Source organism: Bacilliculturomica massiliensis (assembly GCF_900605495.1).
Taxonomy (GTDB): domain Bacteria; phylum Bacillota; class Clostridia; order Peptostreptococcales; family Anaerovoracaceae; genus Bacilliculturomica; species Bacilliculturomica massiliensis.
Genome location: NZ_LR027602.1, coordinates 692,060 through 749,730, shown reverse-complemented (window position 1 = coordinate 749,730; position 57,671 = coordinate 692,060). Strand labels below are relative to the sequence as shown.

Here is a 57,671-nt window from a genome sequence, read left to right as displayed (position 1 = left end):
CTTCAAGGTCCGGGGGGCTTATTACAAGGTCAGCCAGCTCACCGACGAAGAGAAGAGCAGGGGCATCATCGCCTGCAGCGCCGGAAATCACGCCCAGGGCGTGGCGCTGGCCGGAAAAAAGAACAACATCCCCAGCCTCATCTGCATGCCTGACGGAGCCCCCATCAGCAAGGTGGAAGCCACAAAGAGCTACGGAGCGGAAGTGGCTCTGGCTCAGGGGACCTATGACGACGCTCACGATCTTGCCGTTCGTCTGCAGGAAGAGAAGGGTTATACCTTCATCCACCCCTTCGACGATCCGGACGTCATCGCAGGACAGGGTACCATCGGGCTGGAGATCCTCGATCAGCTTCCCGACGTGGACGCCGTGGTGGTCCCCATCGGCGGCGGCGGGCTGATCAGCGGCGTGGCCTTCGCCATCAAGCATCTGCGCCCCAGCTGCAAGGTCTACGGCGTTCAGGCCGCTCAGGCTGCAAGTATGTACGACTCGCTGCGCAAACAGGAGATCGTCACTCTTGACACTGTAGATACCTTTGCCGACGGAATCGCGGTCAAACGCCCCGGCGATCTGACCTATGAACTGATCAACAAATATGTGGACGAAGTGGTCACCGTCTCCGAGGACGAGGTGGCCACCGCCATCCTCACACTGATCGAAAAGCAGAAGCTCATCGCGGAGGGCGCCGGCGCCGTGGCCGTAGCGGCGGCCATGTTCGGCAAGATCCCCACGAAGAACAAAAAAGTCGTATGCCTCCTCAGCGGCGGAAATATCGACGTGAACATCCTCTCAAGGGTCATCACCAGAGGTCTGATCATGACCGGCAGAAACAGCAATCTTACCATCGCTCTCACCGACAAACCGGGACAGCTGGAGGGCGTCAGCCGCATCGTGGCCGGCTGCGGCGGAAACGTGGTCAGCGTTCACCACGACCGGGGCGATCAGAACATGGCCATCAACAGCTGCTTCCTGAAGATCGGCATGGAGACCAGAGATCAGGCCCAGATCGAGCAGATCAAGGCAAAACTTACGGAAGAAGGCTTCCAATTAGTCAGCGAACGTGTGTAAAACTCCCGGAACCGGGTATATACTAGTAAGAAATCATCTGTTTATATACCGATCCCAATTAAAGGAGTGATATCATGACGGACTATGAGAATATTTCTCTGATCGAAAAGCTGGACGACGGCACGATGAATGTCCTCATGAAAGACGGCATCCGCGCCTACATCGAGATCCGCAGACTGGAAGCCGCTTTCAAGGCCAGTATTTATCGTCTCAGGGAAGGAGAAAGCCCCGGAGGCGGCAAACTCATCAAGGAATTGACCCGCAGCAGCGATCTGCAGGAATGCGCCCGCTCAGCCATTGGATGGCTCAACGAGAATCCGGTGGCCGTAAGCGGTCCAAAAGAGATCAAAAAAGACGTCAGAATGAAATAGATCCCGGATCCAACGGCTCCGGGCAAACACCCAGGCCGCGCAGTTTATGCGCGGCCTGTTTAAATTATTCCCTCAGTTCTTCTATGCGCCCGGCCTGGATCGCCCCGATATTTTCTCCGATCCTCTCCGCGGGCCAGTCCCACCATTTCAGTTCAAGCAGAGCCGCGATCACATCCTCATCAAAGCGCTTTCTGATGGGCCTTGCCGGAACTCCCCCCACGATGGTATAGGGGGGCACGTCCCTGGTCACCACGGACCGCGCGCCGATGACCGCCCCGTCTCCTATGGAAACGCCGGCCAAGATCACAGCCTCATAGCCGATCCATACATCGTTTCCCACGACGATATCTCCTTTATTCTCCCATGCGTCGGTCACATCCTCACGCCGCAGATCCCATTCCTCGAAGAACAGCGGAAAGGGATAAGTGGACAGGGACGTCAGATCGTGGTTGGCGCTGTTGAACAGAAACTTCGCGCCGCAGGCGATGGAACAGAACTTTCCTATTATGAGCTTGTCGTGATTGATGGGATAGTGGTACAGCACATTGTTTTTTTCAAAGAGCTCCGGATCGTTCACAAAATCATGGTACATCGTAAAATCCCCCACCGAAACGGCGGGATCGGAGATCACATTTTTTAAGTAGACCGTCGCCCTGTCCCCTGTGCGGGGATATCTCCTGTCTGCCTGAGCAGTCATGGCGTTCACCTCAATTCTCTTTTTCTTTTATCCTATCCCCTTCCTCTTCCCACTTCAATATACGAAACGCTTCGGTATCGTTTTGTACACAAAACAAGGGAGAGCCGCGGCATTTTCCTCCGCGGCTCTCCCCTCCATCCTATTTTCGATATATGATCTTCCGGATCGCGTAAACGGACAGGCCGTGCCTGTCCGCCAGCAGATCGACGGTATATCCGGCGCGGTATTCCTCTGTGATCTGGCGGTTTCTCCGCTCCAGCTCCTTCCGGTAACCGGATAATTCGCCCCATCGTCTCTGCTTCCCCATGCCGGCAGGCACGTAGATATATCCGCCCTGGATATACTCCTGCAGCTCCCGGACCAGTTTCTCGGGGAGAAGCGTCCTCGCGTTTACATATTTCATGCAGGCTCCCTCCTTGATCGTTATGGTCAGGCGGCAAAGCCAGCAGTCTGATCCTGCGACAATGTTACTCCATGCAGCCGTCGCAGATTACTGGCTCTGCATGGAGCCGAACTTCGTTTCTCTTATCCATCCTTTCACTTCCTCCGTGCGCCCCCTCAGGCGGGCTCTATTCCCCGTACGCCTCCCGCAGCATTTTGATCTCCCGGGCGTAGCCGTCCAGTTCGTTGGGCGTTTCCAGATAAAACGGAAGCTCCCTCAGCTGAGGATGATTGATGATCCGCTGAAATGCATCAAAGCCCAGAGATCCGTCTCCGATCTTTTCGTGGCGGTCTTTGTGGCTGGCGAAAGGATTCTTGCTGTCGTTTATATGGACCGCCTTCAGACGGCCGATACCCACGATCTTATCAAATCGTTCCAATACCCCGTCCAGGTCCTCCACGATGTCGTAACCAGCGTCGTAGACGTGGCAGGTATCCAGACATACCCCCAGACGGTCTGAGAGCTCTACTCTGTCAATGATCGCCCGCAGCTCCTCGAAGCGGCTTCCCACCTCGCTGCCCTTGCCCGCCATGGTCTCCAGCAGCACCGTGGTAGTCTGTTCCGGCGCCAGCACGTCGTTGAGCATGGCGGAGATCAGCTCGATCCCTCTTTCCGGTCCCTGCCCCACGTGACTTCCGGGATGAAAATTGTACAGGTTTCCCGGCGTGTATTCCATGCGCGCCAGATCGTCCGCGATGGTCATCCAGGCAAACTCCCGCGTCTTCTCATCCTTCGAGCAGGCGTTCAGCGTATACGGCGCGTGGGCCAGGATCTTTCCGAATCCCTGTTCGGCCATGAGCCGATTGAGCGCCTCTGCATCGGCCGGATCGATATCCTTTGCCTTGCTTCCCCGCGGATTTCTCGTAAAAAATTGAAATGTATTTGCTCCGATCTCCAGAGCGGTCTTTCCCATAGCCTCGAATCCCTTTGACGAGGACAGGTGGCATCCAATAGTAAGCATTCGCACTTCTCCCGACTTTTCTGTCGCCTTTCTTTCTGTCTCTTTGCTGCCGGCCGAAACCTCTGAGTCATTTCTCTAGCTCAAGCAGCTTTTCTTTAACGGACAGGCCGCCGCCGTACCCCACCAGCTTTCCATTCGCCCCCACCACGCGATGGCAGGGAATAAAAACGGAGATGGGATTGCGGTTGTTTGCCATTCCCACCGCCCGGCAGGCCTTCGCATTGCCGCAGCGTTCCGCAATATCTTTATATGTCCTGGTCTCGCCGTAGGGGATCTCCAGCAGAGCCTTCCACACCTTTTTCTGAAACTCCGTTCCACGGGGCGCCAGAGGGATGTCGAAGTCCTTCCTCGTACCGGCCAGATACTCCTGCAGCTCGGTCCACGCTTTTTTGATCAGATCGGTCTCCCGCTCTTCCGTCATATCCTCGATCATCATTTCCGCTGTCCGCCGGTCTGCCGTTTCCCTGCGGAATTCATCCGTGGGAGCCAGAAAATGCATGTGCGTGATGGCGCCGTTTTCCTCCATCAGACAGATCTTTCCGATCTCCGAATCATAGCTGAAGTGGTATCTCACACGCATCCCTCCTTTACCGGCCTGGCCGCCCGGACTGCGGCAGGCGGGGCCGTCTGTATCTGCTGCGGCCACGTTGTTATATTACCCGGAATCGCCTTCGATTAAAAGGCTGTCCACGGTTTTTCCAGCTCTGTCTCTCAGCCGGGCGCCGGCGATCTCACTATTTGATCTCGATCAGCTCGTATTCTTTCTTTCCCAGACCTAATTTGACCGCATGGTCCACGCAGACCCGCCAGTCGGTCTCCGGCGACGACGCCGTAAAATAATCTTTCTCCGTCCCCTCTTCACGACCGCAGCAGCAGCTGTGACCGTGCTCTGCAGCTTCCGATCCGCCGGAGAACGCGCCCTTCGAGCCAAGGGCTTCCGCCAGGCGGCTGCCCGGCATGACCGGCTGGCGGTTCACCGCGTCCGCGCAGGCCATATCCAGCGCCACCGGATCAAAGGATGCGAACATGCCTACGTTGGGAACCAGGGGCACGTCGTTTTCCGAGTGGCAGTCGCAGAAAGGCGATACATCCACCACCAGACTGACGTGGAAGTTCGGACGGCCGTGGAGCACCGCCCAGGAGTATTCTGCGATCTTCTTGTTCAGAATATCCACTGACTCGTCGCTGGGAGAGCAGACCGCGTCCATGGGACATACGCCGATACAGCGGCCGCAGCCCACACACTTGTCCAGATCAATAGAAGCCTTTCCCTCTGAGATCACCGGCGCATCGTGGGCGCAGATCGCGGCGCAGTTGCCGCAGCCCACGCATTTCTTCTGTTTGACGAAGGGCTTGCCCGCGCTGTGCATTTCCATCTTTCCCGCTCTGGAACCGCAGCCCATGCCGAGATTTTTCAGCGCCCCGCCAAAACCGGTCTGCTCGTGGCCTTTAAAATGATTCAGGGTAACGATAATATCCGCGTCCATGACGGCCCGCCCGATCTTCGCTTCCCTGACATGTTCTCCGTTCTCCACAGGCACCAGCACCTCGTCCGTGCCCTTCAGTCCATCTGCGATGATCACGTGACAGCCGGTTGAAAAAGGCGAAAATCCATTCTTATAGGCGGCGTCCAGATGATCCAGCGCGTTTTTCCTCCCTCCCACGTACAGGGTATTGCAATCCGTGAGAAAGGGGCGTCCCCCCATCTCTTTGATCAGTTCCACCAGCACAGCCGCGTAGTTCGGGCGCAGATACGCCAGATTTCCCGGCTCGCCGAAATGGATCTTCAGCGCCGTGTACTTACCGCTGAAATCAATATCGCCGATCCCGGCCTTCCGCACCAGCCGCTCCAGCTTCTGCAGCAGATTATTGTTGAAATCGGTGCGCATATCAGTAAAAAACACTTTCGATTTTTCCATTTTTCGACCCTCTCCCGATTCATTCGGGACATCCTTTCTTCTTGAATTTACATCCATTTTACACTTCCCCCGACAAGCCGTCAACTAATCTCTTCCCCCGCTGCGCCCTCCGGGACTCCGGGTATTTCTTGCGCAAAGGGATTGATTTTGTCAGACGATTGTTGTTACTATGATAGAAAGACGCTTTTTATCTTACTTACAGAGAGGAGATCATCTTATGAACCATACACATCGGACGCTGTCTGTCGATTCAAACGCCTGCATCGGCTGCGGGATCTGCACGTCTGTCTGTCCTTTTGGCGTGCTGATCATGGAGGAAGGCCGGCCCCGTCTCGACCCCGACAAGCACTGCCTGAAATGCCTTCACTGCGCCGCTGCCTGCCCCCGGGAGGCGATCCTGTTCGGAGGGGAAAGAGCCTCTGTGGCCGCGGCGGAACTTGCCGAAACAGCCGGGTCCTCCGAAGCCGCCGGACGGACGGGTCGGGCGGGGCTGACCGGACTGTCTCCCGAATTTGTCTCCCAGCTGGCCGTCCACCTGTCCGGAAGACGTTCCTACCGGCATTTTACCGGGGATCCGGTGGACCGCAGGCTGCTGGAGGAGGCGGCGGCTCTGGCGGACTTCGCCCCCAGCGCCAAGAATCAGCACCCCGCCGGCTGGATCATCGTCAACAGCCGCGAAAAGGCGCGTGAGATCATGGAACTTGTGCTCAGCTACGTGAGAGAGACCGGCGTTTCCCCGGAGATCCTCTCCGAATACGAAAGCGGAAACAACGTGGTGATGGGCACGGCTTCCACTCTGATCCTGGGCTACTGCAGAGACACCGCGGTCAACCCGCCGGTGGATACGGCCCTGGCGCTGAGTGTGATGGAGCTCTATCTTCAGGCCAGAGGCGTAGGGACCTGCTGGGCCGGATATCTGACCAGACTGGCAAACGCTTCTCCCGACCTGCGCCGGCTTCTGAACCTGCCGGAAGGCAGCCTGTTTTACGGCGCTCTCATGGCCGGTTATCCCAGTGAGGAGTCCTACCTGCGCGTACCGGTTCGGACGAAGCCCGCTCCCGTCACCTGGCTGTAGACACCACTCCGCAAAAACTGAGAATGACTGCGGGACCTTTTGGGGGTCTTCGCAGTCATTTTTAACGGCGGCATTTCATTTTTGTGCGTCATGGGGTCGTTCTCATTCGCTGAGGTCCTGATAAAGCTGATGAAAAATACGGATATGGCATTCTTCGTCCAGGATGACCCGATTCAGAATATCCACTATGTTCGGGTCTTTGATCCAGGCGGCCTGCTGCCGGTATTTTTCAATGGCCTCGTTTTCGCCCCGGATGGCGTTGTCCAGCAGCCGCACGATCTGACCGGGATATTTGTTGCACCCGGGACTCCAATAGGACATGGTTTTCCGGCCGTAGCTCCATAGCCTGGGATCGGCCCCCAGCAGCCATGCCAGCTGGCCGAACAGATCCAGGTGATACATTTCCACCATGCCGATCTTCTGGAAACAATCCGCTGCCTCCTTAAAGGTCTTTCGGGTGATGATACTGTTATAAAAATACAGACTGACCGCAGACATCTCCGAATTGCAGCTTCCAATATTGGAAAGCATCGCTTTGGCGTAGCGGGCGTCCGGCCCCCACACCTGTACCGGCGGATAAGGGGCCGGATCGGAAAACTGCAGAATAGGGCTCTGTTCCATACTGTCTACCTCCCATTTTCAGGAATCTGAGAAACGCAACTCTCTGCTGAATAAGCATATGAGCCCCAGGCGGAAAAAAGACGTGCTTTTTCCTTCTCAGTCCCTGCTGAAATAAGAGGTCCCGCAGGCCAGCGCACAGACAGCCGCCACCAGCGTTCCCGCCGTGATCAAAATGTTCTGTACCTCAAACACATCCGCCAGCGGCCCAAAAAGCATCATCCCCAGGGGCAGCGAACAGGATGAGGCGATCTGCATAAAGCTGAACACTCTGCCGTGCATCTCCGGCGCAGCCTTTTCCTGTATGATCACCGTCACTGAACCGTTGTAACACGGGGATGTGATCCCGATCAATCCGTTGCACAGTAAATAAAGCGAAAAGACGGGCATGGTTCCCAGCCCGATCATAAGCAGTCCATACAGGCCCCCCGCCAGGTTCACCGTGCGGATCTTCTCCCTGAAACCGCCCCAGACCGCGATCAGAATGCCTCCCAGGATCATTCCCAGACTGTATGTCATCTCACTGGCTGTCAGCCGCCATACCTCTGTTCCAAAGCTGCGGCTCACCATCAGCGGAGTCAGAAACGCGGAGGGGCTGATCAGAAATAAGACCACCAGCTGAAAGACCAGCAGTCTCCGGATCAGTCCGTTTTCCTTCAGATAGGCCAGCCCGTCTCTGAGCTCGCCGATATAAGAAGTCACGTTTACACCGGCCCTCACGTGCGGCCTGATGGGGATAGCCGCGGTAATACCCACGCCGACGGCCGCAGTTATCACATCGATCAGCAGCGCGGCCTCCAGCGGCGCGACAGACAATACGGCTCCGCTGACAGCGGGCGACAGAAACATCATCAACGACGAAAGCGCGCTCTGGATCCCATTGATCTTCATCAGCTGTTCCTGCGGAACCATCTGAGGTATGACGGCGTTGACCGCCGGAGTCTGGATCCCCGTGCCGGCGGAACGAACGGCCAATACACAAAATAACAGCCAGATGCTCTTGTGTCCAGTCATGAATGAGACTGCAAGAAGCAGGGTGACAGCCGCGATCACAGTGTCCGAGATCATGATCAGTTTCTTCCTGTCGTAACGGTCGATCCAGACCCCTGCAAAGAGCGAGATCAATATCTGCGGCAAAAATCCGCACGCTGTGGACAGCGTCAGCATTTTGCCCGAGGAAGTGGTAAGCGTAATGTACCAGACGATGGCATACTGAACGATGGACGACCCGAACAGGGAGATGGTCTGCGCCGTCAGAAAGCGGATCACGGAATTTTTCCAGTTTTGTTCTTTCACAGACAACTACCTCCTATCAAAAATAAGAGCGCCGCGCCTTCCGGCGCGCGCTCTCCGATGATCTGTACAGACCCTATCTTGTTTTATTCAGCTCTTCCACCATATCCAGCATGTTCGTCATGGCAGTACGGACCTGCTGAACGAGCATGGGATAATCGTCTCTGCTCTCTCTTCGCCGCAGCGGCTCCACGATCTCTGATACGGCCTCGTACAGAGGCTTCAGCCCCAGATTGCCGGAGACGCCTTTCAGCGTGTGGGCCGCCTCGAAGGCCCGGTCCAGATCTCCTGCGGAAACAGCTTCGCCAAGCCTGCTCATATTGTCATCGGCGGGCAGCTTGTTCAGGAATTTGAGATACATTTCTATGTTTCCCATGAAGCGCCTCATGGTATCCTCGTAGTCTATACCGTAGGTCTCCATTATTACTTTCCTGTCAGACATCTTAAGACTCCTTTCCAAAAATAAAATCATAGAGTGTCTGGTAAAGCCTGTCCGGATCGATGGGCTTGGCCAGATGGGCGTCCATCCCCGCGGCCTTGCTCTTTTCGATGTCGTCGTCAAAGGCATTTGCCGTCATGGCGATGATAGGGATGCTTCCGGCGTCGATATTGCTCAGGTGCCGGATGTTGGCGGCCGCAGTCAGGCCGTCCATCAGCGGCATTCGAATATCCAGCAGGATCGCATCGTAATACCCTTCCTCTGTCTTGCTGTAGAGCTCCAGCGCCCGCAGGCCGTTCTCCGCCGTATCCACCTGGAATCCCTTGCATTCCAGCAGCATCACGGCCACTTCGGTATTCAGAGCGTTGTCCTCCGCCAGCAGGATCCGCTTCCCCGAAAAGTCGTAATCCTCCGCGCACGGCCGCTGAGCCTGTTCTTCCTTCTCACCCAGCGCTTTTGTAAACGCCGAGACCAGCGAAGACTTAAACATGGGCTTGCTCATCAGCAGATTGACCCCGGCCAGCTTGGCCTCATGCTCGATGGAGATCCAGTCGTAGGCCGTCATTATGATGATCGTGACCTCCGGCCCCACGATGGCCCGGATGCGCCGCGCGGTCTCCAGGCCGTCCATCTCCGGCATTTTCCAGTCGATCAGGATCATGTCGAAATATCGGTCTGCGCTCCACAGCTCTTTTACCCGGTCCACCGCCTTCCGGCCGCTGTCCGTCCATTCTGCGGTTATCCCCATCTCTCTCAGCGTGACGATGGCGCTCTCGCAGACGGCTACGTCGTCGTCTACTACCAGTGTTTTCAGATGGGAGAAATTATAAACCTGCTTTTTCTGGTGGTGCCGCAGTTTTTCCTCTTCCGTGATGCCCAGCTTGACGTCCACCGTAAACTCCGTGCCGATCCCTTTGATCGAGCGGACGGTGATCTTTCCGTCCATCATATCCACGATGTTTTTAGAGATGGCCAGGCCCAGTCCGGTACCGCCGTACAGCGCCGTGGTCCCCGTGGATTCCTGCGAAAACGGTTCAAAGATATGGGGCAGAAAATCTTCGCTCATTCCTACGCCGGTGTCGTTGACGATAAAGCGCAGCAGCGCGTCATTTTTTGTCCGCCTGCGCTGCTGGACGGAAAACGTCACCTTACCGCCCTCCGACGTAAACTTGATGGCATTGGAAAGAATATTGATCAGGACCTGCTGAAGCTTCATGGCGTCGCCGATATAGTAATCGTCCAGTACGGGGTCCACGATGCACTCGTACTCCACCCCTTTGGCCGCCCCCTGGGCGTAGCAGATGGAAGTGATGCCGTTCAGGAATTCCTCCACCGGGATCTTTTCATTTTTGAGAAGCATTTTTCCGCTCTCGATACGGCTCATGTCCAGAATGTCGTTGATCAGAGACAGCAGGAACCGGGAGGAAATACCGATCTTGGAGATGCAGTCCGCCACCTGCTCGTCGTCCCCTACGGACTGGGCCGCGATGGTGCTCATTCCGATGATGGCGTTCATCGGCGTGCGGATCTCGTGGCTCATGCGGGAGAGGAAATCGGATTTCGCCGCGTTGGCCTGCTCTGCCGCCACCAGAGCGGCGGCCAGCTCCTCCTTCTGCTTCTGTTCCTGCCGCACCACATCCGTCACGTCGGCCTGAGTCATGCACACCCGTTCCAGCTCCTCGCTGATGTAAAACACCTGGAAGCGCTTGACCCGCGGCCCGCGGTTTTCATCCGCAAACTCCGCGATGAAAGTATACGAATCCTGTTTCGCCAGCTGCGCCTTCATGTATTCAGGGACCAGCTTGGCCAGGAATTCTTCCTTCGCCGCCTCTCCGATGCATTTTTCCACCACCTTGAGGATCTCGCTGCTGAAATCCCCCTGAAAGGGCACGGTGGGCTCCCAGTCGTCGGAGTGACCTGCAATCTGATACTCTCCCGTGGCCAGATTGATCTCCGTAATGATATCGTAATCCACTCTGGTGATCTTTCCAAGCAGCTGTTCCTGCAGTACCTGTTCCGTGATATCCAGAGTGTAGAAAAACATGATCACGTCGCCTGTTTCTGGATTTACGCAGGTGCGGAAATTGGTGCCGCTCCAGAAAGCGCTGCCGCTGTTTCGGCGGCGCAGAAATTTAAAGTGATAGTCCACCTTGCCGGCGGCGTAGTCTGCAAGAACCTTACTGCGGTCCAGCCGGCTTCTGATCACCTCTCCATACGCCGGGTCTACGGCTGAAGACGCCAGATTGTCCACTGTCTCGTCATATGTATCGCCCACCCGGGCCACCGCCGCCTCCGCAGTGGACAGATAATTCTCCATCTGATTTTTCGTCACATTGATACGCCCCTGGAACGTGCCGTCCTTGGATGAGACCTCGGCAAAATAGGCCATCTCCTGCTCGTACAGCTCGTTGATCCGCTCCTGAAGCCGCTTTTCCTCTGTGATGTCCAACAATACACAGTAAAAATGCCGTTCCCCATTCTGTTCCTCGATCAGCTGGGCTTTGATGCCCACCCATCTGACGCTGCCGTCTTTGCACAGCAGTCGGTTCTGATTCTGGATCGTGTTCCCCTGCAGGAGCTGTCGGTTCAGCACATCCTCCATAGCCGCCATGTCGTCTGGATGCAGCACGGCGGACATCTTATTGCCCATGGCCGCAAACTCTTCGCGGGAATACCCGATAAAATCAAACAGGCTGTCGTTGGCGTCGATGACGGACAGGTCCCTGTCAAAACGGCAGCGGAATACTCCGCCGGGAATATTGTTGTAAAGACGCAGGACTTCCTCCTGCGCCGCCTTCTGCGCAGTGATATCGATGCAGACGGAAGATATGGCCGCGCGGCCGTCCTCCGCCGTCATCTGCCGTCCCAGATCGTGGACCCAGATGTAGGACCCGTCCTTCTTTTTCATGCGGTAATCCACCGCATATTCTCTATTTCTCCTAAGCTGCTCTTCCACCGTCCGGTCCACGTTCTCTCTGTCGTCCGGATGCATGCAGTTGGAGATCATACCGCCGATGTCGGCAACAAATTCGTCCTCGCTCTCATAGCCCAGGTAATCCAGCATCTGACGGTTGATGAAGTAAAAAGGAAAGCCCTCCTGAATATAGCCGCCCATCATGCCTCCGGGGACGGAATCGTTCAGCAGCTCCTGCCTCTCTCTGGCGATGTGCTCCATCAACAGCGTCTTTGGATAGTGTTCGTCCCCGGTCTGATTACGGCTGGGCTCAGATATGTGGATGCTGCAGATCTTCCACTGGCCCGACTCCTCCACCAGAACATAAAAACCGCGGAGATGCCAGGTGTACTGGGTATTCCGAAGGGTGATGGCGGCAGCCAGAGCGCAGACGCGTTCCGACGGCTGCTGCTGGAAGGTCACGGCAATATCGCAGTCAAAAGGCTCCTCGATCTCGGCAATATCCTGCCGGATATATTCAGTCATGGCCGCCTTGCCCCGCGCGGACTCGCCGGCGCCCGTACCGATAAAGCTCACGTCGTCCTCCAGGAAAGCGGCCGCTTCCTCCAGGTTTTGCTCTTCAAACCACATTCTTGTAAACGCAAGCATGGTCTCCGCCGCAGTCAGCCGCTTATTCACGCTGGATTCTTCTACGGAGACTGATCCCTGCTCTTTCAGCAGGCTGGCAAATTCCTCGCAGGGCATAGGCTTTGCAAAGTAATAGCCCTGAACATAATCGCAGCCGATAGCCCTGAGGCGTTCCAGCTGCTCCCGGGTCTCCACCCCCTCGGCCACCACGCTCAGGTTCATCCAGCGGGCCAGACCCATGATAAAACCCAAAATTCCCTGATCTGACGGCTTGGCAGTCTCGCTCTGGATAAACTTCATATCCAGTTTCAAGATGTCCAGGGGAAGCTGATTGAGCATATTCAGCGAGGAGTATCCGCTTCCAAAGTCATCCATTTCCACAATAAAGCCCATTTCGCGCAGACGGCGAACGGTCTGAATGATCTGATCCGGGTCTTCCGTATAAGCGCTCTCCGTGATCTCCAGATGAAGACGGTCCGGAGAAATATCATACCTGCGGATGATATCCAGCAGTACCTCAGCCAGATCTACCTGATAAATGTCCGCACGGGAGACGTTGACGGAAACGGGAACAGGCGGGTATCCCTTCCTGTCCCAGTCGTGCAGCACCGCGCAGGTCTTTTCCCAGACGTACTGATCCAATTTGGTAATAAATCCGTTCTTTTCAAAGAGGGGGATGAATACGGCGGGAGGCTGAAGCCCCCACTTCGGATGCACCCAGCGCACCAGCGCTTCGGCGCCGGCCAGCCGGTCCGTGCGCAGATTGTACTTCGGCTGAAGATAGATCACGAACTGCTCCTCTGTCAGCGCCTGCTCCATCACATCTGTGATGGCCTGTTCGTGAAGCATCTGACTGCGCAGATCGTCATCGTATGTAGAAAAATGTTTGCCGTACTGTCCCTTGATCTTGCGGGCAGCCAGAAGCGCGCGGTCGCACATCTGCTCCGCGCTCAGAGTCCGGTCCTCGATGGGATAGACGCCCCATTTGACCACGATATTTTTAGCGCCGGCAAACTGGTCGATCTGAGAATCAGCCTGAATAAAGAACTGGTCCTGATAGTCGCGGCGCTCCATCAGACAGGCGAACTGATCTGCGTGAAGGCGGCCGCAGACGCCTTCTTCTCCCACCAGCCCCTTGTACATATTCGCCACGCCCCGGAGCAGACTGTCCCCCGCAGGAACTCCAAATACATCGTTGATGAGTTTAAAATTCTCAATATCCGAACATACGATATCGTATTCCTTTTCCGGATGCTGTCCCAGGACCTCTTTCACCTGCTGATAGAAAAATTCCTTGCTGAAAAGACCCGTCAGCCTGTCAAACTGAAACTGATTGATCATGGCGGCCGTTTCCCGCAGGCGGATGATGCCGGCCACCCGATGCAGGATTACCTGGGGCTTGTAGGGCTTGGCGACGAAATCGGTGGCGCCGTGAGACAGCGCCGCCACCTCGTCCGCTTCCGCATCGCTCTGAGTGGTGACGATAACAGGGATGGAGGCATACGAAGGGTCCTCTTTTATCCGGGAGAGGAACGTGTATCCGTCCATAACAGGCATGATAATGTCCAGCAGGATCAGCGATATCTCCTCTTTATGCTTCTGAAGAACATCCAGCGCCTCCTGACCGTTTCCCGCCTCCAGCACCAGATATTCCGAATACAGGATCTCGCACAGCATTGCGCGGTTGATCTCATTATCCTCGACGACCAATATTGTTTTCTTTGATGCCATTCTATTTCCTCTTAATTCATAAACTGGCTGTCCGGCCGCTGTTCTTCATCGCCCAGCGCTTTGCGGATCTTCTCGTAGAACTGCGTCACTTCAATTGGTTTCGGTATAAAACCCGTCATTCCCGCCGCCATCGCCGCCGCCTCATCTTCCTTGAAGGTATTGGCCGTCATAGCCAAAATGGGAATCGTCAGGGCGTCCTCCCGGACCAGCGCCCGGATGGACCGGGCCGCCTCCAGGCCTGTCATTTCCGGCATCATGATATCCATCAGGATGAGCTGAAATGTTCCCGGCCTGCTGCGTTCAAAGGTCTCCAGAGCGGCTCTGCCGTTTTCCGCCCGGGTGACCTGGGCGCCCTGCAGTTCCAGGAACTCGCTGGCGATCTCCGCGTTCAGATCGTTATCCTCCGCCAGCAGAATATGGGCGCCGCTGAAATCCGCCGTATCCTGCCGGGGCTCTTCCCCACCCTGGGGTTCATCGCCGAGAGTCCCCTTCGGCAGAGTGATCGTGAAATAAAACTCGCTCCCCCTCCCCGGCTCGCTCCTGAGCTTCAGCTCCCCGCCCATCAGCTGAACGATGCTGCTGCTGATGGAGAGACCCAGTCCCGTGCCCTGACTCTTTGCGATATTGGATCCCACCTGCTCAAAACTGAGGAAAATGCGCTCCTGATCTTCCTTGGCGATGCCCACGCCGTTATCGGCGATCCGTATGGTATAGGTAGCGTCGCGCTCCGTTGCAGCGTCCTCGTGAATACTGGGGCACACCGCTCCGCCCGGGGGCGTGAACTTAAATGCGTTGGAAAGGAGATTGAGCATCACCTGACGCAGTCTGACGGAATCTCCGATCACCACATCGGTGCGGTACTCTTTCTTCGGCCTGAAGCTCACGCCGCGGTTTTCCGCCTCGACAGTCATCATGCTGTCTACCTCGCTGATCAGCGCAGTCAGTGAGAAGGGTTCCCGGGCCAGCTCCATCTTTCCGCTCTCGATGCGGCTCATATCCAGAATATCGTTGATCAGACTCATCATATATCGGGACGAAGCCTTGATCCTGGCCAGATTGTCCTTCGACCTCTCCGTCAGTCCCTCCTGCATCTCCGTCAGATCCGTGAGTCCTAAAATAGCGTTCATGGGCGTGCGGATCTCATGACTCATGCGGGAAAGAAATTCGCTTTTCGCTCTGCTGTTGGCCTCCGCCTTTTCCAGCTCTCCCTGCATAACAGTCGCGCGCAGGCGGGAGCGCGTCACCAGGACCATGCAGCTCAGGATCACCAGCAAAAACAGCGTCACCACAAGAAACGCCGCCGCAGGATTTGCGGATATGACAGCGGACAGGCTCATGGGAGAAGCGCCGATGGAGACCACATTTCGGCTGGCGTAATTGCTTTTCTGCTCATCTGAAAGATTGTTGATGGCTTTGTTCAGAATGGTGAGCAGTCTGGCCTCCGCCGGCGCTTTCAAAGCGAAGCCCATATCCGTACTGTCATTGATCAGATTTACCTGAACGATATTCGAATAATTTTGATGTTGGATAATGTTTTCCAGATGAGCGGAGACACCGTAAAAGAAATCCACCCTGCCCCGGTCCACATCGCCCAGCGCGTCTATGGTGCTGGCATAGACCTTCACTTCGTCAGCGACGATGTATTCGGGCAGCGTTCGTCCCTCCAGAATAGAACCTGTCAGCCCCTCCGCCGGATAACCTGATTTCTTGTTTCGTACCAGAATGCAGTCCAGCGATAGATAAGGCGCGGTCAAAACGATACCGTTTTCAGCGGCGGATTCCTTCGTGCCGATATAGAAGCCCAGCAGCTCCGCTTCGCCCGACTTCATCTTCTCCAGGGCCTCCGCGTAGCTGCTGCAGTAAACATAGGTGAATGTAAGCCCGGTAAACGACTCGATCTCCTTTACTACGTCCATGACCACGCCGTCGTGTCCGTCCCCGTTATTCGCACACACCATGGGGTGCCAGTCCGCAGGAACAGCCACTGTCACCGTTTTTTTCTCACTGATATACTCCCGATCGCGTTCTGTGAGGGCCACGGACCCCTTCTCCGCATCTGAGAAATATTTGGCGTAGAGCTTTTCCGCAAAGCGGGGATCGCTCTCGTAAATGTCTTCCAGCGCCGTGTTCAGCTGGTCCAGAAGCTCCTGATTCCCCGGGACAGTGACGATATATTGCGCCTGGGATTCAAATGCGGCGGCGATGTAGATGCCCTCCGCCGTCTGCGCGCTGTTTCCCAGCAGCAGGTCCACCTCGCCGCTCAGCAAAAAACGGGTCAGATCTCCTGTCACCTTCAGATCGTCATAGGTATAGTATTTCAGCGTACAATCCAGATCGTATACTTTCATGTACTCCTGCAGACGTCGGATATTTTCCCTGTTTGCCTCGTAAGCGCCGATGGTCTTTCCATTCAAACTGTCCAGATCGTAGCTTTTGATCGTGGTATCCTCTGTCCTTGCCAGCAAAGTCAGCCGGGTATATCCGCAGTTGTATGCCGGGTAGCCGAAATACTTCTCAAAACCGGCAGCGTAATAAGTCCCGCCCATCAGGTCGAAATCGCCTGCCAAAAACTGCTGGATCATCGTTTCGCTGTCCGTCTCCACATAATCGTATGTCCAGCCGGTATACTTGGCGATCTCATCGAGAAAGTCCACCACCAGACCGCTTCTCTTCCCGTTCTCATCGGTCATAGTATAGCCTTCGGCTTCGGGAAAGGCCACGCGCAGCGCCCTCGAACTTTCCGCCGTCACAGTCCGGGGAGTCCACAAAGTCACGATTAAAACTGCCGCGGTCAGCGCTGCGATCCAGCATCGGGAGCGGCCGCGCAGAAGGAAATTCATATCTATACCTCCAATATGGATCGGATCGCCGGCGGCCGTTTCAATTCTCCCCCAGCGCCGGTGAGCCTATCTCATATCACTTCAGTTGTGCTATATTGTGTCCACAATTATTTCAACTTATTGTATCATGTAGACTTTTCATTATCAAGAAAAGCACTGTAAGATTTTACGTTATTTGTCGAAAGACGCGGTATGAACGGCAGCTTTTTTGTGTATTTTCTGAGCGGATTCGTAAAGAACCGGCTGCAGACGGGCAGACAAAAAGAGAGAGGGCCGGCATATTCCGGCTCCTCTCCGTCGTGTTTTACTTTTGGTTTATTGGCATTCTTTTCTTCCCTTACCGAAAGTCCGCACGGACTCTCCCGTTACGGTACAATATCAGTAATGTAAAAAGGAGGGAGCAGCCATGAAAAAAGAAGACGCGAAACGAACCATCACCCCGGAGCTGATAAGCGGCTACGCTGTCTACCTGTGGGAGCAGGAAAAAGCCCCGGCTACCATTGAGAAGTACACCCACGACCTGAAGGCCCTGTGCGGCTGGCTGGACGGGGCCGGGATCACGAAGGCCGCGCTGGTCAGCTGGAAAGAACACTTGAAGGAACAGTACGCCGCAGCCAGCGTCAACACCATACTGGCGGCTGCGAATGGTTTTTTGACCTTTTGCGGCTGGACGGACTGCAAGGTGAAGCCCCTTAAGATCCAGCGTAATTTATTCTGTCGGGCTGACAAGGAGCTGACCCGCGGCGAGTATGTCCGGCTGGTACGGGCCGCTGAACGCGCGGGCGACAGCCGTCTGTCCCTCATCCTGCAAACGATTTGCGCCACCGGAATACGGGTTTCCGAGCTCCAATTCATCACTTTGGAGGCCGCCCGGACGGGCCGGGCGGAGGTCTGCAACAAGGGTAAGCGCCGCGCCGTGTTTCTGCCTGATAAGCTGTGCCGCGCTCTGCTACGATTTGCGGGCAAAAAAAGAACCGCCGGGGCGGTTTTCATCACGCGGGGCGGGAAGCCTCTTGATCGTTCCAACGTGTGGAGAAGTATGAAAAGTCTCTGTGAACGTGCGGGGGTAGCACCGGCCAAAGTCTACCCTCATAACCTGCGCCACCTGTTTGCAAGGGTATTCTATGCGCTGCAGAAGGATCTGTCCAGGCTGGCCGATCTGCTGGGTCACGCCAGCGTCAACACGACCCGGATCTACACCGCGGAAAGCGGCGCGGAACACGCCCGGCTGATCGGCCGCATGGGACTGGTTATCACATAATTTCCATTCTGTTGTTCCATTTTGCGTACCCCTTCGTCATATATTGACATTATACATGGGCTTGATGGAGATTAGCAAGAGTTTTGCACTGATTTATCGCAATATTCATTCTTTCGGGCATGAAAAGCAGACCGGACGTCTCCGAATTTCGCCCGGTCTGATTCCCTGCGTGCCCATTTGGATGTGGACCCTCCTTTTTGACTTGTCAAACCGGTTCCCCGTTTCTCCCGCTGTTTTCGTCCCACAACAGAATGGAAATTGTGTTGTAGACGTCGAAATCAGTTGTTGGATTTGAAAAAACGATGCGGAGACAAGCAAGACAAATGCAGCCGGTTGCTGCTGCACGCCGCCCAAATGCCAGGCATGTACCCGTCACATGGACTCCGCGTCCAGCCGGATCATTCATCAGAAAGGAGCTGTATTGTATATGGATATTTTTGAAAAAGACATCGAAGTCCGCAAAAAAATGGACCGATGAAATAAATAAGACTGTTTCCGGGCAACCGGCTAAACATACCCGCAGGAGAAGATAGCCAGTGACATGAAACTCTGCAGCGGACGGCAACGCAGGAATGGTGTGTATCTCAAAGGAGGAATAATTTATGTTTTGTACACGATGCGGTAAAGAATTCAAAGGAAACTTTTGCCCTGATTGTGGTACGCCCGCAGAAAGTACTGCAGGCGCAACAGAAGCCAGCCCTATATCAGACCCACAAGCTGCGCGGCCTTCGTCCACTCGGGTGCAGCCTAATAAAAAAATCGGATGTGGTTGTCTTGTTCTTATCGTTGTTATCTTAGCTGCGCTCATAGGCGTTATAACTTCCGACGCTCCCGCCGCCGCGAAAACATCCGAAGAAATACTCGCATTTGATGATCGTTCTTGGGATGATTTCGCAATATTATACCAATCACATAATAATTTTTTAGCGGCTGTTCAGTCTTACTCAGACAATAAAATAGCATCTACGAGCTTCTATCAAAAATGTCAAGAAGCAGAGGAATTCTTCAGAGACGCTTCAACTAGATTTGATTATGGAACGACTAAAGATGAAAAAGATTATCTATCTGTATTTAGATCAGCGGCTCTTTCTGACCAACTAGCCGCAAAGGCTCTTATGAAGTATTTAGATTCGGGAAAAACAAGTGATTTAGCTGACTCCAAAAGCAATATCCAAGCGGCGAAAGACGCCATAACAATGATAGCCTCTAACCGAGGAATACTTCTGGCCAAATCTGATTTAAGCGAGGAAGAGATTAAGCAGCGCATAGAAGAAAGCATGTCAAAACTTGAATAAAGCATCTGCGCCAATAAAACAGAAGGTATATGAGTATCAGAAACCTCAGGGGCACTCACAAGAAAAACGCCATAACACTTCTTTTTCCCTCAACAGAAAACAAAAGTGGGAAGAAGGTGGGAAACTTCAAAAAATAAAAAGAAAATAGCCGCTCTCAGTTATTTTGAGAATGGCTATTTTTCAATGTTTCATGGAGCTCCCGGCCGGATTTGAACCGGCGACCCACGCATTACGAATGCGTTGCTCTACCAGCTGAGCCACGGAAGCGCACAAGGGGCGGATATAGCCCCTTTTTTTCAGAACCGAGATTTATTGTAACACAGCTTTTACTTCTTTGCAAGCTCAATTCTTAAATTATTGAAACCGGATCAAATATTTTGCGTTTTGGAACGTGCCACACCACGACGCGCGTCTCAACGCCAACCACGACACGCGCCTTAACGCCGGCCACAACGCCAACCGCAACGCCGGCCACATCCTGAATAGCCGGCGGATCCAGAAGCTCGTAAAAACGGTTTTTCCGCGTCGACTCATCCCTTTATCTGTAGCTGCACCCCTCGAATTCCACATCGAAGAAGCAGATGCCCTTAAACTGACAGAATCGGCAGGCGTTCTGGTACTTGGTCTTTTTGGGGTGGGCGGCAGTCTCTCCTGCCACCAGATCGGCGCACAGCCGGCCCACAGCGCCTCCCACTTCTTCCCGGAAGCTCTCAAAATCCTCCGGTGTGAGCAGTTTGCCCTCGGAGGTCCCGGAGACGCCTTTGCTCCCCATTCTGAGTGGAGCCACCTCAGAAAAACCGGAAAAATCCCCGGCTATGCCCCGGATCACCGCAGGGTCGTCTACCATCAGGCCGTCCATCTTAAAGCTCTTTCTGATCTGTTCCGCCACTTTTGCACCCAGCTCCTCAGCCGGCAGCCCGCTGGCGTCCACCATGGGCTCCGCGATCTCGAAATAAAAGACCCCCGCCGGCCGGCTCTCCTTTACGCCGCCCATGGCCCCCTCCAGATAAAGCATGAGCTGCAGACGGATGCCCTCCCGCGCTTCCTCCATGTCAAAGCGCTCGCTTCCGGATTTGTAGTCCACGATCTTTACGAAACCGCCGGGGCCTTCCGCTTCCTGTCCTTCCTGAGTTTGGGCGCCGCCCAGAATATCCACGCGGTCGATCTTTCCCTCAATACGCACGCGCTGGCCGCCTGCCTCGATCACTACCGGCGGAAAAGGCTTGTCCTCGCCCTCGCCGAAACCCGCCTCAAAATATATTTCTTTCACAAGTCCCTGCCGCACGTGAGAGATCATCGCCCAGGCCGCGCTGTAAGCGATCTTTTTCATGCGTTCGCCGCGGTACTGCTCCGCGCCGCCCAGCTTCAGCACGCCCTCCCTGTACTCGCCTGAAATGCGGTCCATAAGGGCTTCCACACGAGCCGCGCAATCCTCCTGCGTAATATTCATCCACAGAGATTCCGGCGCTGTCACAGCCTGGCCGGGCCGCGTCAATTCCTGAGAAAGCTCCATGAGACACTGGTGGTAGACGTCGCCTACTTCGCGGCCGGCCACCTCAAACAGCCGCCGCTCCTCCGGTCTCAGGCCGTACTGCACAAAATGGGAAAATGGACACTTCCCAAATCGTTCCAGCCGGGAAGGACTCAGCACAAAATCCTCCATCCCCTCGCGCTTATAGAGACGCCGCACCAGATCTTCCTCCAGACGCTTTACCTTGTTTGTAAAAAACAGGCCTCGCCGCAGAGACGTGAGACGGGATCCATCGCTTTTTTCCATCAAAATATCATAGGTCAATTTCCATACGTCGGAGAGCTCCTCCAGTTCCCCCGCAGCTTTTCTGCGGAAAACCTCGCTCATGTGGGGCAGCGCCGCGTTCACCCTCTGCACCCGGCACAGATCCGACTCCGCGTTGATCACGTCCTTCTCCACCGGCACGAAAGGAAAGATCTGCGTCAGCTTATCGAAAATCAGCGAAGGCTTCTTTTCCCTACCGTCCAGATCCGCCACAGAATAGCTGACCCAGAGATATTCCTCCGGCTTGGACAGATTCTTGTAGATCGCCAGCCGTTCCTCCCCCGCCCGGTAGTCATCGTTCTTGCAGATCACGATGTCCTTCTCCGACAGGTAAAACTTTTCCGCCTCAGAAAGCAGATCCTCTTTTCCCGCGTCCGCAGGGATCAGTCCGTCGTTGGCGCCGATCACCAGCAGCGCGCGCACGCGGCCCCGCCGGGTCCTCTGCATGGTACCCACGATAATGCGGTCCGGCGATGGGGGCAGAAGTCCCATCTCCACTGCGGAAAAGCCCGCCTGCAGCATGGACAGATAATCCTCTCCGGAGATCGCCCCGTCTCCCAGTAGTTCTACGATCTGATCCAGCAGCCTGACGATCACCGTCCAGATCTGGCTGATCTCCTCTGCCGCCAGGAACTCCTCTCTGTCGTTCAGATCCGTCAGCAGTTCTTCCAGCCGTTCAGGCAATTCCAGCCTTTCTGCCAGCATACGGTACAGCGCCGCGCTTTTTTCTCTCGCGGTCTCAGCCCGGGAAAATTCCTTTTCAAAGACGGCAAGGGGCGCTGCCAGCCGTACTCTCAGCCTGTTCAGCGCTTCCAGCCCCGTTTCCCCATAATCCGTTTGGCCGTAGTGAAAATCCTTTTTCCAGCGCCTGCCCTGGATCTTATATTTGATCGCGTAGTTTTCCAGCTCCTCGTACTCCGCCGTCTTCAGTGAAAACAGTCCTGTCTTTACCAGGCGAAACACGTCTTCCCGCCGCCAGCCCTTCGTGACCACGTCCAGCAGCGACAGCGTCAGCTCCACCGCCGGGTTGTGCAGCACCGTGCGCTTCTCGTCGAGGAAGACCGGTATCTCATAACGGCCGAACACGCGCTTGATGACCGATCCGTAACTGGGAAGGTCATTGCAGATCACCGAAATATCCTGATATCGCAGACCTCTGTCTCTGGTCAGCGTCACGATCTGCACCGCCGCTGTTTCCACCTCTGCGTACAGATTCGCCGCCCGGCAAAATCCCAGGGCCCGCTGCGCTCCAGAACCAGATCCGGTTCCTGTCCCAGTTCCGGAGCCGTTTCCGGGGCTGGGGCCGGTTCCGGAGCCGGGTGGAATGTAAGGCCGGCAGGGCCACGCGTAAAGCTCGCGCTCCAAATGCAGCAGCTCCGGCGCTTTGCACAGCCTGCCCGCCCTTCTCTCCCGCTGCAGTTCCGCCGGCTTCTTATTCCCCGGCAGCGTCTTCAGCAAAGCGCCGTCGTCCGACGCGGGATATCCAACGCCTGCTGTAACACGATAGGTATCGGGGATGGCCCGTTCTTCCCACAGCACCCCGTCCTGCGCCGCCATACGAGTCAGACGGAAGATGAGATCCGCCGTGAGAGAGAACAGTTCTCCGTCTCTGCCCTGCTCTGTCTCTCTGTCCTGCCCCGTTTCTCTGCCCTGCTCTGTTTCTCCGCCCGTCGTCCCTGTCATGATCACATTCACATCCAAAGCACAGCGCATCAGCACCCGGATCATCTGCATGGATTTCATGGTGAATGAGTCAAAGCCATAGATCCAGATCTGACTTTTCCGCACCAGTCGGGATCCGGGGATCCGGGAGGTAAAAAGAGCCATATAATCCTCCGTATCGATGTATTTCCCCTTCATCTCCTCCTCATAGCGCTCGTAGATCTTTCGTATATCCGCCAGCTTCCGCCAGAGAAGGGATCCCTCCTCCACCTGTTCCATGATATCCGCGATCTGATCCGGGTCCACGCTGTTCTGTTTCAGCTCAGTGATAAAATCGTTGGCCATCTCGATAAAGCTCTGTGATTTTTTCATTCCCCGGTACGCGCTGAGTTCCGTCTCCAGCTCCTTTACGATCCGGGAGATGAGCATGTGCCTGCCGTATTGATCGATGTGAAGCCGTGTGCTTCCGCCCGCCTCGCCCAGTACCCGGTAGCCCAGACGGCTCTGCGAAAGTACTTCCAGGTCGATGAGTCCGGGCACGCCAAGATAGGCGAAAGCATTCTGCTCCGCCTGCAGCGTAAACTGATCCGGCACGATCAGCAGGATCTTCTCCGGCAGCTGCCCGCCGGCCGGGCGGCCGCCGCCACCAGCAGTCTTCTCCGCCGTCTGACTGTGGGAAATCCCGTTCCTGCCCGTCTCCGTTTCGCTTGCCGTCCCACTGGTATCCGTTCCTCCGGCAGCGCCGGCATCCGCTCCTCCGGCGCCGCCCGCTTTACCGCGGCCCGCCGCTTCCATGCATCTCAGCGTTTCACCTACCTGATCGAACAGAAATCGATCCTTCTCCAGGTTTTCTCTCCCGTAGTATATCTTTAGCATTCTTACCTCGTGGCCTCATTAAAAACAGACCGTGCCTGACCTGACACGGCCTTGCTCTGGGGTCATAATACCATGCGTCCGCCGCGCACAGAATCGTATAATAACCGCTCTGCGGTTATTATACCATAAACGCTGTTCTCTGTCTTCCACTCCGTCCCTCTCGCTGTATAAACGATCTGGCGGACGAACTATCAAAGACCTGTCCGTCTAATATTTATATCTGTCATAAAGCTCCATGATATGAGGCAGGCCTATCAGCTCGTTGAATTCATGGAATATGTACATTCTGTCCGCTTCCTCTTTCGTAGTCCCGCTTTTCTTCAGCTCCCTGTAAATGATCTCTATCTGCTTGGCGGCGGTCCATGTGGCAGATGAAGGCCAGATGGCCAGTTTATACCCCATTTCTTCCAGCTGGTCGTTGCGCAGTATGGGAGTTTTAGCGCCTTCCGACATATTGATCATCAGCGGAGCGTCTATAAGCGCGGGGGCCTGTCTCATCTCTTCCAGTGAGACCGGCGATTCGAAAAACAGAATGTCCGCCCCAGCTTTTCTGTACATTTTCAGTCTGCGCATCGCTTCTTCAAAGCCCAAGACAGTGTTTGCATCAGTTCTGGCGATGATCACCAGATCCGGATCTGTTCTCGACTCTGCAGCGGCCCTGATCTTTGCGCACATTTCCTCTGCGGAAATCAGTTCCTTGCCCTCCATGTGGCCGCAGCGCTTCGGCCATACCTGGTCCTCGATCTGTACGGCAGCTACGCCGGCCTGCTCAAAATCGGAGATCGTGCGGGTCATATTGATCGCGTTGCCGTATCCATTATCAATGTCCACGATCACCGGGATATTTGTAATTCGTGCGGTAAACCGGGCGTTTTCCAAAGATTCGTTCATGGTCATCAATCCCACATCCGGATAACCGCACTTGAAAGCCGCAACTCCATAGCCGCTCAAATAGAGACAATCAAATCCCACTTTTTCTGCGATGATGCCACACAGGGGCGAAAATCCACCAGGTGCTACGATCATGCCTTCCCGCTCCATCAGTTTACGAAATTTTGTTGTATTTCTCATACTGTCATTATCCTTTCTCTTCTCATTTAAATGCCTAACAGAAATCTCTGGTTTTCCGACGTCATCTTTTTGATCTCTTCTTCAGCCGTTCCTTTGATCAAAAGCGAAGCTATCATCTGCCGCAGCTGTTCCGGTACTGGAGCCGCCCACTCGAAGAAATAATCGGTCGTCAGAATGCATCGATCCGCGCCTGCCATATCGATCATACTTTTCATCTCGTCCAGAGGCAGACGATAATACATTGGCGTGATCCCCAGCGCGCAGATCTCAATAAAAGCTCCCAGTTCCGCCGCCGTCTTTATCTGCTCTCGTTTCGCGCCCACGGATCCCGAATCGGGATGATTCATTACCAGCTTTTTGTATCCCATTTCCTTAGCCGCTCTGGCCAGCGCAATGCTCTCCTCCGGTGCGATATGACCTGTAAACAGGACCATATCCTTCTCCCTGACAAAACTCAATATCTCAAGCAGTTTTTTGCTTACCTGTCCGTCTTCGCCGAAAACAGTATAACCGTCCGCCTCCGTAAAGGACGCCAATGTGGGCAGATACGGTTCGATCAGCCTGCAGATCGAATTCTTCCTCTGATCATTTCTGGCGCTCCAGGTGGGCAGATAAACGACCTTCGCTCCCAGCTTATGCGCCGCCTCAACAGCCCAGATGTTGCAGCCTCCGGCGGCGGCGTTAAGCGTGATGCTGGCATAAATGCCGAAATCGGAAAACTCCTTCGACAGATAATACGCGGTCGTCGTCGTGGGATAGAAATGCGATTTGAACACCACGCCGCCCATTCCTGCGTCTTTCATCATCTGCACGGTCTCTCTGTCGCTGAACCTGTTTGGAAATTCCAGACTGAACTCCGGAAAACCATGACAATGCATGTCGATCGCGCCCAGTAATAGTTCATCTGCTTTACTCATAAGAAATCCCTTCCTCTCTTGTCCGTATACTTACAATACGAAAAGAGATACACTGATGATAATGCCCGATATAAACAGCAGCACTGCCGTATATCCCAAATAGTCCTTTGCCTTTCCTCCCATCAGTCCGACGATGGGCAGCACCCAGAAGGGCTGGATCAGGTTGGTCCAGGCATCGCCCCAACCCACCGCCACGGCTACCTTTGCCAGATCCAGATCAAGTGTCTGAGCAGCCTCGATCATTATAGGACCCTGCACCGACCACTGCCCGCCTCCTGAGGGCACGAATATGTTCAGCAGTCCCGCCGACAGAAACGAAAAGACATAGTAAGTATCCGCCGTAGAAATCGACACAAAAAAGCTGGCGATGATGGAAACGAGGCCAGAGGATGTGATCATCCCCATGATCCCCGCATACAGCGGAAACTGCATCAGGATGCCGGATGCGCTCTCCGTCGATTCCTGGAACGCCGCGATCAGGGATCTTGGCGACTCGTGCAGGAGCAGGCCAAGGGAAAGCAGGATCAGATTTACGATGTTCAGATCCAGTCCCACCAGTCCGGCATTTTTCAAATAATCAACGATATAAATAAGGGTAAACAGGAAGAAAATAAAGTTGATGATCCTGGCGCCATCCATTTTTTCTGCAAATGTCTTCTTCCCCTGAACCGGAGCCGCCTCTTCTTTTTTCTCTTCAAATTCCTCCTCCGATAAAAATTCGTTGGGCAGCAGCATATTTTCCGCTCTCTTTGGGGCCATAAACCCGAGAAGAACCGGTACCACGATTAAAAGTATTAAAAATGTAACATAAGACGCAGGGCTGAAAATAGTCTGTGTCAGGGGAATCACCCCCATCTGCTCCGCCAGCACATGGCCCTCTGTGGCAACCTGCAGCGGGATCCCCCCGGAAAAACCGGCTTCATATCCCAGGATCCCTACATATACCGACGCGCCCAGCAGCGGATAATGGACCGGCACGCCTCTTCTATACAGTCTGACCGCCACCTCTTTCGCTAGGATCGCTCCTCCGATCATTCCCACGCCCCAGTTTACATAGTACAGCACCATCGAGACCACCGCCACCAATACCGCCGCCTGCGCACAGTTCTGCGGGATCCTCGCCACACCGGAGATCGCTCTGTATCCTGCCCGCGATTTCACCAGAGCCGCGCCCAGAATGAGAGTCAGTGACGCCTGGCACATAAAGGTCAGCAGATTCCAGACGCCGCGGCCCCAATAAACTCCCATGTCAAAAAGTGAATTTCCCGCCGCCATACCGGCGAACAGGGTAATAAAGGTAATGATGATCGCGATAACGAATGCTTCCGGAAGAACCCTGCGCATAAAATTCATCAGTGAAATACCTAACCGTTCCAACATCTCGCATTCTCCTTTCTGAATGAATATCTTCTCTATGGATCACTTATGTCCTGACGTCCTTGCTTTCACATATTCGATCATCCCTCCCCTGTCTATGATCTCCTGTATCTGTTCCGGATACACGCCCGCATAAAAATCTTCCCCCGTGGTTATGTCCGTGATTTTTCCCTCCGCCAGAGAAATCTCGCAGACGTCGCCCTGGCGGATCCTTGACGCGGCTTCTCTGGATTCTAACAATGGCAGACCAATATTGATGGCGCTTCTGTAAAAAATCCGTGCAAAGCTGCAGGCTATGATACAGCGGACTCCCGCTGCCTTGATGCTGATCGGCGCATGTTCTCTCGAACTTCCACATCCGAAATTCTCACCCGCCACAAAGATATCCCCGGGGACGATACGAGACGCAAAGCCGCTCTCATAACCCTCCATGCATACGCCCGCCAGTGCTTCCGGATCTGTCAGGTTCAAAAATTTTCCCGGAACGATGGCGTCCGTATCAATATGATCTCCAAATTTAAATACTTTCCCCATTCTTATAACACCTCCTGCGGATGAACGATGCTTCCTCTGACTGCTGACGCTGCCGCCACGGCGGGCCCAGACAGATAGAGCTGACTTTCCGGCGCGCCCATCCGCCCCACAAAGTTTCTGTTTGTCGTCGCCAGGCCCTTTTCCCCGCTGGCGAGACAACCCATGTGCCCTCCGAAGCATGGCCCGCAGGTAGGAGTGGACACCACGGCTCCCGCCTCCATAAAGATATCGATCAGCCCCTCCTTCATCGCCTGTCTGTAAATATGATTCGTAGCCGGTATGATGATGGTCCTGACATAGGGATGGACCCTGCGCCCACTCAGGATTTCCGCCGCTGCCCTCAGGTCTTCCATTCTTCCGTTTGTGCAGGAACCGATCACGACCTGATCCAGCCTGACTCCGGCGCAGTCTCCCACGGCCGCTGCGTTGCCCGGAGATCCTGGCAGCGCGACCTGAGGCTCCATTTCCGTAACGTCTATTTCTGTAATACTTTCATAGACAGCATCCGCATCGCTCTCATAACAACGGGGCCGTGCGCTCTTCCCGCCTGCTTTTTCCAAAAACTGCTTTACGCTGCTGTGACTGCGGCCGACACTCATAATGCCGTTTTTCGCGCCTGCCTCGATAGCCATATTACACATCGTAAACCTGCTGTCCATGGACAAAGATTCGACCACAGGTCCGGCAAATTCCAGTGCTTTATACAGTGCGCCGGCCACCCCCAGTTTTCCGATGGTATAGAGGATCAGATCCTTCCCCGTTATATAGGGACCTCTCACACCGCCGTAGACGACCTTCATGCTCTCCGGCACCTTCAGCCAAATTTCTCCCAGCGCCATTGCAGCAGCAATATCAGTGCTCCCCACTCCGGTAGAAAAGGCGCCCAAAGCCCCATACGTACAGGTATGAGAATCCCCTCCGATAATTACCTGCCCTGGCAGCGTCAGCCCCATTTCCGGCAGGAAAGCATGTTCGATCCCCACATTTCCCGTATCGTAAAAGTGTGTCAGCCCCTTCTTTTTTGCAAATTCCCGGCAGTATTTGCACTGCTCCGCCGCCTGTTGATTGGCATTGGGTGTAAAATGGTCCATCAGCATATAGATCTTGTCCCTGTCAAAGACGTCTTTGACTTCCATTTTTTCAAACTGCCGGATAGCGATCGGCCCTGAAATGTCATTTGTCAGCACTCCGTCCACCTTCACCACAACCAGTTCTCCTGGGCTTACCTCCTCCCTCCCCGCGTGATCCGCGATAATTTTTTCAGTTATTGTCATTCCCATTTCTTAATTCTCCTTTCTTGTGACTATATAACTGCAAGGGGCGTGCCAGTGGAAACGCAACATACTTAAATTTTTTACTTCACTGAAATCGCCCGCTTTCAGGCCATTCCAGGCGTGTGTCTGTGCATGGAGACAAAAAAATGAAACGGCGCGTGAAACAAATTCGTTTCACGCGCCGTTTCATTCCGTTTCATTTTTCACTTCATGTTTCCCGTCCAACTACCTCGCGTTCAGCCTTCTCCACAGTGTTGTACGGCTGATCCCCAGTTTTTCCGCCGCCAGAGTCCGGTTTCCTCCGCATTCCCGCAGCGTCTTTTCCACTTCATCGTCCTCAGGTTTCAGACCGTCCGACGCCTCGTTTCCCATGAGCATTGCCAGAACACCGCAATAATCGTCTCCTGCCTCACAGACCGCAGCAAACCGCTCTATGATATTTCTCAGTTCCCGGATGTTTCCCTTCCACTCATTTTCGGCAAGGATCCGGCTTGTCGCAATTTCTTCTTTTACACGGCCGGGGAGGTCCGCACAATACAAATTTAAGAAAGTCATAGCAATAAGGGGAATGTCCTCCCGACGCTGACTCAGGGAAGGGATCTTGACTTCAAGAACGCACAGTCGATAGTATAGATCTTCTCTGAATTCTCCGCTCTCGACCATTGCCCACAGATCCCGGTTAGTCGCGGCAATGATACGCGCATCCACAGGAAGAATCTTCTCGCCGCCTACCCGCATGACTTCGCCGGTCTCGATCACGCGCAGGAGCTGAGCCTGCGTATTCTTGTCGATCTCCCCGATCTCGTCTAAAAAGATCGTTCCCCCGTTGGCCATCTCAAACAATCCCTGCTTGCCGCCGCGCTTGGCCCCCGTAAACGAATACTCCGCGTACCCAAACAGCTCGCTTTGTAAAAGCTGAGAGGACAATGCGGCGCAGTTGATCGCCACAAACGGCGCATTGGCCCGACTGCTGAAATTGTGGATCGCCTGGGCAAAGATTTCCTTTCCCACGCCGCTTTTTCCCAGCAGAAGGATCGTCGAGTTCTTTTTCGCATATCTCTGCGCGTTTTTCTTGACCATGCGCATCTTTTCACTTGTGCACAAAATATCGTCAAATGTGGCTCTCGCCACAAATCCCTTCTCATGCAGGTTTTTTCTGATCGCGATCTCGCTTTTCTGCACGCTGCCCACATCCTGAAAAGAAATGACAGCCCCTTTCTTCTGCTCGTCAAACTCAAAGGACTCCGCGTTCGTCAGAAACTTGGCGCCGCCCACCGTGTAGATGTGGTCCACGATGCAGCTGTCATTCTCAATGCAGCCTCTGACATCCATTCCCACGAAAATTTGATCTATATCCCGATGCAGCAGCTGCTCTTCCGAAAATTTCAAAATACGTTTTGCAAAAGGATTCACTTTCGTGATCTTTCCGTTATGATCGGCTACGATGATCCCGCCGTACGTGTTATTGAAAATGGTCTCCCAGGATTTTGCTTTCTTTTTTTCCTTATCCCTGGCGATGAGGATCTCCACGGCGCGGTCAAGAGCATTCCTGAAACTGTTCACTTCGTACAGCACAAAGCCCCGCATTCCCAGACTTTCCGCCTTTTCCAGAACAATGCTGGTTCCGACGACTCTGGTGATCCCCTTTTCTTTCAACCTGATCAGCTTTGCCACCAGATCTTCAATATCAAAATATGTATGTTCCTCTGTCATTCCCTTCAGAACACCTTTGATCTCTTTAAATCCCTTGATCTCCTGTTTATATGTGACGACTGCAACAGGTTCGCCCTCAGATTTTCCCGCCATAGCTCTTTGTACTGCGTGCAGAAGATCAAATCCGCTGACTTCGATATTCACCACTGGAGATTTTACGTACTGACACACGTCCGTGGTATTGGCCGCCGCCACAAACACATCGGCCTCACCCTTTCGTTCCATCTCCAGGGCAACTTCCCTGTAGTTTTCAATGCTGACGTCCGCCAGCTTTACGCAGATACCCTTTGGCGGTACATAATGCAGGGACCGGATCACAGCGCTCATCCACTCAGAACTCAGGACCACGATTTTCTCCATCATCGTTCTCCCCGCGCTCCCGGCGCGGCCTCCCGCAGCTCCGCTATGGCCTCCCGCAGCCCTGTCACGCCGGCCAGCCGGACACCAGCCGGAACGTCAGCAATGCGCTCGGCGTTCTTCTTCGGCAGGATGATCTTCTTGAAGCCCATGCGGGCCGCTTCCCGGATGATCTTATCTGCATTGGGTGCGGAGCGCAGATCTCCGGTCAGCCCGATCTCGCCGATGGCCAGAGTGGTGCTGGATCCCGGGATTCCCTTGAAAGTGGAATAGATGGCCAGTGCCACGGCCAGGTCGATGGACGTGCCCTCAGGCTTCAGACCGCCCACCACGTTGACATAGACGTCCTGATTGATGAGGGAAACTCCCGCCTTCCGATCCATGACAGCCAGGATCATATTCAGTCTGGAGTGTTCCACGCCCACTGTGGTCCGCCTTGCAAAACCGATGTTGGTAGGCGAAGTCAGAGCCTGCACCTCCAGCAGCAGAGGCCGCGTCCCCTCATAGACCGCTGTAGCAACAGCCCCCTCCGTGCCGTCCTCCAGCCCCTCCAGAAAGCTCTTGGACAGGTTTTCCACCTCGATCAGCCCCTCTTCCTCCATCTCAAAAGCGCCGATCTCACTGGTAGTCCCAAACCGGTTCTTGAAGGCCCGCAGAATGCGCAGCTCCTGATTTCGCTCTCCTGTGAAGTGCAGCACGCAGTCCACCAAATGCTCGACGATCTTCGGCCCCGCCAGCTCGCCGCTCTTCGTCACGTGGGCCACGATGAAGATAGGAAGCTGACCCATCTTGCCCAGACGCATAAGCAGATTGCCGCAGAGCCTCACCTGAGACACACTGCCCGGAGCCGCGTCCAGATCCTCAGAATACATGGTCTGAATGGAGTCCACAATGAGAAACACCGGCCGTATCTCCTCAGCCACCTTCATGACCGCCTCCATGTTGGTCTCCGCCAGCAGGTACAGGTTGTCCACGCTCCCTCTGCACACCCGGTCCGCCCTCATGCGGATCTGCTCCTCCGATTCCTCGCCGGACACGTAAAGTACGGTCCCATATCGCCCGGCGATCTGCGCCGCCGCCTGGATGATCAGCGTGGACTTTCCGATCCCCGGCTCGCCGGAGATCAGCGTCAGCGATCCTTTTACCATGCCGCCTCCCAGCACCCGGTTCAGCTCGCCGATCCCTGTATCCATTCTGGTATAGTCGCCGGATCTGACGTCGGAGATCCGGGTGGCCTTGGCTCTGGCCCCCGCGCCCCCCTCCGTTCCCGCAGAACTGCTGCGCCGCCGTTTGTCCTCACCGTCGATGGGCAGGACCTTCTCCTCCACAAACGTGTTCCAGGCGCCGCAGATGCACTGCCCCATCCACTTCGGGCTCTCATATCCGCACTCCTGGCACACGAACACTGTCTTAGTTTTCTTTACCGCCATACCTTTCCCAGCCCTTTCCGTCCCGTCTTCCCCGGTTTCCCTTCTTCCGCCGTTTCTGCCGCTTCCACTGCTTCCTCTGCTTCACGGTCATGATCCGTTCCCCGCGAAGTTGCCGTCTCCACCGCTCTCAGCGCCCTCTGTGTCCCCAGCGCCCTCTGTGTCCCCAGCGCCCTCTGTGTCCTCAGCGCCGCTGATCCGGAACCATTGTCCTGATGACACGCTCCGGCACTGCTGCAACAGCGCCACTGGCCCGGCACCGCTAGTCTGGCACTGCTGATCCGCCCCGCGTTCCAACATCGCTGATCCTGCACTGCCGGATCAATTCCGCTGGCCCGGCATTTCGTGATACCGCCGCTCCCGCCGCCCGAACTGCATATTGCAGCCTTCAGCAGCTGTGATACAGCCCGCCGGGCGACAGCGCTTTGACCCTGTTAAACTCTTCATTCAGTATACTTGAAAAGCATGTTTTATGCAACTTACCGGCGATGCGCCAGATACCGCCTGGCCCCCTGCAGTACTAAAACTAGCGCAGAAACAAAGATCTGATTGCAGATCGGAGATCCAGATAGGTGAAACTAACAAAAAAAATTGGTTTTCACCTATTTTCGCATGAAAACGGACCTTGATCTCTCGATTTTTTCATTAAAATAGGTGAATATTTAAAAATAAAGCTGTTTTCACCTATTTCCCGGTACTATTTAGGTGAATATGAGAAAAAAAATGAAATCTCGCCTATCACCTGTATTGCGCGTCCCGGCCGGGACACTTCCCGCCCAGCACTCTCGCTCAGCACAGCTCAGTCGCTTTGTTCAGCTGTGGCAGGCATCATAACAGACGCCAGCGGTCTCCCCCGGCAGAGCCCCACTGGCAAGTTCTCCTCCCCTGCAATGCCTGCCCCTGCAGCGCATCCCCCGACAACATCCCCTCCACCTGCGCCCCCAGCAGTGCCCTCCCGGCTACATCCTCCCACCGCGGCTGCCTCCACCAGCGCCCTTCACGGCAACGCCTCCCCCACCAGCATCTCTCCCCCGATCCTGCCCTCCCGCTTTCCCGCCAGATGAAAAGAGAGCGCCCCGTTCCCTTGCTCAGGGAAAAGGCCGCTCTCTCCATTTTATTACCTGTAAAGTTTATCGTTTCCTTCGCCTGTGGGCCCCGGCGTCTGCCTTAGCGGGCACAGAGGAAAGGGTCGCTCGGCTGTTCGATCGTGGTTCGACCGCTGCTCGAAAGTTGCTCGACGGCAATCACAGGACTGCGCCATAGCTGTTCGGCCGCTGGTCGACGGAGATCGGAGGACTGCGCCATAGCTGTTCGGCCGCTGGTCGACGGAGATCGGAGGACCGCGCCATAGCGGTTCGATAACGGTTCGACCGCTGCTCGATCGCGATCCGGGGACTACTCCGCGTCCTTCTTCGCCTCTGCGATGATCTTCTCCGCCAGATGGGCCGGAACTTCTTCATATCTGTTGAACTGCATACGGAAGGAGCCGCGCGCCTGCGTCATGGAACGCAGCTGCACCGCGTAGGTCAGCAGTTCGGCCATGGGTACCTCCGCGATGAGCTTCTGCTCGTCGCCCTGGGGTTCCATACCGAGGATCCTGCCTCTTCTCTTGTTCATGTCGCCCATGACGTCGCCCATGTATTCGTCGGGAATGAGTACTTCCACGTGCATAACAGGTTCCAGCAGAATGGGCTTCGCCTCTGCGATACCTTTCTTGAACGCCAGGGAAGCGGCGATCTTGAAGGCCATTTCGTTGGAGTCTACATCGTGATAGGAGCCGTCGTACAGCACGGCTTTAACGCCTACGACCTTGCAGCCCGCCAGCGGTCCTTTTTCCATGCACTCTCTCAGGCCCTTTTCAACAGCGGGAATATAGTTCTTCGGAACGGAACCGCCGAACAGATCCTCCGCGAATTCAAATTCTTCCTCTGAGGGGGAGAAGCGGATCCACACGTCGCCGTACTGTCCCGCGCCGCCGGTCTGCTTCTTGTGTTTGCCCTGAACGTCGGAGTTGCCCTTGATGGTCTCTCTGTAGGGGATCTTCTGCGGCGCGAGGATCACGTCCACGCCGAATTTCTCCTTCAGCTTTGTGGTGATGATGCCCAGCTGGATCTCGCCCTGACCGCCCAGCAGCGTCTGATGGGTCTCGGAATTCCTGGTGACGGTGAAGGACGGATCTTCCTCCATCAGCTTGTTGAGACCTGAACCGATCTTATCCTCGTCGCCCTTGTTCTTCGGCTCCACGGCCATGAACAGAGACGGCTCGGGGAAGAATACCTCGGGGTAGCGGATCGGCGCAGCCTTGTCGCAGAGAGTGTCGCCGGTCTTCGCATACTGGAGTTTGGCGATGGCCACGATATCTCCCGCCTGCGCTTCCGGCGTGTCGAACTGGGACTTTCCTCTCATGAAGAACATTTTTCCGATCTTTTCGCTCTTCTCAGCGTGCATATTGTAATACTCGGAACCCACTTTCAGGCTGCCGGATATGACTTTGATCATGGATATCTTGCCCACGAAGGGGTCCACAAGGGTCTTGAAAACGAAAGCGGAGGCCTTCTCGGAGGATTCCACCGCTCTGATCTCGGTCTCGTCCTTCTCGTTCAGTCCGGAGTATTCCTTGTGTTCCAGCGGGGTGGGGAAATAATCGCAGATCATTTCCAGCAGCGCCTTTACGCCGATCACCTTCGCCGCGGAGCACACCATGACGGGCGCCAGCGTTCCGGCGTTGATACCGGCCCGCAGTCCCTTGTGGATCTCAGCGTCCGTGAACGTTTCTCCCTCAAAGAATTTCTCCAGCAGTTCCTCATCGCTCTCCGCGATGGACTCGATGAGCATCTGACGGTATTCCTCCATCTGATCTTTCTTGTCGGCGGGCACGGGGATCTCCTCCGAACCCTTTTCCGTGAACTTGTACGCTTTCTCGTTTACGACGTTAACGTAACCCTTCAGTTCCTCGCCTTCCATGATCGGCAGCATGAACGGGGTGACGATCTTTCCGAACCGGTCGCGCAGCTGATTCAGCACCGTGTCAAAGTCCACGTTCTCTTTGTCCATTTTATTGATTAAGAAGAATGCAGGCATGTCGCTGTGGACCGCTTTCCACGCCTTGGTGGTTCCTACCTGGATCCCGGCGGAAGCGTCCACGACAACGATAGCGCTTTCTACCGCTCTCAGAGCGCACTTCATTTCACCGACGAAATCGAAGTAGCCCGGAGTGTCTACGAAGTTGATCATCGTATCGTTATACTCAGCGGACACGACGGTGGCATTGATGGAATAGCCTTTTTCCATTTCCATCTTATCGTAATCGGAGACCGTGTTCTTGTCCTCGACGCGGCCCATTCTGGAAATTACGCCCGTATCGAACAGCAGCGCTTCCAGCAGCGTGGTCTTCCCGCATCCTCCATGACCGATGAGTGCAACGTTTCTGATCCTGTCACTGGTATAGCCTTTCATATAGCATCCTCCTGATTTTATTTTTTAACGGCGGCAGTATTTCACTCATCCGCCGACCTGACCGAAGTCAGACTTTTCTATATAATTATATCACCTGGCAGATGAAATAGCAAACGGAAAAAGGGCGGCGGGATCTCTCCCTCCGCCCTTTTTCCGACATGGCCAAGCGCAGGCTCGGCCCTGGTCTCCCGGCAGGGTGTGGGCCTGCCGAAGACCCCCTGCCGCAGGTGTGGGCCTGCGGCGGTGCTTCGTATCTAATCTATATAGAAAAGTAGATACTGGCTGTAAAAGTGTGGCCCGTCCTCCCGGCTACTGCGCGGGAGTGACCCAGTTTGCGTATTTGCTGTAGGGCCAGCCATAGTGGATCAGCATCAGGTTCAGGTCGTCGGTGCCGATCGCCGCGTAGGGCTCCAGATCACTGAAATCCATAAGGTTGAAGCCCGGCAGATCGGGATTGATCTGTCCTACCCAGTTCTTTACGTAAATATCCAGATCGCGGTAATCGATGATGTTGTCCATATTGATGTCCCCCGGATACAGCTTGATGGGCGCGGACTGCGTGGCGATGAGAAATTCTTCCGCCGCCGGGATGACCAGTCCCTGGTAACCTGTCTTCGAGTTGGGCTCGATGACCCGCGTCAGGTATCTGGTCTGGCTGATCGTCAGCGTATAGTTGCCGGGACGGATGTATTCGGTAAACTCGAACCTTCCATTCTCATCCGTATAAACGGTCTGAGATCCGCCGATCCCATCTATATCCACGCGGATGCCCTGGTTGGCCGCGCTGCTCTGAGACTTTCCGGAAAGGGCCGCATAGCCGTAGACCTTAGACGGTTCCGCCAAGTAAGTGACGGGGATGCGGCTGGTCTCCATCCGCCCGCCGTCGCCCCACTGCCGCTCTACCGACACGGCGATCTCGCCGCCGGCGCTGTCCAGCAGTCCCGGCACAGAGAACTGGAAGTAGGGCGTCTGCGCGGACTCCAGCTCTCCGGTAGTGATGTACGCCTCCGCCGATTCATATTTGGTATAGAAACGGATCACGTCTCCCACCTGCAGATTGGCCTTGATCTCCACCGTATCGTCCTTCGTCCCCAGCAGGTTCTTTACGATAATGTCATCGATATTCAGCGGCGAATCCAGGTCGATGACGCTCACGTCGATGCTGGCTGTCTTCCCGGAGATCTTGTCCTTTACCTTTATGGTCTCGTACAGCTTTTCCGGCGCCAGCGGCGTGGCTGTCTCGTTGGATGAGATGTTGCCGGTTCCGTTGAAGTTGATATACGCCGTCGTCGTGCTCATGGGCGTGAAGGTCCATTCCAGATCCGTGCTGTAAACGTCCTGAGGGGCGATCTCCAGCAGATCTTCCAGATTCTTGGCTGTGTTGAAGGGCAGACGCACTATATTCTGTTTGAATTTCAGCTCGCTGGCCTTAAACTGTACCTTGATGCGGATGCTGTCGCTGACGTCCGGATCGTACAGAGACTCTACCTTCAGGATCACATAGTCTTCCCCGTATGTAGTCTTCAGAGGCTGGATGGTCACCGTGGCGTCGGTGCTGTCTGTAGCCGGCGTGCTGGCCATAATGCGCAGCGGGCAGGAATCCTTGCTGGTATCCAGCGGATTGCCGCTGCTGTCCAGCAGGCTCCATGTGACCTGTTTATTCTGGTAGACGCCTTCCGCCACCGTGGGGAACGTGACCGTGTACACCCGGTTTTCCTTCTGCCCCTCCGGCATATCCTCAGGCTCCAGCTTGTTCTGGTATATCTTTTCCTCAACGGACGGAACGGCGTCGGCCGTATTGCCGCTGTACATCTTTTCTGTGATGTGAATGAACTCCGGCGGATCGAAGGACTTGACGTACACATCCATCGTCGCGGTCAGCGCCGAGTTGATCTTGGCCGACGCGTCGAATCGGATCTGCCCGAGATCCGTCTGTGAAAAACTGTCGGGCAGCTTGAATTTGATATACGTGTCCTTCTGTTCCACGATGCTGATGTAATCGCCCAGTTCTGCCGTTCCGTTGTCAGGCTTCATCAGCGTTATCGTCCAGTTCACCTGCGGAAAGGACGCGTCCTCCGGATTGGTCTTGACTTTGACAGTGTAGATCACATCCTTATTTTTGTTGTTGATGGCCTTGTCTCCCTGATTGGCGCCCGGTACGTCGGCGGCGCTGTCTACAGGATCTCCTTCTCCACGTACGATGTCCAGGGTGATGCCCTGCAGGGATTTCACTGTTGTGGTGAAGTAGGGAAATGCCCCCGTTTCGAAGGCGTAGGAAGAGACCTCGTCCTCCGTGTTGGGATTGTTGATGGACCAGTAGGCGCCGTAATCGAATTCCTGCTTGGAAGCTACGTCGAAACCAGGCGCGCCTGCGGGCAGCTTATTCTGCTGGGTAGCCACCTCAAACAGCGTCAGAAGGTTCTTCGGCGTAGCCGCTACGGCGGTAAAGCTGGCGCTGAACATTTTCTGCGTACCCTCGATCTGCGCCTTATATGCATTGCTGTAGCCCAGAACGCTGAGCCATCCGTCTTTATTGTTGATCTTCGGATAGGTGCCTTCCACGCCTGCTCCCAGCGATCCGTTGGCCCAGTTCTCGCTGGTAAAGGTCTGCCGGATGCCGCTGGATATTCCAATGCCCGCAGTGACCGTGGAGTTGGGATACTGCTCGCCCGCCGCGTTGACCGCCTTCACGTAAGTGGGATTGAACCGCACCGGCACCAGGAAGGTGTGGATCTTTCCAAAGTCTTCAAAATACACGTTCAAATTGAAGTTCTGCCCTGCGGGGATCGCATCCTCTCCGGTCATGCCGTCGGGCAGCTCTACCGGCGCGCTCCCCTCTACAGTCTTTGTCACCTGATAGGGATGCCCCTCGGTGGGATTCGCCACATAGCATATTTTTTTCGTCTGATTTCCGATCAGCCTGTTCACCTCGATCTCGAAATACATCCGGTTCTTGGTGTAAGGTTTTGAGGGCGGCATATCCGGTATTACCTCCGCCACCTCGCCGGGGTTGAAGTCCTGAGTCGTGCCGTTTCCGGCAGCGCCTCCCGAGTTGCTCCCCGTAAAGAAGGCATCGCCTTTCAGCGTGAATACCGTAACGGAATTGCTGGTGGGCGCCAGTCCCACCACCGTGTCGCTTTGGGAAACTTCCTCCAGGATCTGCTTCGGCGACGTAATGTGGGCGCCTGAGCTCAGCGTAGGAGAGATCATGCCGTTGGTATTCGTTCCGCTGGCATAAATGCTGTTATCTTCACACAGTACGTAAGTATTGTAATTCGTCACATAACCGTATACCGCTTTTTTCCCGTAGATGGACGCGTCGTAGAATTTCACCGGCGTGGCTACGCCCTGATGGCTGCCTCCATGATTGCAGTTGGGATTTTCATCCACCCAGGGGCCGAACTTCTCCGCGTGGTCGCAGCCCCAGCCCCAGACGTTGCCGTCCACATCCAGTCCAATAAAGGACGTGTCCTCCGCAGCGATCTGTGTAAACAGAACTTCCTTTTCCGCCAGCTTTTCATATTTCCGCTTCAGATCAGCGTTGACTTCCACAGCCGCTTTCGTGGTATACTGCGCTTTGATTCCCGCGGTCAGATCGTAGGGCTTTCCAAACGAGGCGCTTCCGCCCATGTTCTGACCCCAGCCGCCGGCCCACCAGCCGTTGTTTGTCGTAAACAGTCTTCCGTCCGTGCAGAGGATCGCGGTCACTCCTCCTGAGATACTTTTAATATCCTTTATCGTCCGGTCTCCGATCCCGCTCAGATATTCGTCGGAGATCGGCCACAGCTTGCTGCCGTCATAGCCGGCCGCCGCCAGATTGGTAGTGCTGGGGGAACCGCTGGTGGTGCTGGTGCCTCCCAGCACATACCACTTCCCATTTTCATCCTTGGCGAAGAGCACCCGGCCGCCTCCGGTGGAGATGTACGTAAGTTTCGCACCGTTGGTGGCGCTGATATCCACTTTGTTGGGCACCTGACGTCCGTTGGGGAACAGCGTATCCAGATAATTATAGCCGTCTCCCCAGATATACAGCGAGCCTTTATCAGTGAGAACTGCGTGGGCGCAGGTCCAGCACCCGATGATGACCTGGATCACATCCCCGTCGAAGGTCCCTTCCGGCATCATTACCGGATAAGGGATCACCGTACCCGGTTTTACTTCGATGACCTCCTGCGTGTCTTTGTCCTTATAAGACGCCAGTCCCAGCGCATAGCTGTTATTGTTGCCCCAGATATACAGTTTGCCGTCCACCACCTTCGTCATGGCATAAAAACCGCTGTTCGTATTTCTGGTACTCTCGATCTGCTCCATGGTGGCAGGAGCGGCGTTGCCGGCGGCGTGAGCCTCCGGCGTGGTCCCCTGGACCAGCGGAATGCCGCTCACCAGCATCGCCGCCGCCAGCAGGCATGTCAGGATGCGCCTCCCCGCCCTGCCGCCGGTCCTTCTCTTCTTCGGCATATTCCTTTCCTCCTTTTTCTGTGTGTTTCTATCCTTTCAACTTTCGTCCTCGTCTCATTGCTTGGCTCTACAGCAGCTGCTGCTCCGCCATCCCCTGCACCGCGCCCAGTATGCGCGCCGCCTCCGCCCGCGTGGCGCTTCCATCCGGGCTGAATCGCCCGCCTCCCGTCCCGCTGATGATCCCCGCCCTTGCCAGCGCGTAGACCGCATCCTTGGCGTAGCCTGCGATCTCCCGGTCGTCGGCGAACACCGCCACCGTCTCCGTCTGCGGCAGGCGGATCCCCGCCTTCTCGCAGGCCCGGCTCACCATCAGCGCCAGATCCTGACGGCTGATCCTCTCTTCCCCGCCGAACCGCTCCGGCCCGGTTCCGCTGACGATCCCTTTTCTGTATGCGCTCCCGATATAGGCGTAAAAGGGATTGCTCCTCTGAATGTCCGCAAAGGGCATGCTTCCTCCCCCCTCGTACAGACTCAGCGCGGCCACCGCCATCTTGGCAAACTGCTCCCGGCTCACCGCCTCCTCCGGACGGAACCGTCCTTCTCCCGTCCCGCTGACGATCCCCAGCTGCGCCAGACGGCCGATGTCCGCCTGGGCCCAGGGCACGCTGTCCAGATCGTGAAACCGCTGCTCCGCCCGTTCTTCCACGGTGATCGTACCGCCTGCAGGCGCCTGCACGAGCAGCGCCTCATGCTCCCTGTCCCAGCGGCTCACCGCCAGGGGCGCAGGCGTTCCCGTATAGCCGAAGGCCCGGTCGGTCATGGCCACGGGCGCCGTCCCGCTGTCCGGCTCCTCTGCCTTCCAGGGCAGGATCAGCCGCAGGGCCGGGCTGCCCAAGCCCCCCGCCTCCGCTCCGTCGATCTGCAGCGACACGGCGAGGGCCCTGCTGCTTCCGCCGGTCTCCTTCGCCGGCTTTACGCTGACCCGCAGCCAGGAGCCGGTCTTCAGTTTCCCCCGGACCGCCTCTCTGTCCAGCCCCACATAGCCGTAGGGCGTCTCCAGATAGACCATCCCCCCGCCGGCCTGGGCCGTCAGGGGCGCCCCGGGCAGATTCACCGCGTATTCCTCCTTGTCGATGCGCTGCTCCGGCATCTTTACCAGCAGCGTCTCCGTTTTCCCTTGGCCGTAAAGAACGCTCTCGGCCACCTCATATTCGTCTGTCTCCCAAAGGACTCCGTCGGCCCCTCTGCGGATCTGCGCCGTGCAGGTCTCCGCCTCCCCGTAGGGCCAGCAGTCCGGACGCTGCGTCTGGATCAGCACCGCTTCCTTCGCCGGTTCCTCCGGCTGCGGATCGGTCCCTGTCTGCGGCGTCCCGCCTCCCCCGGAGGGAGCCTCCCCCGGGTTCAGCGTGGCCGGCGGCACCACCGGCCGATTCTCCATCTCCGATCCGTCGGTCACCCGAAAGGCCGGAAAGGGCACCTTCTCCGTACAGGTCTCCGACTCCACCCGGTCCATCTGGTCGATATTCCCATCCGTCTTATCCACATAGGATACCTGCATCCCCCTGGGCGAGCCCGGATCGTATTCCTCCGCGCTGTTTCCGTCCGCCGCCGTGGCGAAGTGCAGTCCCGGATCTCCCGGCGCCAGCGCCTTGAAATACACTTCCAGAAACATCTGCTCTTCCGTCCCCGCGGTGGGCGCGTTCGTGTAGTACAGGAACTTCGCAAACCCCGTCTCGTTGTTGATATACGGGTACCCGGAAGCGCCCGTCCCGTCCCCACGGGCAAAGACCGGCTTCCCGTTCCAGTACAGCGCCTCATACGCGTCGTTGAGGCTGTTGTCATAACACGCCTCTCCCGGCCGGAAGCCCGCTCCTCTGACCAGATCGCTCTCCGTCTTTCGTCCCGTGCTCACCGGCTCTCCGGTGTTCTCATCCACCACGGCCGCCACGGCCGGGTCCCAGGACAGCGGGATCGACACCGCGGCCGGATCCATCCCTTTGATCCAAAACTGCACTCGGAATCGCTCCCCCGCAGTCACCCGGCTCACCTCTCCCCCGTAGCTCACGACTCGGACGGCAAACCCTTCCTCTCCGTCAGACCAGCCGACTCCCGCCCTGCTGTCCGCTCCCGCAGCCGGCCCCGCCGCTGTCAGAAGCATCGTGGACAGGAGCAGAAGGCTGACGCATCGTCTCACTCCGTTATGCATCCTGTTCTCTCGTTTCTTTTCTCTTCCGTTCCTGTTGTCTCTTCTCATCTCATTTTCTCTTTCCGCAGGCCGCGGGCGGGACGGTCCAACGCCGCCCCGTCCGCTTCCGCGGCTGCTGCTATGATGGTTTCGTTCCTTCTTTCGCGCCCCTTATCTCAGCACGTCTCCGATATCCGCGTTCACCGCGCTGATGATCTGCTCATAGGCCCAGTGCGCCTTCGTCACATCGCTGGGTGCGATGGCTCCGCTTCCCTTTATGTTCAGCGCCTGATTCAGCATCGTCACCACTTCCGCTCTGGTGATCTGGTTCTCCGGACGGAAGGTGTTGTCCGCATAGCCGGCGGTGATCCCTTTCTCCTTCAGCGCGCTGATGTAGCCTTCCGCCCAGTGGCCTCCGGCGTCGGTGAAGCTGCTGCTCCCCTGGCCGCTGACGCCCATGAAGTTGGCCAGGCAGGCTGCGAATTCCGCTCTGGTGATCCGGTTGTCCGGACGGAAGCTTCCGTCCTTGTACCCGGAGAAGATGTTGTTCGACGCCGCGTAGTTCACAAAGTCCCTGTACCAGTCGCTTCCCACGTCGGTGAAGTCTCCGGTGTAGCTCTTCTCACTGTCAAAGCCCTTGGACAGCTTGGCCAGCACCGTGGCCACCTCCGCTCTGGTCATGTTGTTGTCCGGGCGGAAGGTCCCGTCCGCATAGCCCTCGATGTAGCCGCTTCCCTTCTGATACAGAGCGGTCAGCGTCACTTTGCCCGTTACCTTATACTGACTCAGGTCGATGACGGTCTTGCCGTCCGCGCTCCAGCCCAGGAAGACGTAGCCCTTGTCCGCCTTCACTTCCGGCGCATTCTTGATCTTCCCGTCTTTCTCCACGGCGAGACTGGCCTTGCCCTCCAGCGTTCCGTGGGCTCCGGCCTTGAATTCGACGGTGTAGCTCTGGGTGACGGCAGAGCCGCCGCCTCCGCCTCCGCCGCCGTGGCCGCCGCTGCTTCCGCCGCTTCCGGCTTTGGGCGTGGCTTTGGCTTCATTGGAGAGCGGACCGTCGCCGATGGCGTTGGTGGCAAAGAGGGACACCTTATATTCCAGATCGTTGGTGGCCGGATCCAGCGTGTAGGACGTGGCGGTCTTCACCGCGGTCTTCGTCACCGTCACCTCGCCCTGGATCTCGTGGATGGCCGCGCTGGTGGTCACCAGATGCTCAATGCCGCCTTCGCTCACATAGAATGCGCCGCCGGAGGCATACCCCCCGATCGCGTCGATGCCGCCTGTGGTCGTAATGGACTGGCTGCCGTATTCATATTTGACCGCCGGTTCGGTGGACACCACGCCCTGGTATTTGAAAAGCAGGGTGTAGCCGGTGATCTCCGATCCGTTGTCATTGGGTCTGGTCCAGTTGGCGGTCAGCTTCTTATCTCCCGCGGTCAGCGTCAGAGCCGGCGCGTCCGGTTCCGCCTGAACGGTGAAGACGGCGCTGCTGCTCACCGCCTGATAGTTGGCGTCGCCTGCGAAGCTGGCCGTGATGTTCACCGCGCCCTTGCTCACCGCGGTGATGCTGCCGTCTGTATCGATGGTCGCCTTACCTGTGTCGGCGCTGGTATAGGTCAACGTTACGGAGGAATCCGTGCTGCAGCTCAGCTCTGCGATGGCCGCCGCCGTGCCGCCGTAGCCTACAGCTGCAGGCGACAGGGTCAGCGTCAGCGCAGGCACGGCCTTGTCCACGGTCACCGGGATCTGAACGGTGGTTCCCGCATAGACGACCCCGTTGTTTTCACCTGCCGGAGCCGGTGTGAACACCGCGGTCTGATTCGCCGCGGTCACCGCGCCCAGCGTGGTCTCCGGAGCGCTCCAGCTCCACTGGCCCTTGACAGTCGCTCCGCCGTTTACGGCGGTCACCGCCGGAGCCGGGCTGATGAGGATATCTCCCAGACGGACTCCGCCGGGCACATAGGTCCTGCCGCCCAGGGTGGAGACCGCGCCCACGGTCACGGCTTCGCCTTCATTGACGTTGACGGTAAAGCTGATCTCCGGCGAGGCGTTGTATTTCCCGGTGACAGCGGATGCGCTGACGTAGACGGTCACCGCTCCTGTGGTAGCAGCGTCCTTCAGCGTCTTGCCGTCTGGATCCAGGACGGCCCCCGTACTGTCCGCACTGTCGTCGATGCGGAAGGTCAGATCCGCACCCGCCCCTTTGCCGGTCACACAGGTGGTCAGATCCAGCGTGCTTCCGATGGATACCTGTCCCGCGGTTCCCGTCAGCGTCTGATCCGCCGGCAGGACATTGAGGGTAATTCCGCCGACGCTTGCCCCTTTGTAGATGGCTGTCTCAGAAGAATACGCCGTCACATCGTACTTTCCAGCCCTGATCGGAAGGCCTGCACCGTTGAGACTTTCATTTCCAGTGGCTCCGACCGCCGCGATCGAATAGACGTATGTAACAGCTCCCGCGCTGCTGACTGCTGTGCCTTCCTGAACGGTCAGGCCTTCTTCTCCACTGTCATAAACTGCGCTCTGCGATGTGATGACAGCCGTGAGATTCGGATCGGCTTTGGCGATGGTCAGAACGCCTTCTCTGGCTTCTTTCACCGTTGCACTGTGATCCGCTTCCGTATAGGTTACTTCACAAGCGTACCTTCCTGCGTCCGCCGCCGCTACAGAGGCGATGGTATAAGCCGCGCCCGTAGCGCCTGCGATGTTGGTTCCGTCGTGTTTCCACTGATACTTCAGCGTATAGCCAGTCTGTCCGGGCGTCAGATTGGTCCCCCCGGGCGATGTTGTGACGGCGCCTACATTAAAGGTAACGCTGCTTCCCACCGCCGCCTCTGTCGTGGCCGGCGCCACGTCGCCCACCGCGATATCTGCGGAGGGATCAAGGAGCAGGGTATTCCATCCATCGCGGATGTTATTGCCATCTGCAGTGAAGTAAACGGAAAAACTTTTGCTCTTTCCATCATCGCCAATTGTACTGTTGTCCACACCATATGGATCCTGAGTGATATCGGAGACGATGATCACATTATATCCATCAGTCGTTTCATTCTCCGGCAATTGCAAGGCAACGCTGAATTCCGTTTCTCCCGGATCCAGCTCGTGGTTCCCGGACTGTACCAGCGAATAGGAGTCGCCGTCATACCGGTACCACTCTGCATTGACGTCGCCTCCGGGATTCGCTGCGATTCCATGGACGTACAGACAATCCAGTCCATCCACGTCTTTTCCAAATGTAAACTTTGTAACGCTGCTGATCGACGTATCCCAGCTGGACAATCCCGGCTTATAACCATCGCCGTATGTATCTGCGAAAGAATATCCGCAGGTCATGGCGAGGATCATGGCCAGGACCAGTACAAAACTGATCGACCGCCTTGATCTTTCTATCATGTTATCCTCCTTCTGCACCAAATTATTATTTAACGATCACATTTCTTGGAATGTTCTTGCTCGGACACCTTACGTTGCCGCTTTCGTCGTACAGGCTGTAACTGATCGCATTGGACGCCTGATACATCGAGGAAGCATTCGACGGCATAGTAAGCGTAAATGTTTCCAGATCTGAATTTCCCAGCGGAACTTCAAGCCTTGTCACTCCGCGGGAATTCGGCCGAAGTTGAAGTACCAGCACCAGTTTTCCTTCCGCCACGCGTCTGGAACGCTCTGTTCTTGTTATGGTGAAGGTCGTCTGCAGTCCGCCGTTGCCCGATTCAAACGGAGAATAGCTGATGCTGTACATCGCCGGCAAATTTTCTACGAGAGAAGACGTCTCGTCATACGCCGCCTTCACGACTTTATTTTCTTTGATCCCTGTGAGCGGTATCAGGTCGGCCGCATCGATGGTCGCTACGACGGACGAGGCCGGCAGGCCTGCCGGGGAGCTGAGTCCCGTATTTTGATCGACCCATCCCGCATACGTATATCCGGCCTTATTTACAGCCTCCACCACAGTGCCGGTCTGATCCTGGGCGCCGGAGAGCCGGTTCCCCTGCGGTACGATGGGAGCCACGCCCATGGCGGCCAGCTCCGCATCGGTATAGACCGCTTCCCCACTTTCGTTTACATAGTTTCCCCTGTTCTCCGCCGTATTGGGATCGATCAGGCTTCCCGTATCCTTTGCCACGATCCGCGTTCCCAGCAACGTTCCATCCCAGTCGTAGAAAGTCAGCGACGCAAAGTCGTCCGGATCCGCCGTACCGGTTCCGGCGGAGATCGCCGTGTCGCTTGTGGATACGTCTTTCGATGGTTCGCTTGGTATCACATCTCCGTCGCCCGGCGTTTCTGTGGTGATATTCCCGTCTGCATTCTCTGTCAACGGTCTCAGGTAATAAAACTTATAGGCGCCGTTCATCGGATCCTCCGTCTGATAGATCATCTGACCTTTTACCGGTGAATAGAAGGCCACTCCATCATCTTGAACAAACTGAACCGAGTCTTTTGCTCCTTCAAAATCTGCCCCGTTGGCATATCCAAAGCGAACGGTCACCACCTGTGTATCTTCCTTGAAATTCTGTGCAACGGCCGTCTCCGCGCCCAGGTACAAGTAACCTTTTCCGCCGCTGGTAAACGCCATGGCCGGTTTTCCAGATACAATATCCGGAGACACGCTTTCAACTGCCGTGGCCGACGCCCATCCATCCCTGGCCGTTCCCACATCCTTCAGCCCGATCGCCGCGTTGGTAGACCAGCGGATGGGCGTGAGCTTGCTGGAATCATACTGCACAACTGCGCCAACTGATTTGAACATGCTGTCGCCGTGGCCGCTGACCTTGATGGCCACCTCCATGGTCTCTCCCTTGATGTCGTTGACCGCAATGGTCACACCTGGCATATCCAGGGCCGCGCCAAAGCACGTTCCGCTTACACCCAGGAGCATCAAGAGCGCCAAGAGCAATGACAACGCTTTCTTTTGCATACCGTTTCCTCCTTTAATTTCCTGTATAATCAATGGTAACTGCATCTTTTCCAAAGTTTTCCTGAGCCATGAGGATCATCAGATCGCTGAGCTTGATATAACCATCTCCGTCCAGATCCAGTATCGCCGCTCGCTGCGCCTCTTCTCCCGTGAAACTGCTCACCGCCTTTCCAAAATATTTACTCTGCAGTAAAAGCGCCCGGTCCTCCAGACGGATGCTGTTGTCTCCATTGAAATCTCCGGAGTACATTTTCATTGCATCGGTCAGGGTAATTGCTACATCCGACGTTTTCACTTCAACATTATTGATGGTAAGATCGGTGTGCCCCGGCTTTTGCAGCAGCAGATCGTATTTTTTCCCGGGACTTACCCGCTCTATCCTGATCTCCTGCAGCGCTTTTCCCACCGAACCGGCAGTGGTGCTGACGGCTGAAAAAGAGACGCTGCCGTCCTGGGCGGTCAGTACCGCCTGAATTGGCAAACCGGGATTATACGTATCCACAGCCAGTTCGACCTTCGTGCCGCCTACCAGAAAGGCCGGACTGCTCACTGTTTCCGCAAAGTCATCGATTCCTTCTGCCTGCACGCGGATCATCTTTCCCCTGTATGCGTCGCCCGGCGTAAACGACGAGCCGGTGGCGCCGTCAATGTCCCTTCCGCTCTCGTCCATCCACTGGAACTTTACCGTGGCTCCCGCCGGACTCACCAAAGCGGTCACAGCTTCTCCCACGATTCCTGACCCGGATATGGACACAGACGCCAGGCTTGTCCGCGCAGTCTTTATGCCGGCGCTCACCAAAGGCGACGGATTCAGCAGTTTGGTCTCCGGAAGATATGTATATATGTAATACTGGGTGTTGCGTGTCAGGCCCTCGAATTTCGCGTCGTCTACCGCAGCAAAAGTCGTCCATCCCGTCACGCCCGCCAGATCCAGAGCGCTGTCCGTACTGATCGCATAGGCCTGGGATCGGCTGCTCCAGTTTGTGATGGCGATCACCGCATCCGTCGCCGCCCCGCTGATCGCTTCCGGCGTGGCCTGATCCCCTTTCGCTACGCCGTTGATCGTCATGACGGCAGATCGGGTGGCTCCCTCCTCATCTGTCACTTGCAGGGCTGCCGTAAAGACGGCGCTGGTGACGACCACTGCGGTTCCTGTAATACTGCCGGCTGTAGTCAATTCCAGATCTTTCGGCAGCGCGCCGGAAAGAACGCTGTAGGTCTTTGTGCCGGATCCCCCTCCCACATGCTGTGTGACATCGTAACTGGTGGGGACACCGGCCCTCATATCCTCGATCGTGAAATCGTCAAAACCATAGAAATCAGGAACTTCTACCAGGTCTCCCACAGCTCCGGGCTCATAAAACGCATTGCCCGCAAGTCTGATCTCATAGGCGCCGGGAGAGATCCAGGCCGACCCGTCGTCTTCGATGGAAAGCGCTGTCCAGGTCGTATAATTTTCGCCGTCATATATCTCATAGGCGGCCGTGGTGGTCAGGCCGGTGATCCTTCCCAGACCGCCCTTAGTGGCGGCAGCCTCCGCTGCCAGGCCTTCTACCGCTCCCTGGGTCGCCTTATTTACCGTGAATGTGACCGGTACCACAAGAGCGGGGATCGTCGCGATCTCATCGGCGTTCCAATGCAGGTCAACATGGTACGCGCCCGGCGTCAGACCGGAAAGCTGCGTCACCTCGTAGAGAGCGGTCTGTCCGCTGGTCATTTCCGCCGCCGCGTCCACAGGCGACGCCGTGATCCCCGTTCCCGATATGGACAGACTGACTCCCCTCAGCGTCTCCCATCCGGAATTCTGGACCGCGATCTCGCAGGAACCTGCAGCGGTTTCTCCATAAGTGTAATCCTCCAGAGATACTGCCGCCGGAGACGCCGACAACTGGTACGGTCCGCGCACCACGTCCCACGGATCCTCCGGATCGGCGATGATATCGTTATTATCACCTACCGAAAAATTGACTCTGTAAGAGTCCTGCGTTACTCCGTATGGCGGATACATCTGGTCTGAAACCAAAATATAATATTCGCCTCTTGCAAGTCCGCCTTCTGCCATGGAACAATTCAAAACGGTAAATTCTGAACTGTCCGGATCTGCAATATCCGCATTACCGGTGGCCAGCAAAAAGTCATCCTCCACCGAATATAATTCCACCAGTATTTCATGATAGTTTGGTTCGCTGTATATTGCTCCTTCCGTCGACACAACGCCTGAGACGACGAGATATGGTCCGTCCACCGTTTCCATATCGATACTGATTCCAGTGATTCTCTGAATCAGACCCTCGTTTCCCGCATTTACTCCGGAAAGCCCATATACCGGCGCTGCGGATAAGACGAACAACATTGCCAAAACCAGTACAAAACTGACGGCTCTATCGGTCCGCTTCATAATTTCCTCCTTCCAAAACTAAACTGATTTATATCTAAATCTGCGCTCAAAAAATCGTATTGATTGATCGCCTCCTGCCTTCCCCTTTTGACTTTGAGCGCATTCTAAATATCACTGACCCCGCTGCTGGCCGCTCTGGTCTCCAAGTAACTTTAAGACCACCGAGGCGGCCTCCGCCCTCGTGGCGTTCTGCTGCGGTTCAAAGCGGTATCCTTCCGTCTCCGCATTTTTCACTCCGCTGATAAATTCTGCTTTGTACATCGCTTCTATCGCTTTCCGCGCATAGCCGCTTATCGCCTGATCGTCCGAAAAAGTAACGTATTCTCTCAGGCCGTCCATCGGCATATCTCTGTCTAACGCCGTGTGATGCAGGATCACGGCCATCTGTTCCCTGGTAATATTTTCATCTGGATCAAAACGGTCTGCGGATGTCCCTGCTACGATCCCGCGCCCGTACAATGCGTTTACCGCGTCGTAATACCAGTCTCCTTCTCCCACGTCGCTGAATGGGTGCGGAGCGGATGCGCTCCGCTGATAATCGAATGCATTTGCGATCATCTGGCAGAATTCCGCTCTTTTTATGCTTTCATCAGGGTGGAAGCTTCCATCTTCATAACCCTTGACGATTCCTCTGGACGCCATCTCCGAGACCGCATCTTCTCCCCAATGTCCCGCCGTGTCCGTAAAATAAATGTGATTCGGCGTGTCCCGGTTCATATCAGCTTCATCCTCCAGACCGTCGGCGGCGCTTCCATCTCCTCCTTCATCCGGATCCTTCCATCCAGAGATATCTGCGCCCGCGCCCTTTTCTTCTCCCATGAGACCCTGCGCTTTCGTCAGCAGAATTCCATCTTTATAAGTAAAGAAAAAACGAAAACTATTGCTTTCCCCTTTTTCATAAATATTTTTCCGGTCGATCCCGTATGCGTCGCCCTGCGTCTGGTCTGAAAATACGGTCAGATAATCACCATTCAGTACCACTCCCTCTCCGTAAGGCAGTGTGATCATAAAATCCTTCTCCCCGGGCTCCAGCTCACAATTACCGCTCTGGATCAGATCATATCTGTCGATTTCCGGGTCATGGACGTACAATTCCGCCTGTATATCTCCTCCGGCGTTGGCTGCAACACCTGATATTTCAAGCTGCGGGTCAAAAGGATCCGATGTATTGTTTACGATCTTTATGATCGAAGTTATCGTTTTATCTGTTCCGGGATCAAATACGATCTTCTCCTTGGCGCCCGCAATAGAACAGCTGGACAAAACCATTATCGCAGCCAGCAGAAACGCTGTTTTCTTCCTGTGCTGCATCCACTTTATTTTCATCTGTATCCTCCCTCAGAAGCCTTTATTTCCTCCGCCTTTATGTTGGCGGTCTTCGTTCTCCGTCCTCCGGATCCATCTGTCAGACTAAAACTGATGGCGTTGGTTTTCTGAAATATTTCGCCGCTGTTTGCCGGAACCGTCAGACAGAATGTTTCTATATCTGAACGGCCCAGCGGAACAGTCAGTTTTGTTACGCCTCTTCCGACAGGACGTATTTGTATGGTCAGGTACATTTCGCTCTCCGCTCTGCGCGTGCTGCGCACGGCTGTAAAAACAGTCTGCAGCCCGTTGTTTCCATAGCGGAAAGGAGAATACACGATCTCATACATGGCAGGCGTCGCGGTCCAGGAATCCGGTTCCTCGTCATAAGCGGCCCGCAGCACACGATTCTCTGTCAGTCCCTCCAGCGCCGCCAGTTCCTGTCCATTTCCCTCTATGGTCTGTCCGGCCGCCGCGCCGATCCCCACGTCCGGCGTGGACGTCCCGCTGTGATCCACCCAGCCCGCGTAGCGGTACCCCGCCTTGTTGATGGCCGTCACCGCCGCCCCGTCTGGGTCCTGTCCTCCCGTCAGCACGTTCCCCTCCGGCGCCAGCGGCGCTACACCCATGGCCGCGAGCTCCCCGTCCGTGTACTTCGCCGTCCCGTCTTCATTCACATATTCCTTGCGGTTCTCCGGCAGGTTCGGGTCGATCAGACTCCCCTCCCCCTTGGCCACGATCCGCGTCCCCAGCAGCGTGTCGTCCCAGTCGTAGAATGTCACACTCACGTAATCCTTCGTCTCCGTGGGCCGGACGTCCACGGTCTTTCCCTCCTGTACGTATGTAAAGACATTGATGGCCCCCGCCGCCAGTTTCTCTCCCGCCGGTACCCCCGTATCTTCTCGCACCGAACCGCTTTCCGTCCGCAAAAGCGCTTTATGGGAATAGATCCGCGTCTCTCCCGTCTCCGGATCCTCGCTCTGATACAGCGCGCTTCCCCTGACCGGCGAAGCGTAAGCTACCTTCATGTCCGCCCGCGTCTCCACAAAATTCAAAGCGCTGGCCACGTAGTCCTTCGAGGGGATCACCCCTTTCGCATAGGCAAACCGCACCGTGGCCGCCGCCGCATCCTTCTCCGTGGGCACCGCCCTGATCTGCTCCGCTCCCAGATACAGATAGCCTTTATCCCCGCTGCGATAGGACAGGGCGGGCTTTGCCGATACCCAGCCCGGCGCCTTCGTCTCCAGCACCGCAGCCCGTCTCCAGGCCAGCGCCGCCTCCTCGATGGATCCCGCAGGAGCCGCCGCCGTGCTTCCCGGCTCCTCCCGTTCCGCCGTCTCCCGGATCTCAGACAGATCGGGCACGGGGATGGGCGTCTGCTCCTTATCCCAGGCGATGGGGCGCAGTTTGGAATAGTCGTATTCCAGCAGAATGCCCGCGGTCTTAAAATGGCTCCCGGCGGAGATCTGCAGGGAGATCTCCAGACTGCCGGGTCCGTGCTTTGTCTCCGGCAGGTTCACCGCCGTCAGATGCAGCGCGGCGGATTCGTCGGGCAGCGTCTCTGCCTGCCGCTGCAGGCGCGGCAGGCTGCTGACCGGCTCTTCGTTTCCCGCTTCGTTTGCTCCGTTTCCCGCTTCGTTTCCCGCTCCGCCTGTCCCCGGGATCCGCACGGCCGGACACGCTTCGTCGCTGTTCATCACAGAGGAAGCCCAGTCCGCCCCAAAGCAGCCTTCCCACGGAACCAGAAGCAGCAGCGCGGCAGCAGCCGCGACTACAAGCGCTTTTCCCAGAGCCCCGTTCTTTCCATACCGGGTCGGATTTCCCATCTCCATCACTGCACGGGCACCTTCTTTCCAAAATTCTCACTCAGCATCAAGATCATCAGATCGGACAGACCGATCCTTCCGTCCCCGTCCAGGTCCAGCAGCGCCGCCTGCTCCGCCCCTTCTCCCGCAGCGGTATCCACCTCTTTCCCAAAACAGCTGGCCAGCAGGAGCAGCTGCCGGTCTTTCAGGTCAATGCTCCCGTCTCCGTTCACATCGCCGCAGGGCAGCCTTATCTCCCAGAGGGTATCCTCCGTCAGCCGAAGTTCCCTCTGCCGAAAAGGCAGGTGCCCCGGCTTGCGTATTTCCAGAGAATACGGCTGGTCCATGGCGATCCCGCTCAGGCTCACCGTCTGCAAAGAGACCCCTGCCGCGCTGTCCGTCGTACTTACCGCCGTCAGCGTGACAGCCGCGGCAGTCCCGCCGTTCTCCCCTGTCTCCCGCACAAGGGACACCGTGGCCGCCGTCTGAGGGTTAAAGCCTCTCACCTGCACGGTCAACGTCATTTCTGCCCCCACATCCTTTGTCGTCACGGTCACCGGCCCCGCCGCAGGGGATGCATAGTAAGCGGGCAGCTCCGCCCATCTCACATACAGGTCATAGGAAGTAACAGCGCTCAGACTGGTAAACGCCCCGGACGAGGTCCAATCCAGCTGGCCCGGCTGGCCCGGCTGACGCGTCTCCGCCGCAGAGCCGGTAGTCAGCGCGTACTCCATGCCCTCTGCCGGCGCGTCCACCTGTATCCTGCAGTCCGTGATCCGCATCCCCTGAGCCGTGGGGATCTGATCCCCGCTCGGCGCCTCCTGCTCCCCCTTATCCACAGGGCCCACGGTGATCTCCGCGCGGCCCACAAACTCTCCCTTTCCCCGGGCGGTCGCCCTCAAGATCATAGCCACATCCTCCGGCCCCGGAGTGTACGCCGGTCCGGTAGCCGCCGCGATGGCTTCAAATTCAGCATGAATGTCTCTGCTCAGATACCACTGATACTCGCAGGATGCGGCTGCCGGTGAGACGGACAGCGTCAACGTCTCCCCCACTCTGGGACTCCCCTCCGCTTCCAGCCCTTCCACCGCCGGACGCAGGATCAGATCGGAGTAAGGGTCCTCCCGCGTGCCGCTTCCCGCCCCGAAGGCGGTCCGCTCTGGATCCAGGCGCAGCGCCGGCCGCACGCATCTGGTCATCCCCGCCAGAGCGTAGTACTCTTCTGAGGACATAGACGGCGCAATGTCATTGCTGTAGATGTAACGCACCTGGTTAGAATGATTGGATCGAGCCGTTTTCAGCCAGAATCCGTCATCCTGCGACTCCGTATACCAGAACCCCGGATCCAGCTCGCCGCGGTAGGTCTCAAACTCCTCCTCGGAGAGCAGGCTGACCTTCTCTCCGTCGCTGCCTCCTGTCCCGCAGCCAAGCAGCGCGTCCCACTCTTCTCCCGCGGATCGCAGCCGCTGGAAAAACCGGCCGGCCGCCGCCACCTGATCGCTGTGAATGGTGGTATCGCCCGCTCTGGTACTGCCGTTCAGGGCAATGTAGAGATCGGACTCAGTCCAGCAGTTATAGCCGTCCAGCTGAGAGTCCTCGTCAGGATGACCGCCGTAGGCAGCGTCAAACTGCTGGGGCGTCTGTTCCAGCCCCATAGGATCGCTGAGCAGAAGCAGCACCGCCTTCTGGCCGGAAGCGGCGCCCGTCGGCCCGTACTCTTCTCCCGCGTCCAGCACCGTGAAGTCGTAGCCGCCAAAGGCCCCCTCAGCCCCCGCCGGATCCTTTCCCAGCAGGATATGGTCGCCCCTGACCAATTGAGAGGCCGGCGCCGGCTCACCCGTTTCGCGGAGATCGTCCCCATAGCTGCAGACCGGAAAAGCAGTGCACTGCAGCGCCAGCAGTACAGCCAGAACAAATGCCCAGGTTCTTTTTTTACACCCTTCTTTCCAATCCATCCGCTAATCCCCCAAATCGATACACACCCTGCTCTTCCCAAAATTCTCCGCAGCCATCAGTATCTGCAGATCCCGGCCCTTGATCCATCCGTCTCCATCCAGATCCAGCCTGCCGGCTTCCTCCCGTTCTTCCGCCGGCAGATCCGTGATCCGCTTCCCGTAAAACCCGGACCGCAGAAGCAGCTGCCGGTCAAGAAAACCGATCGTTCCGTCCCCGTCCACATCTCCGTATGGCAGGCAGAGATTCCTCACCCGGCTGTCTGGATGCAGGCTCAGATCCAGCGCGCTATCCTCGATCTTCAGATTTCTCACCTCTACCGCCGCGTGCCTTTCCTTCTCCAGACGCAAGGTATAGACCCCCGGCATCACCCCTTCCAGCAGGAACGCGTCGTCGGATCGTACAGCCGTTGTCTTTTCCGTCCCCGATGAATCCTCTCTTCCGGCAGCAGCTCCCGCTCCGCGGGCCGCCACGCCTCCGGCCGTAGTCTCATAGACCTCTCTGCCGTCCTGCAGCAGCGTCACCCGCACCGGCTCCTCCGGCCTGTGACTCCGTACGATTCCGCCCACCGTGGCGCCTGCCGGTACTGGGACCTCTTCCATGGAGTACACCTCCCAGTTCACGGAAATGTTTTTCCCCGCGCTTTCCTCTGGTCCCGAGATCACCAGACGGCCGCCGTCGGGATTCGCTTCGTCGAAAACGGCGTCCGACTTTACCGCAAAGCGGAAACCGGCGCTTTCCGCGTCCACATTGGTGACGCCGGTAAAATTCATGGTCAGGAAGTGATAGCCGCCCTCTCTGGCCAGCCGCTCCACCGGCGACGTCAGAGACGTGGCCCACACCTTGATCAGACCGTGATCCTGACCGTTGGACGAGCTGACGTTGTTGTCCACATAAGGATAAACAGTGGACGACTGATCGATGCCGCTTTCCGCAGCCTGCCCGTCCCTGGGCCCAGTGAAGAGCAGTCCCCCATTCCAGGCCCCGCTTCCTCCAGAGACGCCAAAGTCCAGCTTTACCTTAATGTCCTGCTTCCTGCGGTCCCATTCCGCCCGATCGGAAATGCCCAGCTGCTCCATCAGGTCCGGTATTTCCGCCTCCTGAGCATAGTAAATGATCAGCTCTGTGGCGGTCAGTTCGCTGATATCCTCTCCTACGCTGAAGGGCGTGTTCCCGCGGAAGAAATCTGTCTCGCTCATGTAACCGTCTTTTTCAACAGGCCGGAAATACTGATCCGACGCTTTAACCGCCAGCGTGTTGAAATGGATCGGAAAGGTGTAGCCCATCAGGTCGTTGATATCGTTGACGAAAACGCGGATCTGAAATTGCTCTCCCTTTTTGACATGCTTCAGCGCCTCCGGATTCTGGATCGGATCGGTTCCCTCCGGCACTCCCTGGGGCAGGGCGCTTCTGTACACTCGAAAGGTAATGTTTCTGTGCGCCTCCGGCGGATAGTCGAAGGCTTCCGCCGCGCTCGTCACCCCGGCCCTGCGGTTTGTAATGTAGACCTTCCCGCCTTCGGGGGCCAGCTTATTATACAGATCGATGTCTACGGCTCCTTCTGAATCTGCAGTGCCCTGTCCCAGCAGCTGCGTCAGGGCGCTGTCCCCGTATACGCTGATCACATCCTCGTACACCACGCCACCTGTCTCCGCCGATGGACTCAAGACCAGCCTGTCGTACAGATAAGCGTCCAGCCCGCTTACGTAGGACCCGGAATTGGTGTAATTGTAGATCTTGATGCTGTTTTCCGGCAGCGCCGGCATGGAGGCTTTGCTCTCAAAGCCCTCGGGCAGAATATTCACGTCCTCTGCCGTCAGCCGCAGCGGATCCTCCTCAGAGAAATCCACCTCCGCCAGAGTCACCGCCGGAGGCGTCATGAGCAGCTGCGCGTCTTCCAGCGTCACCGAAAGTCCCGCAGGATGCTGCGTTGCGTAAGTCCGGGCAGCCAGCTGGCTGTCTGCAGGCCTGCCATCTGCATTCAGCGTTCCTCCGGCGGCCACATAGTCCTTCACCGTGGCAAAGTGTACCAGCCCATCCATATCAGTCAGGCCAGCGCTGCTCTTTTTCGCGCGGAAAACCAGGCGCACCACAGAGACGCCGCTCTGCCATTTCCCATCCCTGTAATCAAAAGCCCCGTATTGGTCCTTCATGACCTCCAGCTTCACAAGTCCGGTGTCCGTATTCAAATATGGATATTCGCCCGGATCCGATCCCTTTGCCACCGGGTAGTCGTCTATCCCTCCCGCGGTCCCGTAATCGGAATTAAAACCGGGCAGAACGCCGCATTCCAGGGACGCTCTGTATATCCCGCTCCTGCCGGCGAAATTGAACCAGGCTCCCTCGTCCGCCGAAACAGTCTTACTTGCGTCAGTGTTGATTTTTTTCGTAGACGGCAAAACAGGCACCAGCTCCAGATACTCCTTGTTGTAATGGATCGGTACCGTCACGCCTCCTACCGTATGAAAATTCGTCAGCTTTACATCCACCAGATAATATTTCCCCGCAGTCAGTCCCGCCGGGTCGTAGAGGGGCCAGCTGTTGGCAAATTCTTTTTGCTCGTACGTATACTGTTCGTTTATTTTGATCACATCCAGCTGCGCATATGAAGTCAGCGTCCGCGTGTAGTCGGCCCGCACCGCTGCAGACTCTTCCAGCCCGCTTCTCTGGATCGTCACATACACAGACCCACCCGCCGGCG

34 protein-coding genes and 1 tRNA gene (2 of these 35 running past the window's edge) are annotated in these 57,671 nt (G+C 56.2%); 5 read left to right on the top strand and 30 right to left on the bottom strand.

Annotated elements, in window-relative coordinates:
* Both ilvA and E0E37_RS09360 read left to right on the top strand, forming a co-directional pair.
* On the top strand, positions 1 to 1,066 hold the 3' portion of the coding sequence (gene ilvA / locus E0E37_RS09365; RefSeq protein WP_130862764.1) for a threonine ammonia-lyase. It extends 143 nt beyond the left edge of the window; only the last 1,066 of its 1,209 coding nucleotides appear in the window; its start codon lies beyond the left edge, outside the window; the stop codon is at positions 1,064 to 1,066.
* Positions 1,067 to 1,140: 74 nt separating this feature from the next.
* Positions 1,141 to 1,437: a hypothetical protein gene (locus tag E0E37_RS09360; RefSeq protein WP_130862763.1), complete on the top strand. Its 297-nt coding sequence runs from the start codon at positions 1,141 to 1,143 to the stop codon at positions 1,435 to 1,437.
* Positions 1,438 to 1,501: 64 nt separating this feature from the next.
* Here the strand turns inward: E0E37_RS09360 and E0E37_RS09355 are convergent, their stop codons facing one another.
* The 5 genes from E0E37_RS09355 to E0E37_RS09335 all read right to left on the bottom strand — a co-directional run bounded on the left by E0E37_RS09355 (position 1,502) and on the right by E0E37_RS09335 (position 5,456).
* Positions 1,502 to 2,134, bottom strand: coding sequence for a CatB-related O-acetyltransferase (locus E0E37_RS09355; protein ID WP_130862870.1), 633 nt, complete (start codon positions 2,132 to 2,134; stop codon positions 1,502 to 1,504).
* Between the two features lie 139 nt (positions 2,135 to 2,273).
* The gene (locus E0E37_RS09350; RefSeq protein WP_130862762.1) at positions 2,274 to 2,537 is read right to left on the bottom strand and encodes a CD3324 family protein; all 264 of its coding nucleotides are present in this window, start codon (positions 2,535 to 2,537) and stop codon (positions 2,274 to 2,276) included.
* Positions 2,538 to 2,703: 166 nt separating this feature from the next.
* Positions 2,704 to 3,537: a deoxyribonuclease IV gene (locus E0E37_RS09345; protein WP_130862761.1), complete on the bottom strand. Its 834-nt coding sequence runs from the start codon at positions 3,535 to 3,537 to the stop codon at positions 2,704 to 2,706.
* Between the two features lie 67 nt (positions 3,538 to 3,604).
* Positions 3,605 to 4,111 carry a methylated-DNA--[protein]-cysteine S-methyltransferase gene (locus tag E0E37_RS09340; protein ID WP_130862760.1) on the bottom strand — a complete coding sequence of 169 codons (507 nt, stop codon included), beginning with the start codon at positions 4,109 to 4,111 and terminating at the stop codon, positions 3,605 to 3,607.
* Between the two features lie 160 nt (positions 4,112 to 4,271).
* A complete protein-coding gene (locus E0E37_RS09335) occupies positions 4,272 to 5,456 on the bottom strand; it encodes a DUF362 domain-containing protein (RefSeq protein ID WP_130862759.1) in 1,185 nt (394 codons plus the stop codon).
* Positions 5,457 to 5,673: 217 nt separating this feature from the next.
* On the opposite strand from E0E37_RS09335, the gene E0E37_RS09330 reads away from it, so the two are divergent.
* Positions 5,674 to 6,531, top strand: coding sequence for a nitroreductase family protein (locus E0E37_RS09330; RefSeq protein ID WP_165445299.1), 858 nt, complete (start codon positions 5,674 to 5,676; stop codon positions 6,529 to 6,531).
* Positions 6,532 to 6,633: 102 nt separating this feature from the next.
* Here E0E37_RS09330 and E0E37_RS09325 read toward each other — a convergent pair whose 3' ends face one another.
* From E0E37_RS09325 to E0E37_RS09305, 5 genes are all read right to left on the bottom strand, one after another.
* Positions 6,634 to 7,152: a ferritin-like domain-containing protein gene (locus tag E0E37_RS09325; RefSeq protein ID WP_130862757.1), complete on the bottom strand. Its 519-nt coding sequence runs from the start codon at positions 7,150 to 7,152 to the stop codon at positions 6,634 to 6,636.
* A 96-nt stretch (positions 7,153 to 7,248) separates the two neighbouring features.
* Positions 7,249 to 8,445 carry an MFS transporter gene (locus E0E37_RS09320; RefSeq protein WP_130862756.1) on the bottom strand — a complete coding sequence of 399 codons (1,197 nt, stop codon included), beginning with the start codon at positions 8,443 to 8,445 and terminating at the stop codon, positions 7,249 to 7,251.
* Positions 8,446 to 8,518: 73 nt separating this feature from the next.
* Entirely contained in the window at positions 8,519 to 8,884 is a 366-nt protein-coding gene (locus E0E37_RS09315; protein ID WP_130862755.1) for an Hpt domain-containing protein, read from the bottom strand.
* A gap of 1 nt (position 8,885) precedes the next feature.
* Positions 8,886 to 14,153: an EAL domain-containing protein gene (locus E0E37_RS09310; protein ID WP_130862754.1), complete on the bottom strand. Its 5,268-nt coding sequence runs from the start codon at positions 14,151 to 14,153 to the stop codon at positions 8,886 to 8,888.
* A gap of 11 nt (positions 14,154 to 14,164) precedes the next feature.
* Positions 14,165 to 16,993 carry an ATP-binding protein gene (locus E0E37_RS09305; protein WP_130862753.1) on the bottom strand — a complete coding sequence of 943 codons (2,829 nt, stop codon included), beginning with the start codon at positions 16,991 to 16,993 and terminating at the stop codon, positions 14,165 to 14,167.
* A 406-nt stretch (positions 16,994 to 17,399) separates the two neighbouring features.
* Here E0E37_RS09305 and E0E37_RS09300 point away from each other — a divergent pair, with 406 nt between their 5' ends.
* Together E0E37_RS09300 and E0E37_RS09295 are read left to right on the top strand one after the other, a co-directional pair.
* Complete coding sequence (locus E0E37_RS09300; protein WP_130862752.1) at positions 17,400 to 18,254, top strand: tyrosine-type recombinase/integrase; 855 nt, start codon at positions 17,400 to 17,402, stop codon at positions 18,252 to 18,254.
* 602 nt (positions 18,255 to 18,856) lie between these two features.
* The gene (locus E0E37_RS09295; protein ID WP_130862751.1) at positions 18,857 to 19,549 is read left to right on the top strand and encodes a zinc ribbon domain-containing protein; all 693 of its coding nucleotides are present in this window, start codon (positions 18,857 to 18,859) and stop codon (positions 19,547 to 19,549) included.
* Between the two features lie 191 nt (positions 19,550 to 19,740).
* On the opposite strand, the gene E0E37_RS09290 is transcribed toward E0E37_RS09295, so the two are convergent.
* The 20 genes from E0E37_RS09290 to E0E37_RS09200 all read right to left on the bottom strand — a co-directional run.
* A tRNA-Thr gene (locus tag E0E37_RS09290) sits at positions 19,741 to 19,816 on the bottom strand.
* 271 nt (positions 19,817 to 20,087) lie between these two features.
* Complete coding sequence (locus E0E37_RS09285; RefSeq protein WP_130862750.1) at positions 20,088 to 23,882, bottom strand: PD-(D/E)XK nuclease family protein; 3,795 nt, start codon at positions 23,880 to 23,882, stop codon at positions 20,088 to 20,090.
* Positions 23,883 to 24,089: 207 nt separating this feature from the next.
* Positions 24,090 to 24,953, bottom strand: a complete 864-nt coding sequence (locus tag E0E37_RS09280) for an isocitrate lyase/PEP mutase family protein (protein WP_130862749.1) — start codon at positions 24,951 to 24,953, stop codon at positions 24,090 to 24,092.
* A 26-nt stretch (positions 24,954 to 24,979) separates the two neighbouring features.
* A complete protein-coding gene (locus tag E0E37_RS09275; RefSeq protein WP_130862748.1) occupies positions 24,980 to 25,870 on the bottom strand; it encodes a DUF6282 family protein in 891 nt (296 codons plus the stop codon).
* 30 nt (positions 25,871 to 25,900) lie between these two features.
* Positions 25,901 to 27,250 carry a short-chain fatty acid transporter gene (locus tag E0E37_RS09270; RefSeq protein WP_130862747.1) on the bottom strand — a complete coding sequence of 450 codons (1,350 nt, stop codon included), beginning with the start codon at positions 27,248 to 27,250 and terminating at the stop codon, positions 25,901 to 25,903.
* A gap of 39 nt (positions 27,251 to 27,289) precedes the next feature.
* Entirely contained in the window at positions 27,290 to 27,781 is a 492-nt protein-coding gene (locus E0E37_RS09265) for a 3-isopropylmalate dehydratase small subunit (RefSeq protein ID WP_130862746.1), read from the bottom strand.
* 2 nt (positions 27,782 to 27,783) lie between these two features.
* Positions 27,784 to 29,061 carry a 3-isopropylmalate dehydratase large subunit gene (leuC, locus tag E0E37_RS09260; protein WP_130862745.1) on the bottom strand — a complete coding sequence of 426 codons (1,278 nt, stop codon included), beginning with the start codon at positions 29,059 to 29,061 and terminating at the stop codon, positions 27,784 to 27,786.
* 219 nt (positions 29,062 to 29,280) lie between these two features.
* Positions 29,281 to 31,131, bottom strand: coding sequence for a sigma 54-interacting transcriptional regulator (locus E0E37_RS09255; protein WP_130862744.1), 1,851 nt, complete (start codon positions 31,129 to 31,131; stop codon positions 29,281 to 29,283).
* The gene (gene radA, locus E0E37_RS09250) at positions 31,128 to 32,555 is read right to left on the bottom strand and encodes a DNA repair protein RadA (RefSeq protein ID WP_130862743.1); all 1,428 of its coding nucleotides are present in this window, start codon (positions 32,553 to 32,555) and stop codon (positions 31,128 to 31,130) included. The genes E0E37_RS09255 and radA overlap by 4 nt, the downstream gene beginning before the upstream one ends.
* Complete coding sequence (locus E0E37_RS18545; RefSeq protein ID WP_154939950.1) at positions 32,546 to 32,866, bottom strand: hypothetical protein; 321 nt, start codon at positions 32,864 to 32,866, stop codon at positions 32,546 to 32,548. Before E0E37_RS18545 ends, radA begins: the two co-directional genes overlap by 10 nt.
* A gap of 1,081 nt (positions 32,867 to 33,947) precedes the next feature.
* On the bottom strand, positions 33,948 to 36,008 hold the full coding sequence (gene fusA, locus E0E37_RS09245) for an elongation factor G (protein WP_130862742.1): 2,061 nt from the start codon (positions 36,006 to 36,008) through the stop codon (positions 33,948 to 33,950).
* Positions 36,009 to 36,317: 309 nt separating this feature from the next.
* Positions 36,318 to 40,466: a hypothetical protein gene (locus E0E37_RS09240; RefSeq protein WP_130862741.1), complete on the bottom strand. Its 4,149-nt coding sequence runs from the start codon at positions 40,464 to 40,466 to the stop codon at positions 36,318 to 36,320.
* A 67-nt stretch (positions 40,467 to 40,533) separates the two neighbouring features.
* Positions 40,534 to 42,660, bottom strand: coding sequence for an S-layer homology domain-containing protein (locus E0E37_RS09235; protein ID WP_130862740.1), 2,127 nt, complete (start codon positions 42,658 to 42,660; stop codon positions 40,534 to 40,536).
* A gap of 102 nt (positions 42,661 to 42,762) precedes the next feature.
* Positions 42,763 to 45,984 (bottom strand): S-layer homology domain-containing protein, encoded by a 3,222-nt coding sequence (locus E0E37_RS09230; RefSeq protein ID WP_130862739.1) that lies wholly within the window; start codon positions 45,982 to 45,984, stop codon positions 42,763 to 42,765.
* Positions 45,985 to 46,009: 25 nt separating this feature from the next.
* Positions 46,010 to 47,509, bottom strand: coding sequence for a hypothetical protein (locus tag E0E37_RS09225; RefSeq protein WP_130862738.1), 1,500 nt, complete (start codon positions 47,507 to 47,509; stop codon positions 46,010 to 46,012).
* 13 nt (positions 47,510 to 47,522) lie between these two features.
* On the bottom strand, positions 47,523 to 49,907 hold the full coding sequence (locus E0E37_RS09220) for a putative Ig domain-containing protein (RefSeq protein ID WP_130862737.1): 2,385 nt from the start codon (positions 49,905 to 49,907) through the stop codon (positions 47,523 to 47,525).
* Positions 49,908 to 50,018: 111 nt separating this feature from the next.
* Positions 50,019 to 51,233, bottom strand: coding sequence for an S-layer homology domain-containing protein (locus tag E0E37_RS09215; RefSeq protein ID WP_130862736.1), 1,215 nt, complete (start codon positions 51,231 to 51,233; stop codon positions 50,019 to 50,021).
* Entirely contained in the window at positions 51,230 to 53,047 is a 1,818-nt protein-coding gene (locus tag E0E37_RS09210; protein ID WP_130862735.1) for a hypothetical protein, read from the bottom strand. Before E0E37_RS09210 ends, E0E37_RS09215 begins: the two co-directional genes overlap by 4 nt.
* Positions 53,044 to 54,972, bottom strand: coding sequence for a hypothetical protein (locus E0E37_RS09205; RefSeq protein WP_130862734.1), 1,929 nt, complete (start codon positions 54,970 to 54,972; stop codon positions 53,044 to 53,046). The genes E0E37_RS09210 and E0E37_RS09205 overlap by 4 nt, the downstream gene beginning before the upstream one ends.
* Positions 54,973 to 54,975: 3 nt before the next feature.
* Positions 54,976 to 57,671: the 3' portion of a hypothetical protein gene (locus E0E37_RS09200; RefSeq protein WP_130862733.1), read on the bottom strand. It continues 343 nt past the right edge of the window; the window shows 2,696 of its 3,039 coding nt (coding positions 344-3,039); its start codon lies off the right edge, out of view — the gene reads right to left on this strand; the stop codon is at positions 54,976 to 54,978.

Excerpts from the sequence above, each read along its gene's own strand:
- E0E37_RS09345 (WP_130862761.1), bottom strand. The coding sequence starts at position 3,537 with ATGCTTACTATTGGATGCCACCTGTCCTCGTCAAAGGGATTCGAGGCT.
- E0E37_RS09270 (WP_130862747.1), bottom strand. The coding sequence starts at position 27,250 with ATGTTGGAACGGTTAGGTATTTCACTGATGAATTTTATGCGCAGGGTT.
- E0E37_RS09355 (WP_130862870.1), bottom strand. The coding sequence starts at position 2,134 with ATGACTGCTCAGGCAGACAGGAGATATCCCCGCACAGGGGACAGGGCG.
- E0E37_RS09360 (WP_130862763.1), top strand. The coding sequence starts at position 1,141 with ATGACGGACTATGAGAATATTTCTCTGATCGAAAAGCTGGACGACGGC.
- E0E37_RS09205 (WP_130862734.1), bottom strand. The coding sequence starts at position 54,972 with ATGGATTGGAAAGAAGGGTGTAAAAAAAGAACCTGGGCATTTGTTCTG.
- E0E37_RS09325 (WP_130862757.1), bottom strand. The coding sequence starts at position 7,152 with ATGGAACAGAGCCCTATTCTGCAGTTTTCCGATCCGGCCCCTTATCCG.
- E0E37_RS09315 (WP_130862755.1), bottom strand. The coding sequence starts at position 8,884 with ATGTCTGACAGGAAAGTAATAATGGAGACCTACGGTATAGACTACGAG.
- E0E37_RS09215 (WP_130862736.1), bottom strand. The coding sequence starts at position 51,233 with ATGAAAATAAAGTGGATGCAGCACAGGAAGAAAACAGCGTTTCTGCTG.
- E0E37_RS09305 (WP_130862753.1), bottom strand. The coding sequence starts at position 16,993 with ATGAATTTCCTTCTGCGCGGCCGCTCCCGATGCTGGATCGCAGCGCTG.
- E0E37_RS09240 (WP_130862741.1), bottom strand. The coding sequence starts at position 40,466 with ATGCCGAAGAAGAGAAGGACCGGCGGCAGGGCGGGGAGGCGCATCCTG.
- E0E37_RS09310 (WP_130862754.1), bottom strand. The coding sequence starts at position 14,153 with ATGGCATCAAAGAAAACAATATTGGTCGTCGAGGATAATGAGATCAAC.
- E0E37_RS09350 (WP_130862762.1), bottom strand. The coding sequence starts at position 2,537 with ATGAAATATGTAAACGCGAGGACGCTTCTCCCCGAGAAACTGGTCCGG.
- E0E37_RS09295 (WP_130862751.1), top strand. The coding sequence starts at position 18,857 with ATGTTTTGTACACGATGCGGTAAAGAATTCAAAGGAAACTTTTGCCCT.
- E0E37_RS09275 (WP_130862748.1), bottom strand. The coding sequence starts at position 25,870 with ATGAGTAAAGCAGATGAACTATTACTGGGCGCGATCGACATGCATTGT.
- E0E37_RS09220 (WP_130862737.1), bottom strand. The coding sequence starts at position 49,907 with ATGAAGCGGACCGATAGAGCCGTCAGTTTTGTACTGGTTTTGGCAATG.
- E0E37_RS09255 (WP_130862744.1), bottom strand. The coding sequence starts at position 31,131 with ATGATGGAGAAAATCGTGGTCCTGAGTTCTGAGTGGATGAGCGCTGTG.
- E0E37_RS09285 (WP_130862750.1), bottom strand. The coding sequence starts at position 23,882 with ATGCTAAAGATATACTACGGGAGAGAAAACCTGGAGAAGGATCGATTT.
- radA (WP_130862743.1), bottom strand. The coding sequence starts at position 32,555 with ATGGCGGTAAAGAAAACTAAGACAGTGTTCGTGTGCCAGGAGTGCGGA.
- leuC (WP_130862745.1), bottom strand. The coding sequence starts at position 29,061 with ATGGGAATGACAATAACTGAAAAAATTATCGCGGATCACGCGGGGAGG.
- E0E37_RS09225 (WP_130862738.1), bottom strand. The coding sequence starts at position 47,509 with ATGCAAAAGAAAGCGTTGTCATTGCTCTTGGCGCTCTTGATGCTCCTG.
- E0E37_RS09235 (WP_130862740.1), bottom strand. The coding sequence starts at position 42,660 with ATGAGAAGAGACAACAGGAACGGAAGAGAAAAGAAACGAGAGAACAGG.
- E0E37_RS09280 (WP_130862749.1), bottom strand. The coding sequence starts at position 24,953 with ATGAGAAATACAACAAAATTTCGTAAACTGATGGAGCGGGAAGGCATG.
- E0E37_RS09330 (WP_165445299.1), top strand. The coding sequence starts at position 5,674 with ATGAACCATACACATCGGACGCTGTCTGTCGATTCAAACGCCTGCATC.
- fusA (WP_130862742.1), bottom strand. The coding sequence starts at position 36,008 with ATGAAAGGCTATACCAGTGACAGGATCAGAAACGTTGCACTCATCGGT.
- E0E37_RS09265 (WP_130862746.1), bottom strand. The coding sequence starts at position 27,781 with ATGGGGAAAGTATTTAAATTTGGAGATCATATTGATACGGACGCCATC.
- E0E37_RS09230 (WP_130862739.1), bottom strand. The coding sequence starts at position 45,984 with ATGATAGAAAGATCAAGGCGGTCGATCAGTTTTGTACTGGTCCTGGCC.
- E0E37_RS09335 (WP_130862759.1), bottom strand. The coding sequence starts at position 5,456 with ATGGAAAAATCGAAAGTGTTTTTTACTGATATGCGCACCGATTTCAAC.
- E0E37_RS09300 (WP_130862752.1), top strand. The coding sequence starts at position 17,400 with ATGAAAAAAGAAGACGCGAAACGAACCATCACCCCGGAGCTGATAAGC.